Genomic DNA, 56,493 nt, shown 5'->3' with positions numbered 1-56,493 from the left:
AACCGGTACGGGCTGCCCCGCCCGGCCGGGCCCACCCCCGACGCGGAAGTGTCCACCCTGGCGGATCTGCCGGTGGTCCTCGCGGACCTGTCGGCCGGATCACCCGCACTGAACTGAGCGGATGAACGAGAGATTCACCGCCATAACGGACGTTCACCTGGCGTAAAGCTGGCGAGTGTTGTGTGATGGCTGCCACGTCCCTCAACGAGAGGATTCGATGTGGTGAGCAAGCGCTTCACCGCCGGCGCCGTCGCGACCGCGGCAGCACTGGCACTGACGGCAGCGGGCCTGGGTGTACCGGCCAGCGCCGCGCCGAGCACCTCCCGCACCTTCACTGTCGTCGCCGAGGACGGCGTTGCCGCCGACACGGCCGTCGCCGCCATCCGGGCAGCCGGTGGCACTGTGGTGTCCCGGTCCGACGAGGTAGGCATGTTCCAGGTCACCAGCGACCGGGCCGACTTCGCGGCTAGGGCGACCGCAGCCCCCACCCTGATCGGCGCGGCCGAGCAGAAGGTGATCGGCCGCAAGCCCAAGCTGGACCGGGTCGAGCAGGAGCACCTGACGGCTGCCGGTGCTGCCGGTGCTGCCGGCGCGGCCGCGAAGAAGGGTGCCAAGCTGGACCCGCTCGATGAGAAGCTCTGGGGTCTGGAGATGATCCGGGCCGACAAGGCCCGCAAGATCGAGCCTGGTGACCGTCGGGTGACCGTCGGCGTCCTGGACACCGGCGTCGACGCCAGCAACCCGGACATCGCACCGAACTTCAACTGGTCGTTGTCGCGCAACTTCGCGCCCGACCGGATCGACGTGGACGGCGCCTGCGAGGTGGCGAGCTGCCTCGACCCGGTCGGCACCGACGACGGCGGGCACGGCACCCACGTGGCCGGCACCATCGGCGCCGCAGCCAACGGCTTCGGCCTCTCCGGTGTCGCCCCGAACGTCTCGCTTGTCGAGCTCAAGGGTGGCCAGGACTCCGGCTACTTCTTCCTCGACCCGGTGGTCAACGCCCTCGTCTACGCCGGCCGGTCCGGGATCGACGTGGTCAACATGTCGTTCTACGTCGACCCGTGGCTCTACAACTGCACCGCCAACCCGGCCGACTCGCCCGAGGCCCAGGCCGAGCAGCGGGCCATCATCAAGGCCATGAAGCGGGCGCTGGTCTTCGCCCACAACAAGGGCGTCACCCTTGTCGGCGCGCTCGGCAACAACAACGAGGACCTCGGCGCACCCCGTGCCGACACCACCAGCCCGGACTACGGCGCCGACCCGTACCCCCGGCCGATCGACAACAACAGCTGCTGGGACCTGCCCACCGAGGGTCCGCACGTCATCGGCGTCTCGTCGCTCGGCCCGTCCGGCAAGAAGTCGGACTTCTCCAACTACGGCACCGAGCAGATCTCGGTCGCCGCGCCGGGCGGTTGGTTCCGGGACGGCTTCGGCACCGACTCGTACCGTACCGACGCCAACATGATCCTCTCGTCGTACCCGAAGCACGTGCTCCAGGAGGAGGGCTCGGTCGACGCCGACGGCAACATCGTCGCCGGCTTCGAAGAGTCCGTCTTCAAGCAGTGCAAGGCCAACGGTGAGTGCGGCTACTACACCTACCTCCAGGGCACCTCGATGGCGTCCCCGCACGCCGCCGGCGTCGCCGCGCTTATCGTCAGCCGGTACGGCAAGCCGCAGGGCCGGGGTGGCTTCGGCATGGCCCCGGACCTGGTCGAGCAGCACCTCTACCGCACCGCGGCCGAGCACGCCTGCCCGGAACCGCGCCTCCAGCAGTACCGCAATGAGGGCCGTGACGAGACCTACGACGCGTACTGCGCCGGTGGGGTCAACTTCAACGGCTTCTACGGGTACGGGGTCGTCGACGCCTACGCGGCGGTGAAGACCCCGCTCAAGCCGAACGCCCGCCCGTAAGACACCACCTCGAGGCCCGGTCGACAACTGTCGATCGGGCCTCGCTCGTGTCGGGCCGCGCCCGTGGTGGGCGCGGCTCGTGGTGGGCGCGGCTTGATCGACTCGGGTTCCTTGAAGTCGGGGTGTCGGTGCCCGACGGACCGGGCGGTTTTCAGGAAGGCGAGATGACCAAGCCTCCTGGGACGCCTCTGGGAGATCACCGGCGCCAGCCGCGGGCGACAAGCGCGGCGCGTACCTCGCCGAGCACCGCCGGGAACTCGGCGTGCAGACGACGGCTGGTCACATGCAGCACCAGCCAACCCGCACCGACGAGCAGATTCAGCCGCCGTCGGTCGCGGTGCAGTTGATCGGCGTCCGCGTGCCACTGCCCGTCGTACTCGACCGCCACCCGGAACTCCGGCCACGCCAGATCCGGGTGTAGGACGACGCCGTTCGGCAGGCGTACCGGATGTTGAACGCTGGGACGCGGCAGCCCGCCGAGGACCAGTCGCACTCGCAACTGCGATTCAGGTGGAGACTGGGCCCCGGCGTCAGCCAGATCGAAGAGCCACTGGGCGCGTCGGCCACCGGGCATGTTCGCGTTGCGGGCGGCGATGACGGCCAGCTCGTCCCGGTCGGTCAATCCTCGTCCGAGCAGTGAGTCGATGATCGCGACCGCACGGATCGGATCGAGCCAGACGGCCGTCTCCCAGGCTGCTCGACCGGGGTCAGAGCGGGGAATCGAACCACCCGGACCGGCGACGGGCCTCGGGGCGGGGGCCGTCATCAGTCCATGGCTCGGTCCGGGCGCCGCAGCATCCTCTCGGGGCGGCGGCCCTGCCGATTGTGGAGCGGCGCCGACATTCGGTGGCTGCCCCGGTACCGCCGGCCGCGCCGTGCCTGTCGTGCCCGTCGGGCCTGTCGTGTTCGGTGGACGTGTCGTGTCCGGGCCTGCCTCGTTCGGTGGACGTGTCGTGCCCGCTGGGCCGGCAGTGTCCGGAAGACGTGTCGTGTCGCCCGGATGCGGCAAGCCCGGCGGGCGTGCCGTGCCTGGTGGGCGGACCGTGCTCGGTGGGTGAGTGGTGCCTGGCGGGTGGGTCCTTTTCGTCGGACGGCTCGGGCCCGAGGGAATCTTCGCCGCCAGCCTCGGCTCAGGGTGCGTGAGGGGAGTGAAAGCGTTGACGTGGACGCGGAGGCCGCGCTGTGCGCCGACCCGCAGTCGCCGGGGAACGAGGACGTGCACGTCGTCGGTGAAGGAGGCGGCGTGTTCGATGCCGTGCAGGTACGCGGCCGACGGGCCGCCGATCACCACGCCGGGCGGGAGTCGCAGGAGGGTGGCGCGACAGGCCAGTGCGTGGTCACGGTCCAATCGCGCATCGGCGTAGACGTCGTGGCGCAACCGCACCCAGGCGGAGTTGCGCAACTGGTGTTCGCTGAGAAGGCCGGCCCGGACAGCGTCGGAGCCACGGAAGACCTGCCAGGTGAGGGCATCGGGTCGGTACGGACGAGGTGGCATGTCGAACAGCGTGCGGACCCCGAACCGCCCGCCGAAACCCCTGTGGACAACCCGGCCCAACCCTCCGTTGACCCCTGTGGACAACCGTGAGCCCACTGGCCGATCGTGGTATGGCACCCAGCGGTGATCGACTCGCGTTCCTGGAAATCGGGCTGTCGTTGGTGCTGGGATGCCGCGCTTTCCATGAACCCGAGTCGATCAAGCGGCCGGGCGATCAAGCGGCCGGGCGGTCAAGCGGCCGGGCGATCAAGCGGCCGGGCGGCCGGTCAGCGGAGGGCGGCGGTGACCGCTGTGGCGGCCGCGAGTACCTGGGGGCCGACCAGGTCGACGTCCAGCGGGGCGAGCGCGACCACGCCGACGCTGGCCTCCAGGCCTGGTACGCCGAGCACCGGCGCGGCCACCCCGTACGCCCCGGACTGCAGTTCCCCGCTGCTGCTCACCGGCTCGGCGACGCCGCCCCGGCCGGCCAGGATGGCCCGTCCCGCCGCTCCTCGGTCCAGGGGATGCCGGGCTCCGGTCCGGTACGCGACGTGGAACGACGTCCAGCTCGGTTCGACCACGGCCAGGGCGACACCCTCGCCGCCCTCCACCACCGTCAGGTGTGCGGTGGCGCCGGCCTGCTCGGCGAGCCGGCGTAGTGCGGGCATCGCCCCCTCGGCGAGCAGCGGCTGGGCGCGTCGGGCCAGGTGCAGTACCCCGACGCCGAGGCGGAGCCGGCCGTCGCCGTCACGGCGCAGCATGCCGTGCCCGGTCAGCGGGCCGACCAGCCGGTAGACGGCCGCCCGCCCGATGCCGAGCCGCGTCGCCACCTCGGTGACTGTCAACCCGGCCGGCGCGTCGGCGACCAGGTGCAGCAGCCGCAGCCCTCGGTCCAGCGTCTGCGCCATCTCCCCGGCCCGCCCGGCGACGGCATCGGCTCGGTCGGCGACGGCATCGGCTCGGCCGGCGACGGCATCGGCTCGGCCGGCGACGGCATCGGCCCGGCCGGCGACGACATCGGCCCGGCCGCCGACGACATCGGCTCGCCCGGCGAGGTCATCGGCTCGCCCGGGTCGGCGCCGTGGAGGTAGGCCTTCACCGCCGGGGACAGCGGGTGGCTCGGCGGGATGTGCGGTCGCGTCCACGCCTGGCAGCGTACGACCCGGCACCGGCCGACCCGGAACAGCGCGGACGGCTACCCTTGTACGGTGACGCTACGCCTGTATGACACCGCCACCCGATCGGTGCGGGACTTCGTCCCGCGGGAAGCCGGCAAGGTGGGGGTCTACCTGTGTGGTCTCACCCTCCAGGCGCCGCCGCACATCGGCCATCTTCGCTCGGGCGTCAACTATGACGTGCTGCGTCGCTGGCTGGTGACCGCCGGCTACGAGGTCACGTTCATCCGCAACGTTACCGACATCGACGACAAGATCCTGGTCAAGGCGGGGGAGCAGGGTCGGCCGTTCTGGTCGATCGCGTACGCCAACGAGCTGATCCTCGCTGAGTCGTACCGGGCGTTGAACGTGCTGGCGCCCACCTACGAGCCGCGCGCCACCGGGCACATTCCGGAGATGCACGAGCTGATCACGAAGTTGATCGCGGACGGGCACGCCTACCCGGCCACCGACGGTTCCGGTGACGTCTACTTCGACGTGGCGTCCTGGCCGGCGTACGGGTCGCTGTCGGGTCAGTCGCCGGACGCGATGCAGTCGGCGGGCGACGCCCCCGATCGGGGTAAGCGGGACCCGCGCGACTTCGCCCTCTGGAAGGGCGCGAAACCGGACGAGCCGGCGGACGCGTACTGGCCGTCGCCGTGGGGGCTGGGCCGTCCCGGCTGGCACATCGAGTGCTCGGCGATGTGCTGGCGCTACCTCGGCCCCGAGTTCGACATCCACGGCGGTGGTCTGGACCTGACGTTCCCGCACCACGAGAACGAGATCGCCCAGTCCAACGCGGCCGGGCTGCCGTTCGCGCGCTACTGGGTGCACCACGGGCTGCTCAACATCGGCGGGGCCAAGATGGGCAAGTCCGCCGGCAACGCGCTCGACCTGGCATACGTGGACTCGCTCGGGGTGCGGCCGGTGGAGCTGCGTTACTACTACGCCGCCGCGCACTACCGTTCGGTGATCGACTACTCGGAGGACTCGCTGCGCGACGCGGCCACCGCGTACCGGCGGATCGAGGGTTTCGTGCAGCGGGCCGTCGAGCGGGTGGGCGCCGGGCGGTTCGGTGAGCTGCCGGCCGGCTTCGTCGCGGCGATGGATGACGACCTCAACACGTCCGCCGCGCTGGCCGTGTTGCAGCAGCACCTCCGCGACGGCAACACCGCGCTGAGCACCGGCGACGATGTGACCGTCCGCACCACCCTGGCCGCGGTACGGGCGATGCTGGATATCCTCGGTGTCGACCCCCTCGATGAGGGCTGGACCGGTGGCGGCCGCTCGGACGATCTGCGTGCCGTGGTGGACTCCCTGATCGCGCTGGCCCTGGAGCAGCGCGCGCAGGCCCGGGGCCGCAAGGACTGGTCCGCCGCCGACGCGGTACGCGACCAGCTCAAGCTGGCCGGCGTGGTGGTCGAGGACACCCCCCAGGGCCCCCGTTGGACTATTGGAGAGCAGGACTGATGGCCGGCAACTCGCAGCGCCGTGGCCGGCGACTGACGCCGAAGGCGGGTGCCCCCAAGGGCTCCGGCGGCAAGAACAAGGACTCCCTCACCGGGCGCGGGCGCACCCTGCCCGCCGACGAGCGACCCTGGCACAAGGGTTACTCGGGCACCGAGAAGCTGCCGCAGCGCACCGCCTGGAAGCAGGACAAGGAGCGCCGGGCGGCGGCCGAGGAGGGGCGTGCTCCCAAGATCGGCCAGCCGGGCAGCAAGGACACCACCTGGGGCAGGGGCGGTGGCCGTGGCGTACCGGCGAGTCGTGGTGGCTCGGCGGCACGGGGTGGCCGGCCGGCCGCCGGCCGAACCGGCCCTCGGGTCGCGCCGGGGCGCAAGTCCAACCCCTCCAAGGACACCCCGGAGCTGCTTGTCGGGCGCAACCCGGTGCTGGAGGCGCTGCGCGCCCAGGTGCCGGCGACGGCGCTCTACGTCGCCCAGGGCATCGACATGGACGACCGGATCAACGAGATCATCCGGACGGCCGCCGACCGGGGCATCGCCAACCTGGAGATCAGCCGCGCCGAACTGGACCGGATGACCGGCGGGGTGCTGCACCAGGGCGTCGGGTTGCAGGTGCCGCCCTTCGCGTACCAGCCCTTCGAGGACATGGTCGCCGCGGCCCTGGAGCAGCAGGCGCCGCTCCTGGTGGCGCTGGACGGGGTCACCGACCCGCGCAACCTGGGCGCGGTGATCCGTTCGGCCGCCGCGTTCGGCGCGCAGGGTGTCTTCGTACCCGAGCGGCGGGCTGCCGGGATCACGGCGACCGCCTGGCGGACCAGCGCCGGCGCGGCCGCGCGGGTGCCGGTGGCCCAGGTCACCAACCTGACCCGGTCGCTGAAGGCGTGCCGCGACGCCGGCTTCATGGTGGTCGGCCTGGACGCCGACGGCGACACCGACCTGTACGACCTGGAGGCCGCTGTCGGCCCGCTTGTGGTGGTCGTCGGCTCCGAGGGGCGCGGGTTGTCCCGGCTGGTCGGGGAGACGTGTGACCTGACCGTCAGCATCCCGATGATCTCCGAGGTGGAGTCGCTCAACGCCAGCGTGGCCGCCGCGGTCACGCTCGCCGAGGTCGCCCGCCGCCGCTCGGTCGAGCTGTAACGACGTAGACGAGGCCCCCTCCCGCCTGGTGCGGGAGGGGGCCTCGTCGTCAGATCTGGTGCAGCCAGGCGACGAAGAACAGCGCCCCGGCCACCGCGATCAGCAGCGTGGTCGGAAGCAGCCAGGCCGGTGTGCGCTCCCCGTCGAGACGGCGGGTCAGTCGCTGGTGCACGGCGGCGATGCCGATCAGCGCGGCCAGGCCGGCGGCGGCCATCGGCAGGCCGACGAGGAAGTGCGCCAGCCACGCGCCGGCCCGGGTCGGACCGCCCCAGGAGTGGTCGTACGGGCCGCGGTCGACGATCCCGTACAGCATGCCGCGCAGCACCAGCAGCAGCTGAACGCCGAGCGGTAGCAGTGCCACGAAGCCGAGCAGCAGACTGAGCAGTCCGTGGCCGAGCACCGCGACCGGGCCGGGTCGCCGGTCGGGTGTGGGCGTCGGGGGTGCTCCGAGCAGTCCCGTGCGCAGTCTCCGCCACCGCGCGGCGGCCGCATCGGCGCCACCCACCGGGGCGGTCACCAGAGCGACCAGGGCGACCGGCACCAGCGTCGCACAGTAGGCGAGGCTGCGGCCGGTCAGGCGTGCCGTCCGGTCAAGCCGGGAACGGGTGATCGGGTGAGCGGTGGCGGACACGGCGTCTCCTCGGGTTGGGCGTGCCGCGACGCTACGGCCGCGACGCACCCGCCCGAGTCACCCTCCAGAGCCACATCCACGCTGGCACCGAGGGGTGAGAAGCCATCCCGGGTACGACGAAAGGGGCGGCCCGCCGAAGCGGACCGCCCCTTTCCGGTACGGCGTTACGTCAGATCCGGCTGCCGGTGGCGGCGTGGAAGACGTGGCTGCGGCCGGTGCGCGGCTTGACGAACACGGTGTCACCCATGTTCGGCATGGTGCGCCGGTCGGTGCGGACGACGAAGCGCTCCGAGTTGCCACCAAGCGCCGCGTGCCCGTAGACGTTGGCGTCCGAGCCGAGGTCCTCGACCAGCTCGACGACGACAGGCATGCCGCCCTCGGTCGGGCTGACCAGGTCGCAGTCCTCCGGGCGGAAGCCCACGGTCACCTTGCCGTCGCCGCCCTCGGCGCGGGCCGCCGCGACCTGCTCGCGGGAGAGCGGGATGTGCAGCTCGGCGAACTCGGCGCCCTGCTCGTTCAGCGGAACGGTCTTGATGTTCATGGCGGGGGAGCCCATGAAGCCGGCGACGAACACGTTGGCCGGGGTGTCGTAGAGCGCCCGCGGGGTGTCCACCTGCTGGAGGACACCGTCGAGCAGCACCGCGACCCGGTGGCCCATGGTCATGGCCTCGACCTGGTCGTGCGTGACGTAGACAGTGGTGACGCCCAGCTTGGCCTGCAGCGAGGCGATCTGGGTACGGGTCTGCACACGCAGCTTGGCGTCGAGGTTCGACAGCGGCTCGTCCATGAGGAAGACCTGCGGCTCGCGGACGATCGCCCGGCCCATCGCGACACGCTGACGCTGACCGCCGGAGAGCGCCTTCGGCTTGCGGCTGAGGTACTCCTCCAGCTGGAGCAGCCCGGCCGCCTCCTTGACCCGCCGGTCGATCTCCGACTTGGAGGTCTTGCGCAGCTTGAGGGCGAACGCCATGTTCTCGTACACCGTCATGTGCGGGTAGAGGGCGTAGTTCTGGAAGACCATCGCGATGTCGCGGGCCTTCGGGGGCAGGTGGGTCACGTCGCGCTGGTCGATGTAGATCGAGCCGGCGTCGACGTCCTCCAGGCCGGCGAGCATGCGCAGGCTGGTGGACTTGCCACAACCGGAGGGGCCGACGAGAACGAGGAACTCGCCGTCGCCGATCTCGAGGTTCAGCTCGTTGACGGCGGGACGCTCGGTGCCCGGGTAGATCCGGGATGCCTTGGAATAGGTGACCGTAGCCATGGTGGTGCGCTTCCTCTCACCGGCAGGAACGTGCCGGACGATCCGAGTGAAGGAGCGACCGGCACGTACCCGTGCCGGTCAGCGGACGGCGGTCGGCGCCGGGGGCGGCCGTGGTGTCGTCCGTGTCACTGCACCGTAAACGGCTTTCCCCGCGCTGCCAAGGCGAGGGACCCTCGGAAGTGATCCAGTGCCCACACATTCCGGTCACTCGGGCACGGGCAGGCATCAATCGACGTCGCGCCAAGGCGGCGTGCGTCGGGTTGTTGACGTTTCCCGTGCTCGGGACCACTCGCGAGCGGGATATCCGGACGTCAGTCGCTATGCTGGCCTCGACGCACGCGCCCCTGTAGCTCAGCTGGCCAGAGCACTCGCCTTGTAAGCGAGATGTCGCCGGTTCGATCCCGGCCGGGGGCTCAGAATATTCGCCGGTCCGGCCGTCCCCCGACGGCTCGTCGGCAGCGCCGCCGGAACGGGCATCGATGGTCGGTCACTCCTATAGTTCGGGTTACCACCGACCGTCGAGGAGTCGCATGAGCCCGCTCGTCGCGATCACCGGTAGCGCCCAGGCGGACCGCGTCTACTCGCCCGCCGTCCGCGACCCGGAGGGCGCGGCTGCGGCGGCGGCCGAGCTGGGTGCGGCACTCGCCACCCGGGGGTGCCGCATCGTCGTGTACTCCGGCGATCCCGAGTACCTGGAACGGGACGTCGTGCGCGGCTACGTACGCTCCGGCCGGGCGCAGCCCGGGTCGATCCTGGTCCGTGGCCGTTACCAGCGGGACGCGGGCTTCGAGGAGGCCCAGCGGCACCCTGATCTGTTCACAGTCGTGCCCGAGTCGACAGACGACTGGGAGGTCACCTTCTACCGGTCGCTGCTGACTGTCGACGCGTTGTTGCTGGTGGGTGGCGGACGCTCGACGTTCGTCGCCGGGCTCATCGGACTGTCCCGGCGCATCCCGGTCGCGGCGGTCGCGGCGTTCGGTGGTGGCGCGGAGAAGACCTGGCAGCGCCTCAGCGGTGAGCGCGGCGTCGCCACCGAGGAGGAGGTGGCTCTGCTGGCCCGCCCGTGGCAGCCGGGCGCCGCCGAGCCGATCGTCGCCGCGCTGGACGCCCAGGTGCAGCGCCGCGCCGAGCAGGAACGCGCCGCCGGCGAGGCCGAGCGGGCCGCCGGCCGGCGTACGGTTGCCGGTCTGGTCACCGCGCTGGTCCTCCTGCTGCTCGCCCTCGCCACGATCCCGCTGGCGTACGCCGCTCCGGCCGGTGGGTGGCAGAACGTCGCGGTTCTCGTGGCCGCTCCGCTGTTCGCCTCGGTGTGGGGCGCGATCGTGCGCAACGCGTACGACGGCAGTGGCAACTGGCTGCGGGCGGCGGCGTTGGGTTCGGCCGCCGGTGTCATCGCCTTCCTGTTGTTCGTCGCGGCGCAGCTCTCCACCAACCCGGGTCTGCTCGACGGTGACGCGGCGCGGAAGTTGGTCTTCTTCGTCCTGGCCATCGGGTTCATCGGCGGGTTCACGTCCGAGGTCGTCTACGCCAAGCTGCGCGACCAGGACGTGACGCAGACGCCGGTCCTTCCGCCGGGCGGCCCGCGCTGAGTTGGGCACACGACTAGAGAGGATTCGCGATGGGTCGTTTCGTGTACTGGATGAACGTGTCCCTCGACCTGCGCATCGAGCAGGTTCCCGGGGACAACGGCGGCGGCGAGTGGCTGCGCATCGGTGAGGAACTGCACCGGGAGTTCAACGCGCGGGCCCGGGCGCTCGCGGGCATGGTCCAGGGCCGGGTGATCTACGAGACGATGGAGGAGTTCTGGCCCCGCGCACGCGAGGACGCGTCGCTGCCGGACTTCATGCGTGAGTACGGCGAGATCTGGACCTCCGCGCCCAAGGTGCTCGTCTCCCGCACCCGATCCCGCGCCGACCACGACACCCGCGTGATCGGCGGGGACGACGCGATCGAGCAACTGGCTCGCCTCAAGGCCGAAACCGACGGCACCCTCGGCGTGGGCGGCGCGACGATCGCCACGCAGTTGCTGCGGGCGGGGCTTCTCGACGAGCTCCTCCTGTTCACCCACCCGGCGATCCTCGGCTCCGGCCGGCCGCTGTTCGACGACATGGACAGGCAGATCGACCTCGACCTGATCGAGCAGCGGTCGTTCCCGGACGGCGTCACCATGCACCACTACGCCATCCGGCAGACGAGCCCGTGGTGACGCAGACGTCGGCCCCGCGGTGAGCCGTGCCGTGGAGGAGTCCAACCGGGCGATGCTGCGTGCCCGTGACGCGATGGACCGGGCGTACGCCGAGCCGCTGGACATCCCTGCGCTGGCCCGGATCGCGCACGTCTCCGAGGCGCACTTCATCCGGACGTTCCGGGCCACCTTCGGCGAGACGCCACACCGCTACCTGCAACGCCGTCGGGTCGAGCGGGCCATGGCGCTGCTGGTGGAGACCGACCGGGACGTGACGGACATCTGTTACGCGGTCGGCTTCGGCAGCCTGGGGACGTTCAGCCGGACGTTCCGACAGATCGTGGGGGAGTCGCCCTCGGATTTCCGGCGTAGCCGCGCCGCGCCGGCGAACGTGCCGTCCTGCTTCACCAAAGCCTGGACGCGTCCCAGCAGTTTTGGATAAGCAGCAGGTCAGGGCCACCCTCTACGGTCTAGGGCATGACGATGAACGCGATCAGCCGCTCCCAGATCTACGTCCTCGACCAGGACGAGGCGCTTGACTTTTACGTGAACAAGCTCGGCATGGAGGTCAACACCGATCAGGATCTCGGCTTCATGCGCTGGTTGACTGTCAACCTGCCCGGTGACCCGGAGCGCGAGATCCTGCTGGAGAAGCCGGGCCCGCCGGCGATGGACCCGGCGACGGCCGAGCAGGTGCGGGAGCTGCTCACCAAGGGCGCCCTCGGTGGGTACCTCTTCATGACCACCGACGACGCCCGCAAGACGCACGACGATCTCGTGGCGAAGGGCGTCGAGATCACCGACGAGCCGACCGAGCGCCCGTACGGGATCGACTTCGGCATCCGGGACCCGTTCGGCAACAAGATCCGCGTGGGCCAGATGTTCCCCCGGGCGTAGCGTCAAGATCAAAACACCGGAGGGCGCGGGCCGGTCCCGCGCCCTCCGGTGTGTTTGGGTGTACGGCATGCGGACGCGGTTGCTGTACCTGGCCCGGCACGGCGAGCAGGACCTGACCGGACTCGCCGACACGGCCTCGACCGAGCCGGATTCCGGCCTGTCCGAGCGCGGCCGGCGGCAGGCCACGCTGCTCGGTGAGCGCCTGCGGGGCCGGGAGTTCGCCGCCGTGCACCACGGGCCGTTGCGCAGGGCCGCGCAGACCGCCGAGGTGGTCGCGGCGGCACTGCCGGGCGTCCCGGTGTACGCCACGGAGTTGGCCGGTGACCACCTCCCCCACGACACGGACCCGAGCGGCCTGCCGCCGGCGTACGCCCGGTTTCTGGCCGGATTCTCGACGGCCGAGCGGGCCGACGGGCCGCGCGCGACGGCGGAGGCCGTGCGGCGCTTCACCGGTCCGGTGGCGGCCGACGAGGGAGCTGCCGAGGGCGAGCCGGTTCGTGAGCTGGTGGTGACGCACAGCTTTCTGATCGCCTGGCTGGTCCGGCATGCCCTCGATGCCCCGGAGCGGCGGTGGCTGGGCTTGAACCACCACAACGCGGGGTTGACAGTCATCCGGTACGGCCCGGCCGGCCCGCCGAACCTGATCGCCGTCAACGACGTGGCGCACCTGCCGGCGGAGCTGCGCGGCACCGGCCTGCCCCCGGACTACCTGGTCTGACGTGCCGGCCGGTCAACCGGTGACCCGCAGCAGCAGTTCGACGAGCGCCCGGGTGGCCGGCGGCGGCGCGGGGTCGGCGGGGCAGTCGACGTACCCGGTCTCGACGGCGCCGACGGTCAGGCGGTAGCTGAACGCGTCCGCGCAGCTCGTCGCGGTGGCCGTGCGGCGGGCCTCGGTGGCCAGCCGCCTGTCGGCAGCCAGGCCGCGGAGCCGGCCGAGGTCGGCGGCGTCGAGTTTTCCGGTACGTCGGCCGCCGGCCCGGTCCACCGCTGTCCACTGGCCGTCCGGTTCGACCGTGACGGTGTCGCCGCGTCCGGCGAAGCCGCCGGAGCGGAACAGCGTCACCCGCCCGGCCGCCGCGTCCGGGGCCCCGGGCACGACCGGGGTGGTGGCGGTCGGTGTGATGGCGATCGGAGTGGTCGGGACTGCGGTCACCGGCGGCGGGGTGCCGGTGGCCGATGGCTGGTTCGCGGGGGTGCCGGCCCGGTCCGTCCCGGTGCAGCCGGCCAGGAGTGCGGCCAGGAGCGCGATCGTGACGCCTGTCGTCGAGGCGGGTCTCATATCCGTCGGACGTGCCGTTGCCGGCGTTGGTTCCCTTGTCAAGGCCCTCATCCGTTCGGCCAGTCTCAATGTCTGGGAGCGGTCCAAGCCTTCTCTTTTCCTCAACACATGGCTATATCTACATGCGTGACTACCCCCGTCACACTCTTTCTCCTTTCAGGAGGGCACGTGAAACGACCCCTCGCGGCCGTCAGCGCAGCGCTGCTCACCAGCGGCCTGCTGACCTGCGTCGCCACCACGGCGCACGCCGCACCACCCACCGCTCCCGCGCCGGACGCCTCCGCCGCGGCCCGAGCGGCGACCGTCCTGCGAACGAACCCCGGCGCCGTCCAGGGTTCGAGTGCCGAGTCCTACCGGGTACGCAGCACCCGGGTGGACGCCTCCGGCGCGGCGCACACCCGCTACACCCGCACCTACCAGGGCCTGCGGGTGTACGGCGGTGACTTCGTCATCCACACCGCGCCGAACGGCACGTACGCCGGCAGTTCGGTCGGGCTCGCCGCGCCGCTGACCCTGCCCACCACGGCCAAGGTCACCGCGGGCGCGGCGAAGAAGGCCGCCAGCGCCCGGTTCACCGGCAAGGCCGAGACCGTGGGCGCCCCGGAACTGTTCGTCGACGCCACCTCCGGCACGGGCCGGCTGGCCTGGGAGACAGTGGTCAGCGGCTGGCAACCCGACGGGCAGACGCCGTCGCGGCTGCACGTGATCACCGACGCCACCTCCGGCGCGACGGTCGGGTCGTTCGACGAGATCGAGTCGGTGGTCGGCAGCGGCCAGGGCATCTACACCGGCACGGTAAGCATCGACACGACGCTCTCCGGCAGCACCTACCAGATGATCGACCCGGCGCACGGCAGCGGCCGTACCTGCGACATGAACAACGGCACGTCGAGCTGCACCACCTTCACCGACGCGGACAACGCGTGGGGCACCGGCGCCAACTCGAACCGGCAGTCCGCAGGCGTGGACGCTCACTTCGGCGCGGCGAAGACGTTCGACTACTTCAAGAACGTGCACGGCCGCAACGGCATCTTCGGCAACGGCAGCGGCGTGCCGAGCCGGGTGCACTACGGCAACAACTACGTCAACGCCTTCTGGGACGGCGCCCAGATGACCTACGGTGACGGCTCCGGCAACTCCCGCCCCCTCGTCTCGCTGGACGTGGCCGGGCACGAGATGAGCCACGGCGTCACCGAGGCGCTGGCCGGCCTGGTCTACTCCGGCGAATCCGGAGGCCTCAACGAGGGCACCAGCGACATCTTCGGCAACATGATGGAGTTCTACGCCGCCGCGCCGAGCGACCCGGGCGACTACCAGGTCGGCGAGAAGATCAACATCAACGGCAACGGTACGCCGCTGCGCTACATGTACAACCCGTCGCTGGACGGCTCGTCCGACAGCTGCTGGTCCACCAGCACCAAGAACAAGGACGTGCACTACTCCTCCGGCGTCGCCAACCACTTCTACTTCAACCTCGCCGAGGGCACCGGCGCCACCTCGTACGGCACCTCGCCGGTCTGTGGCTCCGCCCCGGCGGTGACAGGCATCGGCCGCGCCAAGGCCGAGAAGATCTGGTACCGGGCGCTGGACGTCTACTTCACCTCCAACACGTCGTACGTCAACAGCAGCAACCCTGCCAACACGGCCCGCGCGTACAGCCTGCGGGCGGCCACCGACCTGTACGGCAGCTGCTCCACCGAGTACAAGGCCGTGCAGGCCGCCTGGACGGCCGTGAACGTGGCCGGCAACGACGCGCCCTGCTCCACCGGCAACGACTTCTCCGTGTCGCTGTCGCCTACCGCCGGCTCGGTGAACCCGGGCAGCGCGGCCTCCACCACCGTGTCGACAGCCACCACCAGCGGTACGGCGCAGACCGTGACGTTCTCCGCGTCCGGCCTGCCCAGCGGGGCGAGCGCCGCGTTCAGCCCCGCCTCGGTGACCTCGGGCGGCTCGTCCACCCTCACCATCAGCACCTCGGCGAGCACACCGCCCGGCACCTACTCGGTCACCGTGAACGGCGCGGGGTCGGTCACCCGCAGCGCCACCTACACGCTGACCGTGAACGGCACCGGGGGCGGCTGCACCGCGCCGGGCCAGAAGCTGGCCAACCCGGGCTTCGAGTCCGGCGCGACCGGCTGGACGGCCAGCTCCGGCGTGATCACCAACTCCAGCGGCCAGGCGGCCCGCACCGGGTCGTACAAGGCGTGGCTGAACGGATACGGCAGCAGCCACACCGACACGCTCGCCCAGTCGGTGGCCCTTCCGGCGGGCTGCTCGTCGTACACGGTCAGTTTCTGGCTGCACATCGACTCGGCCGAGACCACCACGAGCGTTCAGTACGACAAGCTGAACGTGCAGGTGCTGAACTCGGGCGGGACGGTGCTGGCCACGCTGGCCACCTACTCGAACCTCAACAAGGCCACCGGCTACAGCCAGAAGTCCTTCTCCCTGGCCGGGTACGCCGGCCAGACCGTCAGCCTGAAGTTCACAGGCGTCGAGGACTCCTCGTTGCAGACGTCCTTCGTGGTCGACGACACCGCGGTCACCGTCTCCTGACCTGACCGGGAGCGGGCCCGGCGGCCCCCATCCGGGTGGCCGCCGGGCCCGTACCGTTATGTTTCTGCCAATCTTGGACACTTTCCGTCATCCGCGGACGGAAAGTGTCCAAGATTCACTTTGGGCGGACACGTGCGGCGAGAATGGGGTGGGTCTGTGGCGGGTGCGGAGTTGACGGTTACGGTTTCCGGGCCGGTGGCGACCGTGGTGATCCACAACCCGGCCCGTCGCAACGCGATGACGGCGGCCATGTGGCGCCAGCTTCCCGAACTGCTCGACCGGCTGGAGCCCGACCCCCACGTACGGGCGCTGGTGCTCACCGGCGCGGACGACGCCTTCTGTGCCGGTGCCGACCTCGGCGACCTGGCCGAGCTGCTGGACGCCGGCGACACCAGCATCGCGGTGGCCGCCGAGGAGCGGCTGGCCGGCTTCGCCAAACCGACGGTAGCGGCGATCCGGGGCGCCTGCGTCGGGGGTGGCGCGCAGCTCGCGGTCGCCTGTGACCTGCGGATCGCCTCGGAGGACGCCCGCTTCGGCGTACCCCCGGCCCGGCTCGGGCTGGTCTACCCGGCGCCGACCACCCGCCGGCTCGCCCGGCTGGTCGGCCCGTCGGCGGCGAAGCACCTGCTGTTCACCGCCGAGCTGATCGACGCCGACCGCGCCCTGCGGATCGGCCTCGTCGACGAGGTGCTGCCGGGCGACCGGCTCGCCGCGCGGGTGGACGACCTCACCGGCACGATCGCGCAGCGGTCCGCGCTGAGCGTCACCGCCGCCAAGGAGATCGTCGACGACCGGGCCGGACCGGCGCGGATCGCCTGGTGGCACCGCAGGGTGAGGGACAGCGGCGAGGCCCGCGAGGGCGTGGCGGCCATGGCGGAGCGCCGGGCACCCCGCTTCGCCTGGCGAGCGCCCTCCGACGGCTGACGGCCGCGCCGCCGCGCGCGACAGGTGGCGGTGAGCGTCGGTCAGGCGCTGATGAGATTCGCGCCGTTCTGGGCGGTGTTCAGCGGAGTGGTCGCGGTGGCTGGCGCGGTGGCCATCGTTCTGGTCATCCGGGACGCCCGTCGGGCCGAGGCGTTCCTGCGCGCTCACCCGGACCTGACCGGGCGCTAATCGCCGCCATCGATCAATTCATTGCGAAACCTCGATCCCGGGTGGCACCGGATCGGAGCGGTACGGCAGGCTGTCCGTCGTGCAGCGTGATCGGTTGCTTGCGGGCCGCTATCGGCTCCTGGAGCGCCTCGGCAGCGGGGGCATGTCCGCGGTCCACCGGGCGTACGACGAGGTGCTCGAACGGGACGTTGCGGTGAAGGTGCTCGTCGCCTCGGACGGCAACGCCCGGCAGCGGATCCGAGCCGAGGCAAAGGTGGCGGCCCGGTTGTCGCATCCGCACGTCACAAGCGTCTACGACTTCGGCGAGTCGGTCGTCGACGGCGTCCAGGTCCCGTTCGTGGTGCTGGAACTGCTCAACGGCGTCACCCTCGAACAACGGCTGGCCGCCGGGCCGCTGCCACCCCGCGCCGGGCTGCGGGTCTGCGCCGAGGTGGCGGCGGCACTCGAAGCCGCGCACGCCCAGGGGTTGGTGCACCGCGACGTCAAGCCGGGCAACGTGATGCTCACCCCCACCGGCGCGAAGGTGCTCGACTTCGGCATCGCGGCGGCCGTCGGCGACCCGGAGATCGATTTCGATGGACGGCTGCTCGGTACGCCCGCCTACCTCGCTCCGGAGCGGCTGGCGGCCGGAGAGGTGCTGCCGGCCTGCGACGTGTACGCCCTCGGCCTGCTCCTGTACCGGACGCTCACCGGCCGGCTGCCCTGGGCCACCGAGGCGCAGGCCGGGATGCTCCGCGCCCACGTCCACATCGAACCGGATCCACTCCCCGAGATCGACGGGGTGCCGCCCGAGATCCACAGGCTCTATCGCTGGTGCCTGGCCCGCGATCCCGCCGACCGGCCCCCGGCCGCCGAGGCGGCCCGCATCCTGCTCGCCGCGGGCCAACAGCGCACGCCGACGCCACACCGTTCCTCCCCGACCGAGGTGACCGAGGTGGCCGACGACGCGTCGGCCGAGCCGGGCACCGGCGTGAGACCCCGCCCGACCGGCACCTCCCGACGACGGAACCGCCGCCGGCACCGGGCGGTGCTGACGGTTGGCGGCGCGGTGATCGCCGCGGTGGCGCTGGCCGGGTCGCTGGGCGACTACAGCAGGCGGCAGCACGACGGTTCCAACCCGCGAACCGGCATCGGCACGGGTGGCACCACGACGGTGGGGCTGCCGCAGACCGTCGAACAGCCCGAACCATCAGTGGCCGGTCCCCCGGCCGGCCCGTCGACCCGGAACAACCCCGCCGTCCCCCGGAGCAGCCCACCGACGGGTCCCGGTGACAGGTCCACCCCGGCGCCCAGGCCGAGGCCGACGCCCACGCCCACCGGTCCCGTGGTGGTCACCGTGCAGGCCCAGGGTGGGACGGTCACCGTTCGCTGCCTCGGGGGATCGGCCGAACTGCTCACGGTGACGCCCGCAGCGGGCTATCGGGTGGCGCCGTACGACCCGGGCCCGGCGAAGCAGATCCAGGTCGAGCTGACCTCGGCCGAGCACAGCAGCGAGATCCGTACGCACTGCGCGAGCGGCCGCCCGAAGCCGAAGGTCAAGGAACGCGACCTCTGACCGGGGCCGGCGGGTGCCGCGCCGAGGCGTACCCCGACGCGGCCCCCCGTTCCCGCCGGCCGGTCGGTCACCGCCCGGCCAGCGACGCCCAGCCCGGGTTGACCGGTTCCCGGCGCAGCGGCATGCCCGCCTCCGCCGGGGTGCGGTCGCCCTTGCGCTGGTTGCAGCCGTAGCAGGCGGCGGTCGTGTTTCGCCATGTGTTCCGGCCGCCCCGCGAGCGCGGCAGGATGTGGTCGATTGTCGATGCGGCCCCACCGCAGTAGGCGCAGCAGTGCTCGTCGCGGCGCAGCACCCCGGCCCGGGACCAGGCCGGCCCGGAGTTGAACCGCCACCGGGTGACCACGTAGCGGACCAGCCGCACCACCCGGGGCAGCGGGAAGACGCCGATCAGCTGGTCGGGCTCCGCCTCGTGGATCTCGGCCACCCGGCGGCAGAGCATCCGGACGGCGTGCTGGACGGTGACCCGGTGCAACGGGCCGAGGTCGGCGTTGATGACGAGGACGGCGTCCACCGGGACTCCTTTCCAGATGGTGCCGGACAGCGAAGAGCCGCCCGGTCCAGGCTTTCGGACGGGCGGCTCGGCGCGTACGGGTACGCGTCAGTCGGGCCGGCCCGCCCGCAGGTCTTCCGCTCGCCAACCGTTGCCGGGCAACACCGACGACGGCACGGTGCTGGCATGCGACATCGTCATGATCTGCTCCCGTGGCGGTGGTTGACCTTGCGCGATCACGGTAGGTCGACGGGGGAGGCGCCGGCAACGTATTTCGATCGGCCGGCCTCCTCGGGACGCCGCTGACGGCGGGTGCGGGGAGCCGCCTTCACCGAGACCTGGGCGATGGTCAGCGGCCGGTTCAGCCGTAGGGCCATCCGCGCGGTGAGTTCGCTGTCCAGCAGGGGCCGGTTGACCTCACTGGCGACCGCCAGGGCGGGCCCGGAGACCGACCGCCAGATCGCGGCCAGTCCGGCGCCGAGACCCACCAGGGCGACTGTGGCCCGGGTGGTCGGTGAGCCGGCGGCCGCGGCAGCGCTCACCCCGACGACCGCGAAGAGCACCAACAGCAGGGGTACGAGCACCGGCCAGAAGATGCCCCGCGCCGCCTGCGCCACCAGCCGGCGGTCCCGGATGATCAGATTTCTGGCGATCACCGCGTAGTCCTCCTCGTCGAGCAGGTCGCGCGGGTGCAGGCCGCCGGTGAGCACGTCGCGCCACAGGTCACCCTGGCCGCGCAGGGCCCGGCTCAGCTCGGCGGGCGCCGGCACGGCCGGATCGCCGTGGCCGGCCCGGTCGACAGCGTTCGACCAGGCGGCCAGCGACCGGCGCACCACCGCTGCCGAGTACGGCGGCAGGACGGTGGCCAGTTCGTCCAACCACCTGCTGATCTGGACCTGCCGGCCACCGAACTGTCGCAGCAGCTGCGCGACGTCGCCGGCTCGGACGGTGTCGGCCACCGATCGGCCCAGCCGGTAGGCCAGCCCGACCCGGTGGTTGGCGGCCATCGCCCACCGCAGCACCTCCACGTTGAGGTCGTCGAGGGCGAGCAGCAGTGGCACCGGGTCGGCGGGGTCGGGCTGCCCCGGGTCGGGCAGCAGGGCTCGGGCGGCCGACGTGTCGGGCACCGGCCCGGTGTGCCGGGTGAGGTCGGCGATCTGGGCCAGGGCGACGTCCACCCCGTCGAGGTACATCCGCATCCGCCGGTGGGTGGACATCTCGGTGAGGTTGGAGAGTTTGGCCGGCGGTACGGCCGGGCGGGCGTCGACGAAGGCGCGTGGCTCCGCCTGCTGCCCGTGGTGGTAGGCGTCCGCCATCCACCAACCCAGCCGGAGCGCGGTGACGATGCAGGCGCGCTCGTCGCGGATCAGCGGGTACGCGTCGTCGCGGCCGATCTCGTCGATCGACGAGCGGTTCTCCGCCCCGGCGCGGTGCAGTGGTGACATCTCCGCTGCCCTCCCGCCCGGCCGATCGACGGTTGATCATTCGAGCGTACGGCAGCGTACGGTGGCTTATGTTGTGTTTTGTTGTTTTTGCCCGGCGCGACCGGCCAGCAGGCCGCGCGGTCGGATCGAGCGCACCGGCTCGGCTGCGGCACCCTCCGCGCGCAGGATGTGGTTCGCCGCGATGATCCCGGTGGCCGCGGAGCGTTCCATCAGGGCGCTCGGGAAGTCCGTGGCGATCCCGTCGCCGGCCAGATAGACACCGGGCGCCTCGGTGCGGACCCCCGGACGCCAGGCGTGGCTGCCCGGCGTGAACGCCGGCGCCTGCGCCTCCACCCGGGCCCGCAGCTCACGGACCCGCAGGTCGCCGGCCTCCGGCCACAGCTCGACCAGCTCGCGGCGCATCCGCTCGGCCAACTCCTCGGCCGGCACACCGGGCTCGCAGGCGTACGCGTGCAGCTCGATGACCGACCCCCCGGTCCGCTGCGCCCAGCGCCGCGGCTCGTTCTCCAGCCGGTGGTAGAGCGTCACCGAGTCCAGAGTGGGCTGGCGGGACACCCCGTTGAACACCGCCCGCTCGGCGGCCACGTCCCCGTCACACCAGTACCGCGCCACCGCGTACGGGGGGCCGGGGGTGCCGAAGGCCGACATCCGCGCGGCCAGCTCGGGTGCCCGCCCGGCCAGGTCCGGCGAGGCCGCGACCAGCGCGGCGAGCGCGGGTGGGTCGACGGCGAGCACTACGTGACCCGCCGGATGGCTGCCCCCGGCGGTGGTCGTCACCCGCCACCCGTCGCCGTCGCGGCGCACCCCGGTGGCGGCGCTGCTGGTGAGAACGCGGCCGCCGTGCTTCTCCACGTGCCGGGTCAGTGGCTCCCAGATCGCCGTCGCGTAGTCCTCGTCGGGGCAGTCGAAGGCCAGCCCCTCCGGGTTGCCGAGCAGGTAGAAGTGGAACTGGGCGACCATCTCGGCCGCCGACATCTCCGCCTCGTGGTTGAAGAACGAGTGCGAGAAGACCTCGAACAGCATCGCCCGCGCCCGGTCCGGCAGCCGCAGCGACGCCAACAGCTCGTCGGCGGTGGTGTCGTCCAACTTCGCGTAGGTGCGGACCGGGTCGTAGGTGAGCAGCGGCAACGCCGCGTCCCGGTCCATCGAGCGCAGATCGCTCAGACGCAGGCTCGGGCTGCGCAGCAGCAGCGCCAGCAGGTTCGCCGGCGGCGCGGGCGGCAGCTTGCCGAACTCCTCGGTCGGCCACTGGGCGCTGAGGATCGGATAGCCCGGGATCGGTTTGAGGAAGCGCAGGTCACTGTCGATCCGGCGAAGGATGGACCGCCAGTTGTAGTACTGCCGGAAGAACGCGTGGAAGCCGTGCTCGTTCTGCTGGCTGCCGTCGGCGAGGGCCTCCGGCCAGGCGCCCAGCCGACCGCCGAGCGTCGGTGCCGCCTCCAGCACCGTGACCGCCACCCCCCGCTCGGCCAGCACCACCGCCGCCGACATGCCGGCGATCCCGCCCCCCACCACCAGCGCCGTCGTGGGTCGCGGCACGTGGTCGGCGCCACCGCCGCCCGGGTCCACCTGATGCTGCCGTACGCCGATCAGCCGACCTACCACTTGCGACAGCGCCATTGGCCCAGTCTGCCCCACCTCGGTTCAGTCGGCTGGCAGGCAACGGCGGGGGCGGTCGGAGGCAGGCCAGACGTACTCCAGGTCCTCCGGCACGTCGTCGCCGAACAGCGGGCGGTAGTGCGTCGGGTCCTTGCGCAGCAGTGACGAGCGGTGACTCAGGTGCAGGTCGTCGTGGCCCAGCCAGGGTGGCAGGTCACCGGCGCGGGCCAGCTCGTCCTGGGTCCGTACGACACCGGCCCCGCAGGCGTCGGCGAGGTCGACGGTGAGCGTGGTGGCGCAGGTGTCGGCGCGTCCCGGCTCGGTCCAGACCGCGCACATGTCCAGCCCGTAGCGGACGAGCGCCTCCTCGTACCCGGCCCACATCTTCACCGCCGGATGGTTGCGCCAGCCGTACCCGGGTCGGGTCAGGCCACGCAGCACCTGGATGGCCTCCACCCGCTGCTTGCCCAGCCGCTTCTGGTCCAGCGCACGGGCGCTGGCCAGAAAATCCGGGTACGGGAGGAACGTCTGCATGGCGCTGCTCTACCCGGCGCCGGGGCGGACATGCCTGGTCACGGGATGATCCGGGCGGGGTCGCCCAGTGTGGTCGTGCTGGTTACGATCCGGGCATGGCGGAGCCGTGGCGGGACCGGGCGCGACGGGCGGTCGAGTGGAACTGGCGGCTGCGGTCCGTCGGTGATCCTCGCCCGCACTACGTGATCTGCGGGAAGGACGCGCTCGCCTACTACGTGGCCCGGGCGATGCTCGAATCCGAGCTGCCGGCGGGTGGGGCCCGGGTGACAGTCGTCGTGCCCGAGCGTTACCGCAGCAACGGGCCGGACGTGGCCGGGCTGCGCGGGCTCCGGGTGGTCCGCTCGGACCGGCTGGACGTGGAGACCTTCGAGGCCGCCGGGCTGGCCGGGGCGACCGGGCTGGCCCTGCTGCACCAGGACGACGTCGGCAACCTGCACGCCGCGCTCTGCGCCCAGGCCGTCGACCAGCGGGTCCGCCAGGTGCTGCGAATGTTCAACGGCACCCTCGCCGACGGCGTACGCAAACTGCTCAAGGCGCCCGTCGAGGTGCTCTCCGACGCCGAGATGGCCGCGCCGGCCTTCGTGGCCGCCGCGCTCGGTGAGGTCGACCCCAGCTCCTTTCAACATCGGGACAAGACGCTGCGGGTGGCGCGGCGGGCGGACGTCCGACCGCAGGACGTGGTCTGCGCGCTGGCCCACCTCAGCGAGGCGCAGGGGGTGGAGCTGCTGCCCGCCGAGCAGGCCGGCGCCGACCTGGTGCTCGCCGAGGCGACCGGCCAACCGCCGGGCACGCAGGTCGCCGCCCGGCGGCTGGTCCGCGCGCGCCGGCGACGTCGCCCGGTCACGGTGCTGATGGGAGCGGTCCGCGGCTTCGCCACCCGCAAGATCGGCATCGCGGTGATGGTGGTGCTCGCGCTGATCGCGGTGCTCGGTGCGCTGATCTCCCGCGCCGAGGACGTCTCTCCGCTGGAGGCGCTCTACCTGACACTCGTCACCACCCTCAGCGGTGCCGACCCGGACACCGACAAGGCGGCGGACGCGCAGATCATGCAGGTGGTGCTCAACCTGGCCGGGTTGGCGCTGATCCCACTGATCACCGCCGTGGTGGTGGACGGCATCGTCAACGCCCGGCTGGCGTTGCACACCGGCCGCCTGCAACCCGCCCGCGCCGGGCACGTCGTGGTGATCGGCCTGGGCAACGTCGGCACCCGCGTCATGGCACAGCTCCGCGAGTACGACGTCGAGGTCGTGGCCATCGACAAGAATCCGGAGCCGCGCGGCGCCGCCCTGGCCCGTCAACTGGAGGTGCCGCTGATCGTCGGCGACGCCGCGCTGCCGGAGACGCTGGCCTCCGCCTCGGTGGCCGACTGTCAGGCGCTGGTGGTGGCGTCCACCGACGACGTGGCGAACCTGGAGGCGGCGCTGGCCGCACGGGATCTCCGCAACGACCTGCGGGTGGTGCTGCGGCTGTTCGACGGCGACTTCGCCGAGCGGGTGGAGGAGACCTTCGCCCTCGGGGTGTCCCGGTCGGTCTCCTACCTGGCCGCGCCGGCCTTCATCGGCGCGCTCACCGAACGCGCGGTGATCACCACGATCCCGGTCGACAGGCACGCGCTGCCGGTGGCCGAGGTGCCGGTCGCCGCCGGCTCCGAGCTGGACGGTCGACCCCTGGAGCTGGTCAATCGGGACGGGCAGGTCCGGCTGATCGCCCGGACCCCGGCCGGCGGGGCGAAGACGATCTGGTGGAGGGACCTCGACCCCCGACAGGTGATCTTCGCCGGTGACCGGCTCACAGTTGTCGCCCGCCGGCGTGGGCTGGACTGGCTGACCACCCAGTGCGCCCCGCCCGCCACGGGGAGGGTGCCTGTGCCATCGGGTCACGTCGGTTCGATGCCCCGCGGCGTGCCCACCCCGCCCGGTGCCGTCCCGGCTGGTCCCGCCGTCGGCGGGGAGTCGTCCGCGCCAGCGGTGGTTCCCGGAACGCGGCGGACGCCGACCGATCAGGAGGTCGCCGCCTCGGCCCCCGGCGCGGCCCACCCGGTGCCGACCCCGCCGTCGCCGGGCGACGATCCGGTGCCTCCGGCCCCAGGCGCCGGGGCCGAGCCGACAGCGACAGACGACGACTCGACCGGTGCCCCTCAGGTACCCGGTTGAGCGAGCAGAGGCGGGCTTGCCCCGAACTTCGACGATCAACGGCTTCGTGTGGTCGTTGCCACTGAGTGACAATCGGTGCCATGCGTTTCCGCGTCCTGGGGCCGACCCAGGTGCTGCTGGCCGACGGGCGTGAGATCGCCGTGGGCGGTCCACGGCTGCGCGCGCTGCTGGCGCTCCTGCTGCTCGACGCGGGCCGGGTGGTGTCCGCCGAGCGGCTGATCGACGGTCTGTACGGCGAACACCCTCCGCGGGGTGCCGCCAACGCGCTTCAGTCCCTGGTGTCGCGCCTGCGTCAGGCCCTGCCCGCCGAGCACATCCCGGTCGAGTTCCACCCGGCCGGCTACCGCCTCGCGGTGGACCCTGCGGACGTCGACGCGTACCGGTTCGAGCGGCTCGCCGAGGCTGGGCGTCGCGCGCTCGCCAACGGCGACTGGCACCGCGCGGCGGCCGTGTTGCACGAGGCGCTGGAGCTGTGGCGTGGTCCCGCCCTGGCCGACGTCATCGACGTGGCAGGCGTACCCGCGCGGGCGGCCCGGCTGGATGAGCTGCGGCTGGCCGCCACCGAGGATCGGATCGAGGCGGAGCTGGCGCTGGGCGGACACGCGAAACTGGTCCCCGAGCTGCGGCAACTGGTCGTGGCGCATCCGCTCCGGGAGCGCCCGCGAGGCCACCTCATGCGCGCCCTGGCCACGCAGGGCAGGACGGCCGAGGCGCTGGCCGAGTTCGAGGACGCTCGGCGCACCCTGGCCGAGCAGCTCGGGGTCGACCCGTCGGCGGCGCTGGCCGCGGTTCACCTCGCGGTGCTGCGTGGCGACGAGAGTGCCGCCGTGCCGCGTGGCGAGGGCAGCAGGGCCGCGCGGCGCGGCGGGGGCAGCTCCGCCGTGCGCCCGACGACCGCGCAGGCGCTGCCGAGCCAGCTCACCACGTTCGTCGGGCGGGAGGAGGAGCTCACACGTGTTGGAGCGTTGCTCGCCGAGCGCAGGCTGGTCACCCTCACCGGCCCCGGGGGAGCGGGCAAAACCCGGTTGGCCATCGAGGCGGCGGGTCGTTCGGACGGCGAGGTCCGTCTGGTCGAGCTGGCCGGGCTTGCCGACGGGTCGGACGTACCGCAGGCGGTGCTGAGCGCGCTCGGCCTGCGGGACGCGGGCCTGCGGGCCCCGGCCGAGCCGGGCCGACAGACCATCGACCGACTGGTCGAGGCACTTGCCGAGCGGCGGTTGCTGCTCGTGCTCGACAACTGTGAGCACGTCGTCGCCGACGCGGCCCGGCTGGCCGCACGGCTGCTCGGCGCCTGTCCGGCGCTGCGGGTGCTCGCCACCAGTCGCGAGCCGCTCGGGCTGGCCGGCGAGGCGCTGTGCCCGTTGTCCGGGCTCACCCTGCCACCACCGGACAGGTCGACGGAGGATGCCGACGACTACGCGGCGGTCCGCCTCTTCTCCCAGCGGGCCGCCGACGTCGCACCCGGCTTCACCGTCACGCCGGCCAACGTCGACGTGGTGCTGCGGATCTGCCGCACCCTCGACGGTCTGCCGCTGGCGATCGAGTTGGCCGCCGCGCGGCTGCGGGCGCTGTCGGTCGCCGAGGTGGCCGCCCATCTCGACGACAGGTTCCGGCTGCTGTCGATGAGCAGCCGGGCCGCGTCGCCCCGGCACCGGACGCTCCGAGCGGTGGTGGAGTGGAGTTGGGACCTACTCGACGATGCCGAGCGTGCCCTGGCCCGACGGCTGACCGTCTTCGCCGGCGGTGCCACGCTTGAGGCGGCCGGGCGGGTCTGCGAGATGCCCTCTGCCGAGTTCGTCGATGCGCTGACCGGTCTGGTCGACAAGTCCTTCGTGGAGTTGACCGGAGGCCGTTACCGGATGCTGGAGACCGTGCGGGCCTTCTGCGCCGAACGCCTCGCCGAAGCCGGCGAGGCCGAGCGGCTGCGCCGCGCGCACACCGCGTACTTCCTGGAACTCGCCTGGGCCGCCAGCGACCACCTGCGCCGAGCCGAACAACTGCACTGGTTGCGACGGCTCGACGCAGAGCGGGACAACCTGCACGCGGCGTTGCGTCGTGCCACCGCGGCGGGTGACGCGTCCGAGGCCGCCGGGTTGGTCGCCGCACTGTCGTTCTACTGGTGGTTACGCGGCATGCGTGGGGAGGGGGCCCGGCTGGCCGCCGACGTCCTCGACGTGCTCGGTGCCGAGGCGCCGCCCGGGTTGGGCGAGGAGTTCGCCCTCTGCGTCTACAACGCCTCGCTCGCCGGTTCCGGGCACCTGCCGTCGCTCGGCACGCAGGGGTCGGTGATCCGCAGCCTCGACCGGCCCCCTCGACAACCGTTCCTGCTCTATCTGTCGGGGATCTCGACCGGACCCCCACCCGGCGGGGCCGAGGACGTCGAAGAGCTGATGCGGGAGCTGCGGCGGCTGGTCGGGCCGGACACCTGGATCAACGCGCTCGGTGCGATGGGACACGGCTCGGCGCAGATGTGGGGTGGCCAGTCGGACCGGGCCGGGGCCGCGTTCTCCGCGGCGCTCGACGGCTTCCGGAGCGCCGGAGACCGGTGGGGTTCCATGATCACACTTGGCGCGCTCGGCGAACTGGCCGCCTGGCGGGGCGACCCGGAGGCCGCGGGCGAGCACATGAACCAGGCCATGGGTTTGGCCGAGGAGCTCGGCTCGGCCGTCGACCAGGCCGACATGCTGCGTACCCGGGGTGAGATAAGGCTGCGTGCCGGTGACCTCGCGGCGGCCCGCGACGACTTCGCCGGTGCGCTGCTTCTGGCGCAGGGCAGTGGCGCGCCGGAGTTCGTGTCCGCCGCCCGACTCGGCCTCGCCCAGGTGGCACGGCTGCGTGGTGATCTCACCGAGACGAGGCGGCTCTGCGAAGCGGCGTTGGCCGGCGGGCTCACCGGCTGGTACGTCGGCGAGGCGACGCGCTCGGAGATCATCACTCTTCTTCAGCAGATCACCGAGGAGGAGAAGGCCGGGGCCGCGAGCGGGCCCGGTGCGCCGCCGTCAGCGGACGGTGCGTGACCCGTCAGCGCCCGCCCGCACCCTGGCGGCATGACGACATACGAGGTGGTGGCCGAAGGGCTGGGTAAGCGGTACGGCCCGACCCGCGCGCTTGACGCGTTCGACCTGACCGTGCCGACCGGCACGGTGTACGGGCTGCTGGGACCGAACGGCGCCGGCAAGACGACTGCCGTACGGATCCTCACCACGCTGCTGCGCTTCGACGCCGGCAGGGCCACTGTGGCCGGGTTCGACGTGCGGCGTCAGCCGGACGAGGTGCGGGCCCGGATCGCGTTGACCGGGCAGTACGCGGCGGTCGACGAGACCCTGAGTGGCCGGCAGAACCTGGAGTTGTTCGGCCGGCTGTTCCGGCTCGGTCGACGGGCGGCCCGTCAACGCGCCGACGAACTGCTGGAACGGTTCGGGCTCGCCGAGGCGGCGGGGCGGTCCGCCGTCGAGTATTCGGGTGGGATGCGCCGACGGCTGGACCTCGCCGCCAGCCTGATCCGTACGCCGCGCGTGCTCTTTCTCGACGAGCCGACCACCGGCCTGGACCCGCGTAGCCGCAACCAGGTGTGGGACCTGGTCCGCGGTCTCGTGGCAGACGGGACCACGGTGCTGCTCACCACGCAGTACCTGGAGGAGGCCGACCAGTTGGCCCACCGGATCTCGGTGATCGACGCCGGCCGGGTGGTGGCCGAGGGGTCGCCGGACGAGCTGAAGTCGCTGACCGGCGGAGACCGGATCGAGGTGGTGGTGCGCGAAGCCGACGACCTGACCCGGGCCGCCGGCATCGTCGCGCGCATCTGTGGTGCGGATCCGGAGCACGATCGTGCGGTTCGGCGGCTCAGCGTGCCGGTGGTCGACCGGGTGGCCGGGCTTGTCGACGTGGTGCGGGCGTTGGACGACGCCGGGATCGCGGTCGAGGACATCGGCCTGCGGCGGGCCACGCTTGACGAGGCGTTTCTGTACCTGACCGGGCACCGGCCGGACGAGGCCCGCCAGCCCGTCGGCGTCGGCGGAAAGGCGGACGTGGCATGACGGCGGCGGTGGTCGACGGCTGGACGATGACCAGGCGGAACATGATCCACGTGGTCCGCGCCCCCGAGGAGCTGATCCTGTACTTCTCGCTGCCGATCATGTTCGTGCTGGTCTTCGGGTACGTTTTCGGCAGCGGCATGCAGGTGTCCGGTGGCGGCAACTACCGGGAGTTCCTGCTGCCCGGGGTCTTCGTGATGACGATGCTCTACGGCCTCGGCGCCACCGCGAGCGGCGTGGCGCTGGATCTCAGCCGGGGTGTCGTGGACCGGTTCCGGTCGATGCCGATGGCCCGGTCCGCCCTGATGACCGGCCGCAGCGCCGCCGACCTGCTCCGCGCCCTGTTGGAGATGTCCACCCTGCTGGTCTGTGGCCTGCTCGTCGGGTGGCAGTGGCGACAGGGTGTCGGCAAGGCGTTGCTCGCCGTCGGGCTCCTCCTGCTGCTCCGGGTCGCGATCACCTGGGTCGGGATCTACCTGGCGCTGCTGGTCCGCAACCCGGACACGGTCGGCGTGATCGTCTTCCCGGCGGCGTTTCCGTTCACCGCGATCTCCAACGTCTTCGTGTCGCCCGAGCTGATGCCATCTGTCATCGGGACGATCTCGCAGTGGAACCCGTTGTCGGCCACCGTCGCGGCGATCCGCGAACTGTTCGGCAACCCCGGCCTGGGTGGCGACTCGTGGCCGGCGGAGCACGCCATGCTGTTGGCGGTGGTGTGGCCGGTGCTGCTGATCGCGACGTTCGCGCCGCTGGCGGTGCGCCGGTACCGGCGGCTGAGTCGCTGACCCCTGCCCGCCGGTGGCCTGCCCAGGTCACCGGCGGGCGGCACGTAGCGCGTACCAGCCGACGCCGGCGGCGAGCACGCCGAACCCGGCGAGGACGCTGCCGGTCGGCAGGTTGACCGCGAGCAGCAGGCAGCCGATGAGCCCCAGGCCGGCGAGCACCTGCACCGGTAGCTTCCGTTCCTGTTCCCGGCCCAGGGTGAGCGCCGCCGCGTTGGTGATCGCGTAGTAGACGAGCACCGTGCAGCTGGAGAAGCCGATCGCGTCGCGGACGTCACCGAGCAGCACCACCACGATCACCACGGCGGCGACGGCCAGCTCGGCGCGGTGCGGCACCCGGTGCACCTGGTGCACGGCGGCCAGCGCGCCGGGGAGGTCACGGCGGCGGGCCATCGCGAGGGTGGTCCGGCCGACCCCGGCGACCAAAGACAGCAGCACCCCGACGACGGCGATGGTGGCCCCGGCGCGCACCACCCAGGCCAGACCGGGCAGCCCGGCGGCGGTCACCACGTCGACCAGGGGCGCTGCCGAACCGGCCAACCGGTCGGCGCCGAGCACGCCGAGCGTGACCACGGCCAGCACCAGGTAGATCGCGAGCACCACCCCGAGCGCCAGCGGCACCGCGCGGGGAATGGTCCGCTGCGGGTCGCGGACCTCCTCGCCGAGCGTGGCGATCCGCGCGTACCCGGCGAAGGCGAAGAACAGCAGCCCGGCGGCGGTGAGCACACCCCGGGCGGAGCCACCGGGGTCGCCGAGCCGATCCAGGTGCACCGGCCCGCCCACCACGCCGACGACAGCGACCAGGGTCAGCACCGCGAGCACCAGGCCGACCAGGGTCTTCGTGGCGGTGGCCGTCTTGCCGATGCCGCGCAGGTTCACCGCCGTCACCGCGAGCACCGCGCCGACCGCGACCAACCGCGCCTGCCCCGGCCACAGGTACGCCCCGATGGTCAACGCCATCGCCGCGCAGCTCGCCGTCTTGCCCACCACGAAACCCCAGCCGGCCACGAAGCCGGCGAGCGGTCCGAGGCGCTCCCGGCCGTAGACGTAGGTGCCGCCGGACTCCGGGTAGCGGGCCGCCAGCCGCGCCGAGCTGGTCGCGTTGCAGAAGGCGATGAAACCGGCGAGCACCAGCGCCGGCAGCAGCCCGGCACCGCCGGCCGCCGCGGCGGCCGGGCCGAAGACCACGAAGACGCCCGCGCCGAGCATCGAGCCCAACCCGATGACAACCGCATCGGGTACGCCGAGCCGCCGCGCCAGCTGATCCACGAACCGACCCTAGGGGTACGAGGTGAACGGCCGATCCCACTCCCGTAGGCGGCCGGGGAGCGGCAGATCGTCCCAGGGCACCCGGTGCAGCAGCCGGTCCAGGAAGAGGCCCAGCAGCAGCCCGGCCACCGAGTCGGTGAGCCAGTGCCAGCCGAGGTACGTGGTGGTGGTGAGCACGACAAGCGGCGGCACGACGCGGATCACTGTGACCAGCCGGGCCGACAGGTGGCGGCCGAAGCTGCGGGCCAGCGGGGCGAGCAGCAGCGCGATCACGCCGTACCAGACGATGGCGTTGGCGACGTGCCCCGACGGGTAGGACTGGGCGAACCGCACCGGCAGGTCGTCGTGGAACAGGGGCAGGGTCTGCTCGGGCGACAGGTTCGGCTCCTTGACGCTTGCGCTCGGTGCCGCCCGCGCGGTCCAGACCTTGAGCGGACCAATCGTCAGGTAGGTCAGCACGAACCCGACCACCGGCGGCAGGATCGGCCGCACCGACCGCAGCCGGACGGCCAGCAGCACGCCCAGACCGGCGGCGATCAGGGTCAGCGGGGAGCCCTGGCCGAGGTGGTTGAACACCCAGGCGACCCAGTAGGCGACGGTGGGCCGATGTGCGTCGGCCCAGTCGGCGACCGCCCGGTCCAGCCCGAAGAGCTGGTCGGCGGCGAGTGCCACTGTCAACCCGACCAGGCCGACCAGCAGGAGGGCGTCGAACCACCAACCGGCCGGGCGGACGGGCCGTAGCCGCAGGTCACGTCGTACCGCCGAGGGTTTGAGCACGCGACCACGCTACCGGGCCGACGCGAGGTCGGGGTGTGCGGCGCTGTGGGCCAAGCCACGATGTGCGGCGGATACGGGGGGCGACCAGTCATGCTTGTGCCCGTGCGGATCACGTCTGCCCTCGTGGACCCGGCGCTGCTCGACCTGCCCTGGTCGACACCGCTGGAGGAGTGGCCTGCCCAGCACCTGGTGGCCCTGCCACAGGGCATCTCCCGGCACATCGTCCGCTTTGTCCGCTTGGGCGACTACGTGTACGCGTTCAAGGAGACCCGCGAGCGGATCGCCGAGCGGGAGTACGACCTGCTCCGAGCCCTGGAGCGGATCGACTTCCCGTCGGTCGAGGCGGTGGCGGTCGTCGCCGACCGGCAGACCGAGGACGGCGAGCCCCTCGAATCGGTGCTGATCACCAGGCACCTGCAGTTCTCGCTGCCGTACCGGGCGCTCTTCTCGCACACCCTCCGTCCGGAGACGATGAGCCGGCTGCTCGACGCGCTCGCCGCCCTGATCGTCCGGATGCACCTGACCGGCTTCTTCTGGGGCGACTGCTCGCTGTCGAACACGCTGTTCCGCCGGGACGCCGGCGCGTTCGCCGCCTACCTGGTGGACGCCGAGACGGGCGCGCTGCACAACTCGCTCTCCAACGGGCAGCGCGGGGAGGACCTGGAGATCGCCCGGGTGAACATCTTCGGTGAGGCGCTGGACCTGCAGGCCGCCGGCCTGCTGCACGAGTCCATCGACCCGGAGGTGGTCTGCGAGGAGGTCGTGCAGCGCTACGAGCGGCTCTGGCACGAGATCACCTACGAGCAGAGGGTCGAGCGGGAGGCCCGGCACGACATCGAGGGCCGCATCCGCCGGCTCAACGAGCTGGGCTTCGACGTGGCCGAGGTGGCCATGTCGACGATCGACGACGGGCGCTACCTGGTGCGGCCGAAGGTGGTCGACGCCGGCTACCACACCCGGCGGCTGCTGCGGCTCACCGGTCTGGACGCCGAGGAGAACCAGGCCCGCAAGCTGCTCAACGACCTGGACGCGTACCGGGCGGAGAGCGACCTGACCGACGAGCAGCAGGCGGCACACCGCTGGCTCACCGAGGTCTTCGAGCCGGTGGTCCGGGCCGTGCCCGCGCACCTGCGCCGCAAGCTGGAACCGCAGGAGCTGTTCGCGCAGATCATCGAGCACAAGTGGCTGCTCTCCGAGCAGGCCGGCCGGGACGTGGGAATGGCGCCCGCCGTGCAGTCGTACCTGGCCGACGTGCTGGTGCACCGCCCCGACGAGCAGGCCGTGCTCGGCGTCGACGTCCCCGCCCTGGGCTGACCCGGCCGCACCCCAGCTCGCTCCGGGTCGGAGCCTGAGGGATGAAGGCGCGTCCTGTAGAGCTGCCCCACATCCGGGGCAGCGACCGCCCAGATCCGTCTCCCACATTTGGGAGGGGTGCCACCCGAATTCCGTGCCCCACATCCGGGGCAGCTCTACAGCGTCCGAACCAGTGCACGGGGGTCGGGCGCCCAGGATCGCGCAGCAGGCGCTTCACTCCACCCAGGAGCCTCCGCGCAGCACCCGTACCACGTTGAGGTCGTCGTCGAGCACGACCAGGTCGGCGCGGAGGCCGACCTGGAGGGCGCCGACCCGGTCGCCCAGACCGATGGCACGGGCCGGGGTGGTGGCCACCATCCGGGCCGCGTCGGCCATCGGAATCCCTGCGTGCACGGCGTGCCGCAGCGCCGCGTCCATGGTCAGCGTGCTGCCGGCGATCGCGCCGTCGCGGGCGAGTCGGGCCACGCCGTCGGTCACCGTGACGGCCTGACCGCCCAACTCGTACTCACCGTCGGCCATTCCGGCGGCGGCCATCGCGTCGGTGATCAGTGCGGCCCGGTCGGGGCCGGCGGTGGCGGTGGTGAAGGTCAGGACGCCGTCGTGCAGGTGCACCCCGTCGGCGACCAGTTCGCAGATCACGGTGGGCGCGTCCAACAGGGCCACCACCGGGCCGGGCTCGCGGTGGTGCACGGGCCGCATGCCGTTGAACAGGTGCGTACCCACGCTCGCGCCGGCCGCGATCGCGGCGCGGGTCTGCTCGTAGGTGGCGTCGGTGTGGCCCACTGCCGCCACCACGCGGTGGGTGGTGAGCAGCTTGATCGCCTCCAGCGCGCCGTCGCGTTCCGGGGCGAGGGTGACCATGCGGATCGCGCCCCGACCCAACTCGATCAGCTCGGTCAGTTCGTCAGTGGACGGGTCGCGCAGGTACTCCGGGTTCTGCGCCCCGCAACGGGCGGCGGAGAGGTAGGGGCCCTCGAAGTGGACGCCCGCCAGCACGCCCTCGTCGACGAGCGGCGCGAACGCCTCGGTGGCCGCGCGCATCACCGGAAAGGGTGCACTGACCAGGCTGGCCAGCAGCGTGGTGGTGCCGTGCGCCAGGTGGAAGCCGGCCGCCGCGCGGGCCTGGTCGGCGTCGCCTGTGGTGAAGGTGTGCCCGCCGCCGCCGTGGGTGTGCATGTCGACGAAGCCCGGCAGGATCCAGTGCCCGTCGCGGACCGACGGATATTCGGCCACGGCCGTGATCCGGTCGCCGTCCCACTCGACACAGCCCTGCCGGACGACACCGGTCGGGGTCACCACTCGGCCGTTCACCCGTACGGTCATCGCTCCTCCTGATGGTCGGGGACGCGGGTGGCGTCCCTGTCCCGGACGCCCGCGGCGTCCAGCGCGAGCAGGGCGGCGCCGAGGCAGCCGGCCTCGTCGCCGAGGGCCGCCGCGACCAGCCGCGGCTCCCGGTGGAAGGTCATCCGCTCGTGCAGCGCCGCCCGCAGCGGGCCGAGCAGCCCGTCCCCTGCCTGGGCCAGGCCACCGCCGAGCACGATCGTCGACACGTCGAACAGCGCCTGCCCGGTGGCGAGGCCGTCGGCGAGGGCATCGACGGCCTCCTGCCAGACGCGGGCGGCGAGGGGTTCACCGGCGGCGGCCCGCTCGGCCACCATGGCTGCCGTCACGGCAGCGCCCGGTGACTGCTCGGCGCCCGCGGTCGAGGACGCCGCACCCGCCCGCGGATGGTCGACGAGCTCCGCGTAGCGGCGGCCGATCGCGGCGGCCGAGGCGACCGCCTCCAGGCAACCGGGCCGCCCGCAGCCACAGCGCGGGCCGTCGGGACGGACCAGGATGTGGCCGATCTCCCCGGCGGCGCCGTGCGCTCCGACTCCGGCCACACCGTCGACGACGTGCGCGGCGGCGATGCCGGTCCCGATCGCCACGAAGAGCACGTGCTCGGCGTCGCGTCCGGCGCCGAGCCGGGCCTCGGCGAGGCCACCGACGCGCACGTCGTGGCCGAGCGCGGTGGGCAGTCCGAGCCGCGCCACCGCCAGGTCCCGCAGGGGTACGTCCCGGAAGCCCACGTTCGCCGACCAGACCGCGACCCCACGCGCCTCGTCCACCACGCCGGGGACGGCGATGCCGATCGCGACCGGAGTGAGGCCGTCGGCGCGGGCCGTGGCGGCCAGCCCCTCCGCGACGTCCAGGATGGTGTCGACCACGGCGGCCGGGCCGCGCGCGGCGTCGGTGGGGTGTCGCTCGCTGTGTACGACGACGCCGTCCGGCCGCACCAGGGCGCACTTCATGCCGGTGCCGCCGACGTCCAGCGCCACGACCACCCTGTCGCTCACGCCAGCACCACGGACCGGCTGACGTGTCGGGGCGCGTCCGGGTCGAGGCCCCGGCTGGTCGCCAGCGCGACCGCGAAGCGCTGCGCCAGGATCAGGTCGGCCATCGGGTCGACCGGGGTACGACCGGCCGACCAGCTGCCGAGCACCGTGCGCCAGCCGTGCGTACGGCTGTGCACGAAGGCCGCGCCGGTGGCGGCCACGTCCTCGGGCAGCCCGTCGGGCAGCTCGCCGAACGCCCAGACCAGCCGGCCCGGCGCGGCGATCGAGATGGGGCCGTGCCGGTAGTCCATCGCCGGGTACGCCTCGGCCCAGAAGGTGGCCGCCTCGCGGCACTTCAGCGCTGCCTCCTGCGCGAGGCCCACTGTCCAACCCCGACCGAGGAAGGTGACCTGCCCGATGGTGGCCGGGTCGATCGGCAGCGGGGAGCGCACCGCCACCTCGGCGTCGGCGGCGAGCGCGGCCACCGGGTCGCCGAGGTGTGCCCGGAGCAGGGCCAGCGCGGTCGTCGCGAAGCGGGTCTGCACCACCGACCGCTCGTCGGCGAAGGGCATGGCGACGGTGGCGGCGGCCAGCTCGACCGCCGGGGAAGCGGGGTCGCCGACGATGACTGTGGTGGGCGTACGGCCGCGCAGCGCGGCGAGCAGCTCCAGCACCTCGGTGGTGGTGCCGGAGCGGGTGATCGCGATGAGTCGGTCGTAGCGGCGGCCGGCGGGGAACTCGGACGCCTGGAACGCGTCGGTCTCGCCCTGGCCGGCCTGTTCGCGGCGGGCGGCGTACGCCATCGCCATGAACCACGACGTGCCGCAACCGACGACGGCGACCCGCTCGCCGGGGCGCGGGAGGTCGTCGCGGACGACGCCGGACAGCTCGGCGGCCTCCCGCCAGCAGTCGGGCTGGCTCGCGATCTCCGCGTCCACGTACGCCATGGGAAACTCCTCGCCGGGCCGACCTGTCTGCGCAATACGGCGCGTTACACCCGTATTTCGCGCGTTATTCTGCGCGAAGCGGGGTGGCCGTGGCAACCGACCGGCCGATCGCGCAGAACAGCCTTTTGCGCCAGGCTAGTTTCGCGCACTAGTGTGCACGCAATCAATCACCGATCGTGCAGTCATTGGGAGGGCACCCGAGGTGGACCGGTACGCCAGGTGGAACGCCCTGCTGGAGATGCTCACCGACAACGGCCGGGTCAGCGTCGAGGCGGCCGCCGAGCGGCTGGACGTCTCCCAGGCCACCATCCGGCGCGACTTCGACCAGCTCGCCCAGCAGCAGATGATCACCAGGACCCGGGGTGGTGCGGTCGCCAACGGCGTTTCGTACGACCTGCCGCTGCGCTACAAGACGGCCAAGCACTCGGCGGAGAAACAGCGGATCGGCGCCGCCGCAGCGGCGCTCGTCGCGCCCGGCACCGTGGTCGGCCTCAACGGTGGCACCACCAGCACGGAGGTGGCCCGGGCCCTGGCCGTCCGTCCGGACCTGAACACCAGTGCTGAGGGCGCCCAGCTCACCATCGTGACCAACGCGCTGAACATCGCCAACGAGCTGCTGGTGCGGTCCCGGATGAAGGTGGTGGTGGCCGGCGGGGTGGTGCGCCCGAAGTCGTTCGAGCTGGTCGGCCCGCTGGGTGGTGCGCTGCTGCGTGAGGTCACCCTGGACGTCGCGCTGCTCGGCGTGGACGCGATCGACCCGCAGCTCGGCGCCGCCGCCCACCACGAGGGCGAGGCGGCCATGAACAACCTGATGGTGGCCCGCGCCAAGCGGGTCGTGATCATCGCGGACTCGTCCAAGTTGGGCGGTCACGCCTTCGCCCGGATCTGCCCGGTGGAGCGCGTCGAGACGCTGGTGACCGACTCCGGCGCCGACCCGGAGGTGGTGGACGCCTTCCGGGCGGCCGGCGTGCAGGTCGTCTGCGCCTGAGCGGTCACGCTCCGTCGATGAAACGCATCGATCGGCGCGTCGATGCATACCGCGTATTGCGCAGCGCTGCATACCGCGTATGGTGTCGGCTGTCACGCCCACCCATCGGGGGAGGTGCAGCTTGCCAGCTGTCCTGGAGATCGAAGGTCTACGTAAGACGTACAAGAGTCGTCGACGCGGCACCCGCAACGCGCTCGACGGCTTCGACATGCGGGTCGACGCGGGGCAGGTGCACGGCTTCCTGGGTCCCAACGGCTCCGGCAAGACCACCACGCTGCGTACGCTGCTCGGCCTCATCCGGCCCGACGGCGGTCGGATGACGCTGCTCGGGCACGAGGTGCCCGCCGCGCTGCCCACAGTTGCCGGCCAGGTCGGCGCGATCGTGGAGAGCCCGCAGTTCTTCCCGCACTTCTCGGCACGGGACACGCTGTCCCTGCTGGCCGGGGCGGGCGAGGTGCCCGCCGCGCGCGTCGACGAGGTGCTCGAGCTGGTCGGGCTGCGCGACCGGGCCGGTGAGCGCGTCAAGACGTACTCGCTGGGCATGAAGCAGCGGCTCGCCGTCGCGTCCGCCCTGTTGAAGAACCCGAAGCTGCTCATCCTCGACGAGCCGGCCAACGGCCTCGACCCGGGCGGCATCCGGGAGATGCGGACGCTGATGCGGACGCTCGCCGAATCCGGGATGACAGTGCTGCTGTCCAGCCACATCCTCGGCGAGATCCAGCTGATCTGCGATTCGGTCACGATCATCTCGCTCGGCCGCCGGGTCGCCTTCGGCCCGGTCGACGAGGTGCTCGCCCAGCACTCGTCCGGCGCCGTCCGGGTCCGCCTGGAGGCGGTGAGTGACCTGCCGACGGCCACCGAGGCCCTCACCCGGGCCGGGGTCCGAGTCACCGGGCACCCGGACCACCTGATGCTTATCGGCGTCGACAAGCCGGCCACGGTGACCCGACTGCTCGCCGAGCAGAACCTGTACGTCAGCGAGCTGGCCCCGATCGCGGTCGACCTGGAGAGCGTCTTCCTCGAACTGACCGCCACCGCGCCGGTCCCCGGCCAGGCCCGCCAGGTCGACGAGTCCATGAAGGTCGGTGGGACGGGTCAGCCCGGCGCCACCGGAGGAGGGTGGGGCGCGTGAGCCTCTTTCGGACTGAGTTGCGCCGACTGACCAAGCGGCGCTTCAGCCGCTACATGACGCTGCTCGGCCTGCTGGTGCTGGCCGCGGTGGTGGTCGGTGTGTTCTTCACCAACCAGAAGATCGACGCCGGCCAGCTCGCCAAGGCCGAGCGCCAGGCCGACCAGCAGTACCAGGATCAGGTGCGCTGGGCCGAGCAGGAGCGGGTCAACTGCGAGCAGGCCAAGACGGCCGGTACGCCTAACGACGGCCGCTACCCCGACGACTGCTCGGTGATCTCGCCCCCGTCCCGGGACCAGATCGACGCGAAGTGGTTCCTGCCCTCGACGTTCAACTTCCGGGAGACGTTCGACGCGACGCTCATCCCGTTCGCGGCGATCCTCGCCCTGGTCGGGTTCATCGTCGGCGCGTCCTTCGTCGGTGCCGAGTGGAGCACCGGCGGCATGATGAACCTGCTGCTCTGGCGGCCGAAGCGGCTCACCGTGCTGTTCACCAAGCTGGCCGCGCTGCTCACCGGCATCCTGGCGGTGACGCTGCCCGCCGCGGTGCTGTGGTTCGCCGGGTTCTGGGCGGTGGCCAGCTTCCGGGGCAGCACCGAGAAGATGACCTCGGGGGCCTGGCAGTCGTTCGCCCTGACCGGGCTGCGAGGCGTGGCACTGGTGCTCGTGCTCACCACCATCGGGTTCGCGCTGGCCTCCCTGGGCCGACACACCGCGATGGCCCTCGGCGGCGTGGTCGCGGTGATGGTGGTCTTCCAGTTCGGCCTGGGCATCCTGCTGGAGATGGCAAGCGTGCAGTGGGCCCAGGCGTGGCTGCTCCCCACCTACCTGCTGGCCTGGATGACCAAGAAGGTGACCCTGCAGGACTACGACTCCTGCAACTTCAACTACAGCGGGGAGTGCAACCCGCCGACCCTGGACATCACCTGGCAGCAGTCCTCGGTGCTGCTCGTGGTCGGGACGGTCGTGATCCTCGGTGCCGCGGTCTGGAGCATGCGGCGGCGAGACATCACCTGACGTACGACGACAGCGGCGCGGCCGGCCCGGCCGTCGGGTGTTCCCGACGTGCGGTGCCGGCCGTGCCGGCTACTGCGACAGTGGTCGTCCCTGGTTAGGCTGACCGTCATGCCCGCCGACGCCGCCCCGACCGCTCCCGAGCCGTCCACCGACGCTCGTCCGGGCGACCTGACCGGCGCTGGCACACCGAGCGTCCCGACCCCCCGACCGGCGCCGCCCGTCGAGAGCACCGACGACGCCCGGCCGGCCGAGGACACCGCACCGGCCGACGACGAGGCGCAGCCCGCCGAGCCCGCGGTCGGCCTGACCACCCGCGAACGGGCCATCCTCGCCTTCGAGCAGCAGTGGTGGCGACACGCCGGCGCCAAGGAGCAGGCCGTCCGGGACACCTTCGGCATCTCCTCGACCCGGTACTACCAACTGCTCAACGGACTGCTGGACAATCCGGCGGCGCTGGCCGCCGATCCCGTGCTCATCGGCCGGCTCCGCCGGCTGCGCTCCTCGCGGGCCCGCAACCGCCGACGCTGACCGCCGCCAGCGCTACCTCTTCTCGTACCCCTGCAGGCCGTTGCCGATGGCGAAGAACGTCGGCGCCCACTCGCCGATGAAGATGCCCCAACGGTCGGCGCGCGCCACGCCGGCCTTCTCCAGGTGCCTGGAGAGGAACCAGCTGGCGAACGAGAGACCGATGCTGGCGAAGCCCGCCATGTACATGTGATCCGCCTTGAGCCCTGATTCGTGCAACCGCTTCAACACGCGATCCCCCTGTCGCCGACGGCGGCCCCGACGCGCCCTCCCACCTGCGGAGGAACACCACGGAGGCCAGACATCTGTCACGCTACCGCCGGTGCCGCCGCACGAACGCCGGTTGCCGCGATACCGGGCCGGGGCAGGAATGCGGCAAGGTCCCGGGGGTACGCGACGTCCCGTCCCGGCCGCCGTCGTGCGGCGCGGGGCCGACGGAGGGAGCGGGCGATGAGGGGCAGCAACCCGACGGGGGTCGCGGCGTTGATGCGGGTGTGCTCCGCGTCCACGCCGGCGCCGGGCCGGTCGGTAAACGAGGACCTGGTGTTCCAGTTCGGCCCGCTTGTCGGTGTCCTGGACGGCGCGACAGTGCCGGACGGCTTCGACACCGGCTGCGTCCACGGGCCGGAGTGGTACGTCCGGCACCTGGCCGCTCGGCTCGGTGTGGCCGAGGCGGTCCGTCCGGCGGCCCGCCTGACCAGCAATCTGGCCGCGGCCATCCTCGCCGTCCGTGCCGATCACGGTGGGCAGTGCGACCTCGACCACCCGGGCACCCCGTCCAGCACCGTCTGCCTGCTGCGCGACTGCGGCGACCAGGTGGACTACCTCGTGCTCTGCGACAGCCCTCTGGTGTTGGATGTCGGCGGGCAGGTAAGCGTGGTGACCGACGACCGGCTGGACACGGCGATGGCCGAGCTGCGGCAGACGGTCGCCACCGTGCCGGCAGGTACGGCCGACCCGGTCGCGCGCTTCCGGCACGCGGTGGGCGTCCAACGGGAGCGGATGAACCGCACCCACGGCTACTGGGTGGCGGCGGCCGACCCGGACGCGGCCTTCCACGCGGTGACCGGCACGGTGCCCCGCCGAGGTGCGGCGGCCCTGCGCCGGGCGGCGCTGCTCAGCGACGGTGCGTCCAGCGCGGTCGAGCAGTTCGGGCTGACCGACTGGACGGGACTGCTGGACCTGCTGAGCGCCGACGGGCCGGCCGCCCTGCTCGGCCGGGTCCGGGACGCCGAACGCGATCACCCCGACCGGCTGCGCCGGCACAAGCCCACCGACGACGCCTCGGTCGTGTTCTGCGAGTTCGAACCGGCCGGATGACAACGGAGCGTGATGAGGAACACCCGGCCCGCCCGACCGGCCGGTACCGCTGGCCGGACCGCCAGTGGATGCCCAATGGGGTGGACTTCGGCCGATGGGGGCGGCAGACTGCGGCACGTGGCGGGTGCGGTCCGGCTGGAGCCGGTGGACGAGCGGAATCTGGAGCCGTTGCTCTCCGTAGCGGCTGCCGAGGCTGAGCCGGGCGAGGTGATGCCCCCGGTCGAGGCTCCCGCCGGCTGGTCGCTCGCCCGCCGGGAGGCGTTCCGCGAGTTCCACCGGGCGAGCTTCGCCGGCCTGGACGGCCCGACCGGCTCCCAGATGTACGCGATCCTCGTCGGCGGTGAGGTGGTCGGCATGATCCGGATGACGCGCTGTGACGAGCCCGGCACGGTGGAGACGGGCATGTGGCTCGGCCTCTCGGCACGTGGCCAGGGAGTGGGCGCGGCCGCCCTGCGAGAGTTGCTCAACGTCGCCGCCCGGGCGGGCATGCGGGTCGTGGTCGCCGAGACGACGGCGGACAATGTCGGTGCGGTCGCAGTCCTCGAAAAATGCGGTGCGAAACTGCGCGAGGACGGCGGAAAGGTGCACGCCGAAATCTGCCTGGATTCGACACCTCCCGCCCTCTGAATACCGCGCCAGCCTTTCGTCGTTGCTGGCGTTCCCCGAACTGACCCCCGCGCCGAAGGCCGGCGGTGACCCGGTAGGGCCACCGCCGACCCTGCGATCAGGCCGGGAGCCGGACGATGTCGTAGTCGACGTCCGGGCCGGGCTCGACGTCGAACCGGCCGTTCACCACGTACAGCGCCGAGCCGAGCAGGTCGCCGGTGGCCGGCGACCGCAGGGCCGGGCCGGTGATCTCCCGCCGCACCACCCCGGCGGTGTAGCGGGCGTTCAGCCCGACGACCGCGACGACGTTTGTCAGGTTGCGGATCACGTAGAGGGTGTGGCCCCGCAGCACCAGCCCGTCGGCCCGGTCCACCGAGTAGCCGCCGAGGTCGAAGACACTGCTCGTGCCGGTGCGCGGGTCGACGCGTACCAGCTGGCCGGTCAGCATCTGCGCGACCAGCAGGTCGCCGTCGGGCAGCGCCACGATCCCGTTGTTGAACGCGTCGGGCGTCGCAGCCGGGCCGCTGAGTGGCAGGGTCCGCACCGCGCCGGTGGCGGGCAGCCGCCCACCCGGAAGCAGCGGTACGACGTACAGCACCGGACGGGCCGAGTCGGTGAAGTAGACGGCGCGTCCGGTGATCACGAGGTCGTTGACGATGCTGCCCGGCTCGTCGGTGAACTGGTAGTGGGCCAGTTGGGCGCCGGTCTCGCCGTCGTGGACGCTTGCCGCCCCGGCCGAGAAGTCGGCGCTCCACAGCCGGCCCCGCTCGTCGAGCTTGAGGCCTGCCTTCTCCCGGCCCGGCGTGCCCTCGATGAGCACCGAGCCGCGCCCGGTACGCAGATCGCCCCGCCAGACCGCGCCGTTCCCGACGGACCCGACGTAGACGGTCGTGCCCCGGCCGATCGTCAGCCCCTCGGGGGAGAACCCGTCGGGGAGGGCGATCCGGGACGGGAACGGCGTCGTCGGGTGCGCGGTCGCCGCCGAACCAACAGTGCTGAGGGTGGCCGCCGCCACCAGGGGGACGACGAGAAGAGTGAGCAGCCTGCGCAAGAGGAACACCGCCTGTCGTCGAGTGGATCTCTCCACTGAGGAATGTGTCGCTCTGCTAACGCTCCGGGTACGGCAAAAGGTTGGGTCGATGTTCAGTCCCGGCCGGCGGCGTACGCGGCGAGCCACGCGACCTGGGCCGGGTCCAGCGACGGGCGGACCCGTTCCCGCGCGACCGCCACGTGCGCGGCGGTGACGGTGGCGGCGGCCAGGGACTCCCGCATCGCCGCGAGCGCCGCCTCCCGGACCACCGCCGCGCAGTCCGCCGCCGAGAAGCCGGTCAGCTCCGCGCCGAGGGCCGCCAGGTCGACGTCCGGCGCCAGCGGCACGTGCCGGGACGCGGCCCGCAGGATCTCCGCGCGAGCCGGCCCGTCCGGCGGCGGTACGTAGACCAGTCGTCCCAACCGGCCGGGTCGCAGCAGCGCCGGGTCGACCAGGTCCGGCCGGTTCGTGGCGCCTACCACCACCACGTTGCGCAGCGTCTCCACCCCGTCCAGTTCGGTGAGCAGCGCGGCGACCACCCGATCCGTGGTGCCCCCGTCGGTGGCCTGCCCGCGTACCGGCGCCAACGCGTCCATCTCGTCCAGGAAGATCAGCGTCGGCGCGGCCTCCCGGGCCCGGCGGAACAGCTCCCGTACGGCGCGCTCGCTCTCGCCCACCCACTTGGAGAGCAGCTCCGCGCCCTTCACCGAGAGCACGTTCGCCCGCCCCGACCCGGCGAGCGCGGTGACCAGGTACGTCTTGCCGCAGCCGGGTGGCCCGTAGAGCAGCACGCCGCGCGGTGGCTGCACGCCGAGGCGGGCGAACGTGTCCGGGTAGGTGAGCGGCCACAGCACCGACTCGGTGAGCGTCTGCTTGACCTCGGTCAGGCCGCCGACGTCGTCCAGGGTCACCGACGCCAGCTCCAGGGTGGACGCGGCCATCGTCGTCGGCCGGACCACCTCCAGGGCGGCCGCGAAGTCGGCCATCGCCACCGTCGGCGTCCGCGCGGACTTCTGGCGCAGCGCCGCGCGTACCCCGGCCTCCCGGACCAGCGCGGCCAGGTCCGCCGCCACGAACCCGGGGGTACGCGCGGCCACCTCGTCCAGCCGGACGTCGTCGGCGAGCGGTACCTGCCGGGTCAGCACTGTGAGCTGTTCGCGGCGCAGGGCCGGGTCGGGCAGCGGGACGCTGATCCGCAGCGACAGCAGGTCCGGTGCGCGCAGCGCCGGGTCGACAGCCTCGGGCCGGCCGGTGGTGCAGACCACTGCGACGCCGACCCGGACGGTCTCCGCGAGCACCTGTCGGAACACGGTGGCCAGCGGGCCGGGCTCGTCCGCCGGGGCCAGCGCCTCCACATCGGTGACCAGCAGCACCGCCGGTCCGCCTGCCCGGACCGCCGTCGCCGCGGCACGCAGCCGGTCGGTGGCGGCCTGGTTGGTGAGCGCGGCCACCTCGGGCGCCCACAGCGGGTGGACGCGGGCGCCCACCCGGGCCGCGACCGCTCGCACCAGCGCCGACTTCCCGGAACCGGCAGGCCCGGACAGCAGCACGCCCAGCGAGATGGTGGTGCCCAGCCGGCCCAGCACCTCCCGGTGGTGGAAGCCGAGATCGAACAGCTCGGTCAGCTCCTCGGCCTGGGCCCGCAGGCCGGGCAGCTCGTCCACGTCGGGAGCGTCGGGTGCGTCGGGCGTCCGGTCGGCCGTCGGCGCCGCATCCACCGCCGCGGCCGACCGGGCGGGGACGGGCTCACCGTGGGTGGCCGGGCCGTGCTCCCAGGCGACCACCGTGTCCATGGTGACGAGCGAACCGGCGGACGGGTCGACGGTGACCACTGTGAGCAGGGTGCTGGTCCAGGCGAAGCCGACGGTGGTGGCGAGGCTGCGCCGAGCCGCCTCGACGAGGCTGCGCGTCGAGGCGTCCGGCAGCACGTCCTGCGGCAGCAGCGACACGTCGTCGCCCGCCGTGACCACCTTGCCGAGCAGGGCGAGCCGGAGCATCTCCGGGCTGACCGCCGCCACCACCTCCACCGGCCCGGTCAGCGTGACCCGACCCGCCGGGGTCAGCGGCAGCGGCGACACCCGCACCGAGGCGCCGTCCCGCAGGCCCAGGTTGCCCAGCGTCAGGTCGTCGGCGTACAGCAGGGCGCTGCTCGCGTCGCCCCCGGCCGCCGCGGCGATCCCGGCGGTCTCCCGGCGACCTGCCAGACGTACCGGGTCGCCGGGGCGCAGCCCCAGGGCGGTCAGCGCCTCCGGGTGCAGCCGCACGACGCCCCGTCGGGCGTCCAGCGCCGCGGGCCGCAGGCTCGCCGTCAGGGTCAGGTCGGGTTGGGCCACCGCCCGACCGTAGCCGCCGTCCGCCGGTCGAGGCGATCAGCGCCGCGGATCCAACTCGTCCAGCAGCGACGGGTCCCGCCGGATCAGCTCCGCCAGGCGGGCCGCCGGGTCCGGGGTCAACCCGTCCGGGCCGGGTGCCCACTCCGGCACCGTCCGACCGGACAGCGGCCAGGACGGCGGGGGTTGCACCGGGGCCGCCGGCGGTTCCGGGCCGACCGTGACGTCCGCGCCGTTCCAGGACACCCGCATCGGGTACGTCCGACCGTCGTACTCGACGCGGACGGTCACCGCCAGGCCCGGGTGGACGCCGACGACCTGGCGGACCGCCTCGGCGACCTCCTCGACCGGACCCCATCCGACGTCGCCGACGCTCTCCCGTTCCGCGTGCCGACCGTCGTGCCGGGCGGGCCCGGCGTTGCGCCCACCAGTGGCGGGGTCCTGCCCAGCGGTCGGGCCGGGCGGTGGCGCGGTGTCGTCACGATCGGTGACCCGCCGGCGCAGCGCCTCCTCGCGCCGGGCCAGCCGGGCCAGCGTCTCGTCCAGGTCGCCCCTCACCAGATCACCCCTTCCCGCCACGGCCGGAGCCGGTCGGCTCAGGCCTTCCTGTCCCGGGTGGCCCGCTCCAACGCGCGATCCAGGACGACCAGCAGGGCGTCCCGCACCGAGAGCCGGTCCCGAGCGTCGAACTGCACCAGGGGCACGTGATCACCGATGGCGAGCGCCCACCGGATCTCGCCGAGTTCCAGGGCCAGTCGCCCGTCGAACGCGTTCACCCCGACCACGAACGGCAACCCGGCCCGCTCGAAGAAGTCGATCGCCGGGAAACAGTCGTCCAGCCGGGCGCTGTCGACCACCACCAGCGCGCCGAGCGCACCCCGGGCCAGGTCGTCCCACATGAACCCGAACCGTGCCTGCCCAGGAGTGCCGAACAGGTAGAGCTTCAGGCTGCGGTCGATGGTCACGCAACCGAAGTCCATCGCCACAGTCGTGGTGGTCTTGGTCGACCGTACGCCCGGGTCGTCCACGCCGATCCCGGCGCTTGTCATCTCGGCTTCGGTGGTCAACGGCGCGATCTCGGAGATCGCCCCGACCGTGGTGGTCTTGCCCACCCCGAACCCGCCGGCGACGAGAATCTTGACCGGCACGGGCGGCGCCGCCGGTGACCTGTTGGTCGGCCCGGCGCCGGCCGGCGGCCGGTACGGCGGTGGCGGCCCGGCCGGCGGCGGCGTGGCACGCCCGACCGCTCCCGGAGTGCCCGGGGCCGTGCTGTATCGGGCGGTGGCGCTGTTGCCGGCGAGTCCTCCGATCGGGACGACAGGCCATTCAGGAGATCGCACGAAGTCCATCAATCACTCGCAGGATGAGGTCGGGGTCGAAGGCGTCGTTGGCGTCGGTGACATGTACGTCCAGGTGCCCGGCGGCCCGCAGGTCGCCGACCAGGACCCGGGTCACGCCGAACTGCAGCCGGGTCCGGGCGGAGAGTTCGGCCACCGAGATCGGCTCGACGGAGAGCGCGATGATCGCCTGGAGCTCCGGCGCCAGCAGGCCGACCGGCGGTTCGGTCCACCGGCCGCCGTCCGGGCGCAGGGTCACCTGCGTCTCCAGCCCGATCGCCGGATCCGCGCCGGCAACCCGTCCGGAGGTGAGCACGAACGGTCGCGGACCTGTCGGGCCGTCACCGCCCTGCTCCGGCTCCGGCGCCGCCGGCGCGCCGCCCCCACCCGGGTGCGGCGTGCGCAGGTAGGGGCGGATCCGGGTCCCGGGCTCCGGGTCCGGATCCTCGCCGGCGACGTCGGGCGTCACTGCTGGACGGCGTTCTTCAGCTCGACGATCAGTCGCGGGGTCAGCGCGCCACCGGCCCGACCGGCGAAGAGCGTCATCTCGTACGCGACTGTGCCCAGGTTCGCCGACCGGTCGGCGACGACGCCGAGCACGGAACCACTGCTGATGGCGCTGATCAGCAGGTAGCCGTCGGCCATGTCCACGATCACCCGGTTCAGGCCGCCGAGCGCGTACCAGCTGGCCGCGCCGCCGGCGAGGCTGGTCATGCCGGAGACCACGGCGGCCAGCCGCTCCGCGTTGGACCGGTCCTTGATCGCCGACATGGCCATCAGCAGCCCGTCCGAGGAGACCGCGATCGCCTCCACCACCCCCGCCGTGCTGGAGGTGAAGGAGTCCAGCAGCCAGTTGAACGTGCGCGCCTCGGGACTGAGGTCCCCGACGCCGGGCTGGCTCTGGTGGTCGACGTTGTCGTGCAGGAAGGGGCTGGTCACCGTGATGATCCTTCTTCGTTCCGACGGTCTGGGCTGACTTCGAGGAGAGCACGGGCGACGCCCGCCTCGAACTCGGTGATGAGGTCGCGTACCTCGGCCGGGTCCCCCAGGTGGGTGCTGGGCGGCTGGCAGGGCGGGGAGACAGTGAGGTTGGCGCCGGGCACCCGGCGGCTCAACCGGGGACGACCCCTGGTGACTCCGGCGGTGTCCGCCACCGTGGGGCCGAGGCCGCCCGGGGTGGCGGGCAGGTCGACTGTCGCGCCCGGGTCCGCCACCGTGGGGTCGGAGTTGGTGGCCGGCTCGGTGGCCGGCCGCATCGACCACTGCCCGCCGGGGCGGCCGGCCGGCGGGACGCTCAGCTCCGCCCGGCGTACACCGGACTGGAACGCCTCGACAAGTGCGCGGGCGGCGTCCGGGTCGGCGCCTGTGGCGTCGACAGGCCTGGCCGGCGCGGCGGAGGCGGGAAGGCTGGCCCCGGGCACCCGCTGCCGCACGCGGGGGCCGGAAGCCGCACCCGCCGCCGTCGTGGAGGTCGTCGTCGGCGTCGCAGCTACGGTTGCGGTTGCGGGGCTGTCCACGACGGCGGCCGGACCCTGTGCCGCAGCGACGGGAGCGCCTGTGTCCACCGGTTCCCGGGCGCCGAACGCGTCCCAGGAATGGCCCGACTCCAGGCTGCGGGTGGCCCGGCTGAGCAGGTCCGTGTCGAATCCGGCGGGCGCCGCGACGGCGGTACGGGAGCGGGCTTCGCGGGTGGAGTCGAGAGCCGGCCGTCGCCCCCGGTCCGGTACGGCGGCCCGGGCAACAGTCACCCCGGCTCGGTCGGCGCGGCGCACCACCAGCGACGTCTGCGGGATCTCCACCTGCGCTGTCACCCCGCCACCCACCGTTGCGGCAAGGCTCACCTCCCAGCCGTGACGACGGGCCAGCCGGCCCACCACGAAGAGGCCGAGCACCTCGGTCGGCGCCAGGTCGAGACGTTCGCGCCTGGTGAGCCGGGCGTTCTCCTCGGCCATCCGCTGTTCGCTCATGCCGATGCCGTTGTCGATGACCGTGATCCGGGCGCCCCGTCCGGAGGTCTCGCCGGCCACCAGCACCCGGGTGTGCGGCGGGGAGAAGACCGTCGCGTTCTCCATCAGCTCGGCCAGCGCCAGGACGAGGTCACCGATGACCGCGGGAGCGGCGGCGATGCCCGCCGGCACCTGCACCTCGACGCGGGTGTAGTCCTCGATCTCGCCGAGCGCCAGCCGGACCACGTCCGCCAGTGGCACCGGCGCGGTGTGCGCGTCGGCGCCGGCCGAGCCGGAGAGCACCACAAGGCTGCCGGCGTTGCGCCGCAGGCGGCTGGAGATGTGGTCGAGCCGGTACAGGTGCTCCAGGCGACCCGCGTCGGCCTCCTGCTGCTCCAGCCGGTCGATGAGCGCGAGCTGCCGGCCCACCAGATTCTGCGTACGCCGCCCGACGTGGCCGAACATCTGCGCCACGTTGCGCCGGCCGGCGACCTGCCGCTCGACGAGCTGAGCCGCCGTGTTCTGCACCCGGTCGAACGCCTTGGCCAGGTCACCGATCTCGTCGTTGGACCGGATGACCACCGGCTCCAACCGGACCGACTGGACGTGCTCCATCTCGTCGTCGGTGACCCGGACCAGCTCCGCCTCGGCGACCCGGGCGACCCGGTCCGCGGAGCGGGTGAGCTGCGTCAGCGGTCGGGCCACCGTCCGCGCGACAGCCGCGCTGAGCAGCACCACGAGCGCCAGGATCAGCGCCGCGGCGGCACCCACCAGGTACGCGGCGGTCAGCGCGCGCCGCTGGTCGGCCTTCACCTCGGCGAGAACGTCGGCGACGAGCTTCTTCTCGACGAACTGCCCGAGCCGGATCATCGTGCGGACGGCCGGGAACAGCGCGTCCATCGGCACGTCGCGGACCGCGCCTGCTGGGTCCCGAGCGCTGGTGATCAGGAAGTCGGGGCTGGTACGCGCGGCCACCGCCGCGTCGTTGAGCTGGGCCACCTTGAGCTGCTCGGGCGTGATCAGGGTACGGAAGCGCAGGTTGTCGACCTGGAGGGCGGCGATGCAGGCCACGTACCCGGCTGTGGTGTCCGGGCTGCCGATCGCCTTGACGAGGATGCTCAGGGTGGCGCACGCGCCCAGGCCCTCGTCGGCGCGCAGCAGCCCGTCCAACGCGAGCACCTGGCGGCCGGGCAACGTCTCGGTGTCCACGCTGTAGACCAGTCGCAGCGACTCGATCAACCCCCTGTTGACGGGGCCGAACGCGTCCATCACCTGACCGGGGTTCGCGACTCCGGCCAGCACGGCCGTCCGCAGGTCGACGAGACTGGACACCCCGTTGAGCGCGTGGTCGACCCGCTCGGTCAGCGCGTCGCTGCCGTCGGCCCGCAGGTCGGCCACCCGGTCGTCCACGTCGGCGGCCTTGCGGATCAGTTCGGAGCGTTCGACCCGGCCGAGGAGGAAACCGACCGACAGGATGCGTTCCTGTTGCAGGTCCTGGACGAGGCTACCGACCCGGCTGGCGAGCCGTACCTGCTCGGTGATGTCGGCGGCGCGTTGCGCGGCGGCCACCCGCTCCAGCACCACGGGCACCGCGAGGCCGACCATGCTGAGCAGCGGGATCACCACGAGCAGCGCGAGCTTGCCGCGGATCCGAAGCCTACCGAGAAGCATCGAACGGCCCCCACTGCGCGAGGATCGGCTCCTGGACCGCGCCGACCGGCTGCAGCGGTCGAGGGTCGGCCGGTGGACCGGTCGGGGCCGGCGGTTGCCAGGGGTCGCCGGGCGGCGGGGCGGCGGGGCTGCCGGCGTCCGGCGTGGCGGCCCGCCGACGTGCGCGTCGACCGGCGGCGATCAGCAGCCCGGCGAGCCAGGCCAGCAGCAGCGCGGCTGCCACGCCCGCCCCGCCGGCCAGCCAGCGGTCCCGGGCCAGTCCGTCGGTCCGCTCGGTGAGCAGCGCGTCCAGTTCGCCGAGGATGACCGGCTGGAGCTGCCGCGCGGCGTTTCGCGAGTTGAGTGCGGCGGCGGTCAGTTGAACCTGGTCGATGGCGCCGCTGGCGCTCGGGGTCGAGTACAGGGCCAGCGTCTCCACGGACCGCTGATAGGAGTCCAGTGGGGTCAGCACGTTGGCGCCCAGGTCGGTGCTCTCCGAGCTGTCCACGGCGGAGCGCAGGTTGTCGACCACGTCTCCCGCAGGCGCCAGGGCGGCCACCCGCAGACCGGTCAGCTCCATGAGGCCGCGGGTCCGTTCGGCGGCCGGTCGTCGGGTGGCGAGCGCGCCCAGGTCCGCGAGTCGGCCGGCGGCCACCACCGCCTCGGGCAGCTTCTGGCCGGCGCTGTCCTGGAGGAAGAACGAGTCGGCGCCCGGGTCCCGGCCCAGCCCCGAGCTCTCCCGGACCTTGCCGTGCAGGGCGAGCAGCAGGTCGGTGACCTCGCCGTACGCGGTGTAGGCGGCTTCCGGGTCGGCGGGGCTGCGGCCGCGCAGCGCCTCCACCTTGGCCCGGAGCCCGGCCCATCTCTCCTGGCTGCGCAGTTGCCCGCCGATGCGGGCGTCCACCGAGGCGGCCTGCTCGACCGCACGGGTCAGCGGCTCGCCGGGGACGGGGCGTCCGGCGACAGCCGCGGACTGGGCCTCCACCAGCGCCTCGGTGACCGGAGCCAGGGCGCGCAGGTACTGCACGCCGAGCCGCTCGGAGTCGGCCAGGCTCCGATCGTCGCCGGTCTGCCGCCAGGTGGATGCGAAGAGCAGCCCCACCGGCGCCAGCAGCGCGACGATGAGCAGCAGCGGCAGCGACCGGCCCAGCACGGACGTCCGTCGACGGGCCCGCGGCGCGGGGACTGTCATGGTGTGTCTCCTCCGGCGTCGGGCGGGGGATCGGCGCGGTGTCGGGCTCGCCGACAGGTCCCGTCCACCGGACCGGAAAACTAACCGAACCCCGCGTGGGCCGGTTGGTTGCCGGTGAGTCAGGTTTGCGTCAGTTCGAGCGATGTCACCGTTCGTCACGGTTGCGCGCACGCTCTGTCCCGTCCGTGGGTGTGACATGAAGGGATCGAGGGTGATATCCGCGTTAGATCGGAATTCACGGGATCCGAACTCAACTCACTGGCCCGCCACGGACGATGCGCGATTGCACCGGCCCGGAGCACCGATCGGGGCAACCGGACGGACGTACGGCGGATCTCAGCCAACGCTCAGGCTGTGAGCCGTACCGTGTGCCGCATGAGAGCGCCGTCGCCGGCCGCGTGGTTCCGGCGTGCCCTGCCCACCCGCCGCCGCGTGATCGCCGCGGCGGTGGTCGTCGTGCTGCTGGCGGCCGCCGTGACCTGGGCGGTGTGGCCGCAGGGATCGGACGTACGCACCCAGAGCGCGATGCTCACCGTCCGCTCCGGACCGTCCGGTGACCAGCCCGTCGACCTGGACACCACCCTCTACCTGCCGGATGACGCGTCGTCCGGTCGGAAGGTCCCGGCGGTGCTGTTGGCGCACGGGTTCGGCGGGACCAAGGAGTCGGTGCGTTCCGACGCCGAGGAGTTCGCGGGGCGCGGGTACGCCGTGCTCACCTGGACCGCGCGGGGTTTCGGCCGCAGCGGCGGCGAGATCCACCTGGACAACCCGGACTACGAGGTGCGCGACGCCCAGCGGCTGCTGGACTGGCTGGCCGCCCGGCCCGAGGTACGCACCGACGCCCCCGGCGACCCGAAGGTAGGCGTGGTCGGCGGCTCGTACGGCGGCGGGTTGGCGCTGCTGCTTGCCGCCCAGGACCGCCGGGTGGACGCGATCGTGCCCATGATCACCTGGAACGACCTGTCCCGGGCGTTCCTGCCGGAGAGCACCGGTGGAGCGCCCACCGAGGGCGTGTTCAAGAAGGGCTGGGCGGGTCTCTTCTTCGGTGGGGGCGGCAACGTGGGTTCCGGCCCGGCCGGACTCTCCGGTGCGACAGCCGCCCAGCCGCAGGGGGCGCCGGCGTCGGCCGGCCCGCCCAGCCCGGGGCCGGGCCAGGGTCCGGGCACCGGTTCCGGGGGCGCCCCGGCCGGTGCCGCCGATCCGTCCTGCGGACGGTTCGCCGCCGACGTGTGCGCCGCGTACCTGCGGATCGCCACCGCCGGCCGCGCCGACCAGGCGGCCGTGGACCTGCTGCGCCGCTCCAGCCCGGCGGGTGTCCTGGATCGGATCAAGGCCCCCACCCTGCTGGTGCAGGGCGAGGCGGACACCCTCTTTCCCCTCGATGAGGCGGACGCGAACGCGAAGGGCATCGCCGCCACCGGCACCCCGGTACGCGTCGCCTGGTTCACCGGCGGGCACGACGGCGGCAGCGGACCCCGCTCCGACGAAGACCGGGTGAAGTTCCTGACCGTCCAGTGGCTCGACCACTACGTCAAGGGCGAGGGGAACGCGCCGGGCGACGACTTCACCTGGTCGCGGATCGCCGGCTTCGACGCGCTCGACCGGGGTCTGGTAGCCACCGGTTTCCGCCGGGCCGACTATCCGGGCCTGACCGGCAACGCCCGCCGCGACGTCACGGTCGCCGGCCCGGCGCAGCCGATCGCCAATCCGCCGAACGGCAACCCGGCCGCCATCTCCTCGATCCCGTTCGCCGGTGGCCTCGCCTCGCTGCTGGACGGGGTGGCCGGCGACGTGCCCGGCCAGCACGCGCGCTTCGAGTCGGCGCCGCTCACCGAGGCGGTCGACGTGGCGGGAGCGCCAACGGTGACCGTCCGGGCCGCCTCGCCGACCGGGGAGGCGGTGCTCTTCGTCAAGCTCTACGACGTAGACCCCGACGGCACGGCGACGCTCCCGAACGGACTGGTCGCCCCCGTTCGGCTCACCGGCCTGCCGAAACAGGTCCAGGACGCCCGCCCGGTCACCGTGACGCTGCCCGGGATCGTCCGCCGGGTCGAGGCCGGGCACCGGCTGCGACTGGTGGTCGCCAGCTCCGACCAGGCGTACACCACCCCGGCCGCGCCCACCGTCTACACGGTGGCCGCGGACGGCGCGGTCAGCCTGCCCACAGTCGCCGGCGAGCCGATCCCCACCGCGGCGACGATCTGGCGTTGGGTGCTGGCCGGCCTGCTGGCCGCCATCGTGATCGGGCTCGTCGTGGTCGTCGCCGTGGTCCGCCGCCGGCACCGACGCCAGGACCGCTCCGTGCATCAGGAGTACGCGGACACGCCGCTGGCCGTGCGCGCGCTGCGCAAGGAGTACGCCGACGGCTTCGTCGCGGTGTCGAACGTGGACTTCGAGGTGCACCCGGGTCAGGTGGTGGGTCTGCTCGGGCCGAACGGCGCCGGCAAGACCACCACCCTGCGGGTGCTGATGGGGCTGACCCAGCCGACCGCCGGGGAGATCTACGTGTTCGGCCGTCGGCTGGTGCCCGGCTCGCCGGTGCTGTCCCGGATCGGGGCGCTGGTGGAGGGGCCCGGATTCCTGCCGCACCTGTCGGGTCTGGACAACCTGAAGGCGTACTGGCGGGCCACCGGCCGGCCCTGGGAGGACGCGCACTTCGACGCGGCCCTGGAGATCGCCGGGCTGGGCGACTCGGTGCACCGAAAGATCAAGAACTACAGCCACGGCATGCGTCAGCGGCTCGCCATCGCCCAGGCCATGCTGGGCCTTCCCGAGCTGCTGGTGCTGGACGAGCCGACCGACGGGCTCGACCCGCCGCAGATCGCCGAGATGCGCCGCGTCCTCCAGCGCTACGCCACCGATGGTCGGGCGGTGCTGGTCTCCAGCCATTTGCTGGCCGAGGTCGAGCAGACCTGCACGCACGCCGTGGTCGTGAACAAGGGCCGGATCGTGGCGTCCGGGCCGGTGCAGGAGATCGTGGGCGAGTCGCCGAGCGTGCTGTTCGACGTCTCCGACCCGGTGGCGGCGCGGGCGGTACTGGACCGGCTGCACGGCGTACGCGTGCTGCCGGAGAGCGACGGGCAGCTCGTGGTGGACACCAACGGCACCGCCCGCAGCGAAGTGGTGGCCGAGCTGGTGCGTGCCGGTATCGGCGTGGACCGGGTGGTGCCCCGGCGACGCCTGGAGGACGCGTTCCTCGCCCTGGTGGGCGACAACTCACGGGGAAGCGGTGACAGGTGATGGTTGTTACCGACGCGGGTGAGGCCCGGGGCTACCGGCCCTCGGCCACCATGCCCTTCGCGGCGGAGTTCCGCCGGCAGGCGTCCCGGCGGCGGACCCAGCTCGCACTCGGGTTCATGGTGCTGCTGCCGCTGATCATCCTGGTCGCCTTCCAGTTCAACTCCGGCGGTGACGACGACAACGGCAACAACGAGTTCGCCAGCCTGGTCGACCTGGCCACCTCCGGAGGGCTCAACTTCACCCTCTTCTCCATCTTCGTGTCGGCGTCGTTCCTGCTGGTGGTCGTCGTCGCGCTGTTCTGCGGCGACACGGTGGCCAGCGAGGCGAGCTGGGGCAGCCTGCGCTACCTGCTTGCCGTTCCGGTGCCCCGGGCCCGCCTGCTGACGGTGAAGCTGGTGGTCGCGCTCGCGTACTCGGGTCTGGCCCTGCTGCTGTTGGCCGGCACCGCCCTGCTGGCCGGCACTCTGCGCTACGGCTGGTCGCCGCTGCGCAGCACCGTCGCCGCCGAGCTGGAGCCGGGCGAGGGGCTGCTCCGGCTGCTGGCCGTGCTCGGCTACCTGGCGGTCGTACTCCTGGTGGTGGCCGGTCTTGCGTTCCTGCTGTCGGTGACGACGGACGCCGCACTGGGCGCGGTCGGCGGAGCGGTCCTGCTCTGGATCCTGTCCAGCATCCTGGACCAGATCACCGCCCTGGGCGCGCTGCGCGACTTCCTGCCAACCCACTTCAGCACCGCCTGGCTGGGACTGCTGTCCACGCCGGTGCAGACCGACGACGTCGTCCGCGGCTGCATCTCGGCGATCAGCTACGCCACGCTGTTCTGGGGACTGGCGTTCTGGCGGTTCACCCGCAAGGACATCACGTCGTAGCCGCCCTCCAGGCGCTGACGCCGATCCGGCCGGTGTTGCCCACGTCGACAGGCCCATCCGGGTCGATCTCCTGGGCCGGCTGCCCGGCGGCGGGCGCGACAGTCAGGTACGCCCCGGCGGTGGCCACCACCTCGGAATCGGTGACCAGGTTGCGCCAGAGGACGGTGGCGACGGCCCGCTCGCCCCACTGCAGCGTCACCGGCTTCGGCGGCTGGTCGAAGCCCGACGTGATCTCCTTTGCACCGTTGACCACACTCAGGATGATCGGCTTGCGCTGCTCGTCCAGGACCCACAGCACCGGGTAGCCGTTGAGCTGGTAGGGGCGCCCACCGCAGTTGATCAGCTCCACGCCGAGGGCGCGCAGGCCCATCGCCGCGTCCCCTCCGGTGGACCGGATCCGCACGCCGGAGGCCGGGCAGTTGGCCAGCGGGTCGATGCTCGCCGACGGGGCCGCGGTCACGCGCGGGGGCGGCGGCGGGCCCGGGGGATCCCCGCCCTGATAGCCCTCCTCGCCGATGGTGCAGGCGGCGAGCAGGAGAACTGCCGCGACCGCAGCGACCGCCGCGCTGGCCCGTCGCCGTGCTGCCGTCTGTCTGATCATCCGCCGATCCTCGCCCACGAGAGCGTCCCCCGCCGCCCGCCCCCGCCCGCGCCGCCCGCCCCCGCCGCCCGTCCGGCCCGTGCGGGTCGCCCGCGCCGCCCGCCCCCGCCGCCCGTCCGGCCCGTGCGGGTCGCCCGCGCGTGCGGCCGGCGTGCCGTCCGTCCGGCCCTCGTGCGTTGCCCGCGTGCCACCCGCGCAACGCCGTGCCGCGCCGCCCGGCCCGCGCGCGTACTGCTGGCCGGAGCCTATAGAGCTGCCTCATATCTGGGGCGGCGTCACCGCCCCTCCCACTGCGGCCACAACCCCCGGACCGAGGAGATCTTGGACAGTTTCCGTCATTGGGGCGGGCTCAACCGGTGGTTGCAACACCCTTCCGTTTTCTTCGTTGGGGTGGTTATGGCGTCGAGGTTGAGCCCGCTGGAGCGGGAACAGATCG

General features: G+C 72.6%; 51 protein-coding genes and 1 tRNA gene (1 of these 52 only partly in view). 28 read left to right on the top strand and 24 right to left on the bottom strand.

Translation table 11 applies throughout. The features are described 5' to 3' along the window. Both ACGFIE_RS23005 and ACGFIE_RS23000 read left to right on the top strand, forming a co-directional pair. Window positions 1-117 carry the final stretch of an HAD family hydrolase gene (locus tag ACGFIE_RS23005; protein WP_393298106.1) on the top strand. 582 nt of this gene lie to the left of the window's left edge, so the window shows 117 of its 699 coding nt (coding positions 583-699); the start codon falls outside the window, past its left edge; it ends in the stop codon at window positions 115-117. 105 nt (window positions 118-222) lie between these two features. After that, window positions 223-1,914 carry a S8 family serine peptidase gene (locus ACGFIE_RS23000; protein WP_393297647.1) on the top strand — a complete coding sequence of 564 codons (1,692 nt, stop codon included), beginning with the start codon at window positions 223-225 and terminating at the stop codon, window positions 1,912-1,914. A 196-nt stretch (window positions 1,915-2,110) separates the two neighbouring features. Here the strand turns inward: ACGFIE_RS23000 and ACGFIE_RS22995 are convergent, their stop codons facing one another. Further along, on the bottom strand, window positions 2,111-2,536 hold the full coding sequence (locus ACGFIE_RS22995; RefSeq protein ID WP_393297644.1) for an endonuclease domain-containing protein: 426 nt from the start codon (window positions 2,534-2,536) through the stop codon (window positions 2,111-2,113). Between the two features lie 1,139 nt (window positions 2,537-3,675). Beyond that, window positions 3,676-4,296 carry an IclR family transcriptional regulator gene (locus ACGFIE_RS22990; protein ID WP_393297641.1) on the bottom strand — a complete coding sequence of 207 codons (621 nt, stop codon included), beginning with the start codon at window positions 4,294-4,296 and terminating at the stop codon, window positions 3,676-3,678. Here ACGFIE_RS22990 and ACGFIE_RS22985 point away from each other — a divergent pair. The 3 genes from ACGFIE_RS22985 (at window position 4,258) to rlmB (ending at window position 7,145) form a co-directional block, all read left to right on the top strand. Beyond that, window positions 4,258-4,479, top strand: coding sequence for a hypothetical protein (locus ACGFIE_RS22985; protein WP_393297639.1), 222 nt, complete (start codon window positions 4,258-4,260; stop codon window positions 4,477-4,479). The two genes, ACGFIE_RS22990 and ACGFIE_RS22985, sit on opposite strands and share 39 nt — an antisense overlap. Before the next feature lie 117 nt (window positions 4,480-4,596). After that, a complete protein-coding gene (gene cysS / locus ACGFIE_RS22980; RefSeq protein WP_393297636.1) occupies window positions 4,597-6,012 on the top strand; it encodes a cysteine--tRNA ligase in 1,416 nt (471 codons plus the stop codon). Then, window positions 6,012-7,145, top strand: a complete 1,134-nt coding sequence (gene rlmB, locus ACGFIE_RS22975; protein ID WP_393297634.1) for a 23S rRNA (guanosine(2251)-2'-O)-methyltransferase RlmB — start codon at window positions 6,012-6,014, stop codon at window positions 7,143-7,145. The genes cysS and rlmB overlap by 1 nt, the downstream gene beginning before the upstream one ends. A gap of 49 nt (window positions 7,146-7,194) precedes the next feature. Here the strand turns inward: rlmB and ACGFIE_RS22970 are convergent, their stop codons facing one another. Beyond that, complete coding sequence (locus ACGFIE_RS22970; RefSeq protein ID WP_393297631.1) at window positions 7,195-7,776, bottom strand: hypothetical protein; 582 nt, start codon at window positions 7,774-7,776, stop codon at window positions 7,195-7,197. Window positions 7,777-7,945: 169 nt separating this feature from the next. Then, entirely contained in the window at window positions 7,946-9,037 is a 1,092-nt protein-coding gene (locus ACGFIE_RS22965; RefSeq protein ID WP_363684743.1) for a sn-glycerol-3-phosphate ABC transporter ATP-binding protein UgpC, read from the bottom strand. 340 nt (window positions 9,038-9,377) lie between these two features. Here ACGFIE_RS22965 and ACGFIE_RS22960 point away from each other — a divergent pair. The 6 genes from ACGFIE_RS22960 to ACGFIE_RS22935 all read left to right on the top strand — a co-directional run bounded on the left by ACGFIE_RS22960 (window position 9,378) and on the right by ACGFIE_RS22935 (window position 12,837). After that, window positions 9,378-9,451, top strand: a tRNA-Thr gene (locus ACGFIE_RS22960). A 116-nt stretch (window positions 9,452-9,567) separates the two neighbouring features. Then, window positions 9,568-10,626, top strand: a complete 1,059-nt coding sequence (locus ACGFIE_RS22955; protein WP_393297628.1) for a hypothetical protein — start codon at window positions 9,568-9,570, stop codon at window positions 10,624-10,626. 29 nt (window positions 10,627-10,655) lie between these two features. After that, window positions 10,656-11,243 (top strand): dihydrofolate reductase family protein, encoded by a 588-nt coding sequence (locus tag ACGFIE_RS22950; RefSeq protein WP_393297625.1) that lies wholly within the window; start codon window positions 10,656-10,658, stop codon window positions 11,241-11,243. Window positions 11,244-11,262: 19 nt separating this feature from the next. Then, a complete protein-coding gene (locus ACGFIE_RS22945) occupies window positions 11,263-11,664 on the top strand; it encodes an AraC family transcriptional regulator (RefSeq protein ID WP_363684735.1) in 402 nt (133 codons plus the stop codon). A gap of 35 nt (window positions 11,665-11,699) precedes the next feature. Continuing rightward, on the top strand, window positions 11,700-12,119 hold the full coding sequence (locus ACGFIE_RS22940; protein ID WP_363684733.1) for a VOC family protein: 420 nt from the start codon (window positions 11,700-11,702) through the stop codon (window positions 12,117-12,119). A gap of 67 nt (window positions 12,120-12,186) precedes the next feature. After that, a complete protein-coding gene (locus ACGFIE_RS22935; protein WP_393297620.1) occupies window positions 12,187-12,837 on the top strand; it encodes a histidine phosphatase family protein in 651 nt (216 codons plus the stop codon). A gap of 12 nt (window positions 12,838-12,849) precedes the next feature. On the opposite strand, the gene ACGFIE_RS22930 is transcribed toward ACGFIE_RS22935, so the two are convergent. After that, complete coding sequence (locus ACGFIE_RS22930) at window positions 12,850-13,398, bottom strand: hypothetical protein (protein WP_393297617.1); 549 nt, start codon at window positions 13,396-13,398, stop codon at window positions 12,850-12,852. 168 nt (window positions 13,399-13,566) lie between these two features. Between ACGFIE_RS22930 and ACGFIE_RS22925 the strand changes: the two genes are divergently transcribed. The 4 genes from ACGFIE_RS22925 (at window position 13,567) to ACGFIE_RS22910 (ending at window position 18,622) form a co-directional block, all read left to right on the top strand. After that, window positions 13,567-15,954, top strand: coding sequence for a M4 family metallopeptidase (locus ACGFIE_RS22925; RefSeq protein WP_393297614.1), 2,388 nt, complete (start codon window positions 13,567-13,569; stop codon window positions 15,952-15,954). A 156-nt stretch (window positions 15,955-16,110) separates the two neighbouring features. Beyond that, window positions 16,111-16,878, top strand: a complete 768-nt coding sequence (locus ACGFIE_RS22920; protein WP_393297611.1) for an enoyl-CoA hydratase/isomerase family protein — start codon at window positions 16,111-16,113, stop codon at window positions 16,876-16,878. Window positions 16,879-16,908: 30 nt separating this feature from the next. Then, window positions 16,909-17,067 (top strand): hypothetical protein, encoded by a 159-nt coding sequence (locus ACGFIE_RS22915; RefSeq protein WP_393297608.1) that lies wholly within the window; start codon window positions 16,909-16,911, stop codon window positions 17,065-17,067. A gap of 79 nt (window positions 17,068-17,146) precedes the next feature. Continuing rightward, the gene (locus ACGFIE_RS22910) at window positions 17,147-18,622 is read left to right on the top strand and encodes a serine/threonine-protein kinase (protein ID WP_393297605.1); all 1,476 of its coding nucleotides are present in this window, start codon (window positions 17,147-17,149) and stop codon (window positions 18,620-18,622) included. 67 nt (window positions 18,623-18,689) lie between these two features. Here ACGFIE_RS22910 and ACGFIE_RS22905 read toward each other — a convergent pair whose 3' ends face one another. The 4 genes from ACGFIE_RS22905 to ACGFIE_RS22890 form a co-directional block, all read right to left on the bottom strand. Beyond that, the gene (locus ACGFIE_RS22905; RefSeq protein WP_393297602.1) at window positions 18,690-19,133 is read right to left on the bottom strand and encodes an HNH endonuclease; all 444 of its coding nucleotides are present in this window, start codon (window positions 19,131-19,133) and stop codon (window positions 18,690-18,692) included. A gap of 215 nt (window positions 19,134-19,348) precedes the next feature. Continuing rightward, entirely contained in the window at window positions 19,349-20,557 is a 1,209-nt protein-coding gene (locus ACGFIE_RS22900) for a hypothetical protein (protein WP_393297599.1), read from the bottom strand. A gap of 66 nt (window positions 20,558-20,623) precedes the next feature. After that, entirely contained in the window at window positions 20,624-22,177 is a 1,554-nt protein-coding gene (locus ACGFIE_RS22895; protein ID WP_393297596.1) for an FAD-dependent oxidoreductase, read from the bottom strand. 24 nt (window positions 22,178-22,201) lie between these two features. After that, window positions 22,202-22,690, bottom strand: a complete 489-nt coding sequence (locus ACGFIE_RS22890; protein ID WP_393297593.1) for an MSMEG_6728 family protein — start codon at window positions 22,688-22,690, stop codon at window positions 22,202-22,204. Window positions 22,691-22,785: 95 nt separating this feature from the next. Here ACGFIE_RS22890 and ACGFIE_RS22885 point away from each other — a divergent pair, with 95 nt between their 5' ends. The 4 genes from ACGFIE_RS22885 (at window position 22,786) to ACGFIE_RS22870 (ending at window position 29,662) form a co-directional block, all read left to right on the top strand. Then, window positions 22,786-24,843, top strand: a complete 2,058-nt coding sequence (locus ACGFIE_RS22885) for an NAD-binding protein (RefSeq protein ID WP_393297590.1) — start codon at window positions 22,786-22,788, stop codon at window positions 24,841-24,843. Window positions 24,844-24,923: 80 nt separating this feature from the next. After that, window positions 24,924-27,860: a BTAD domain-containing putative transcriptional regulator gene (locus tag ACGFIE_RS22880; RefSeq protein WP_393297588.1), complete on the top strand. Its 2,937-nt coding sequence runs from the start codon at window positions 24,924-24,926 to the stop codon at window positions 27,858-27,860. Between the two features lie 30 nt (window positions 27,861-27,890). After that, window positions 27,891-28,880, top strand: coding sequence for an ATP-binding cassette domain-containing protein (locus ACGFIE_RS22875; protein ID WP_393297585.1), 990 nt, complete (start codon window positions 27,891-27,893; stop codon window positions 28,878-28,880). Then, window positions 28,877-29,662, top strand: a complete 786-nt coding sequence (locus ACGFIE_RS22870) for an ABC transporter permease (protein ID WP_393244331.1) — start codon at window positions 28,877-28,879, stop codon at window positions 29,660-29,662. Before ACGFIE_RS22875 ends, ACGFIE_RS22870 begins: the two co-directional genes overlap by 4 nt. 27 nt (window positions 29,663-29,689) lie before the next feature. Here ACGFIE_RS22870 and ACGFIE_RS22865 read toward each other — a convergent pair whose 3' ends face one another. Next, window positions 29,690-30,928, bottom strand: a complete 1,239-nt coding sequence (locus ACGFIE_RS22865; RefSeq protein WP_393297582.1) for an APC family permease — start codon at window positions 30,926-30,928, stop codon at window positions 29,690-29,692. A 9-nt stretch (window positions 30,929-30,937) separates the two neighbouring features. Next, window positions 30,938-31,675: a phosphatase PAP2 family protein gene (locus ACGFIE_RS22860; protein ID WP_393298103.1), complete on the bottom strand. Its 738-nt coding sequence runs from the start codon at window positions 31,673-31,675 to the stop codon at window positions 30,938-30,940. A gap of 120 nt (window positions 31,676-31,795) precedes the next feature. Between ACGFIE_RS22860 and ACGFIE_RS22855 the strand changes: the two genes are divergently transcribed. Next, window positions 31,796-33,019: a DUF4032 domain-containing protein gene (locus ACGFIE_RS22855; RefSeq protein ID WP_363684701.1), complete on the top strand. Its 1,224-nt coding sequence runs from the start codon at window positions 31,796-31,798 to the stop codon at window positions 33,017-33,019. A 213-nt stretch (window positions 33,020-33,232) separates the two neighbouring features. On the opposite strand, the gene nagA is transcribed toward ACGFIE_RS22855, so the two are convergent. Genes nagA through ACGFIE_RS22840 form a run of 3 tightly spaced genes read right to left on the bottom strand, consistent with a single transcriptional unit; the run spans window position 33,233 to window position 36,281 of the window. Next, a complete protein-coding gene (gene nagA, locus ACGFIE_RS22850) occupies window positions 33,233-34,342 on the bottom strand; it encodes an N-acetylglucosamine-6-phosphate deacetylase (protein WP_393297579.1) in 1,110 nt (369 codons plus the stop codon). Further along, window positions 34,339-35,310, bottom strand: coding sequence for an ROK family protein (locus tag ACGFIE_RS22845; RefSeq protein ID WP_393298100.1), 972 nt, complete (start codon window positions 35,308-35,310; stop codon window positions 34,339-34,341). The genes nagA and ACGFIE_RS22845 overlap by 4 nt, the downstream gene beginning before the upstream one ends. Window positions 35,311-35,351: 41 nt before the next feature. After that, window positions 35,352-36,281 (bottom strand): SIS domain-containing protein, encoded by a 930-nt coding sequence (locus ACGFIE_RS22840; protein WP_393297576.1) that lies wholly within the window; start codon window positions 36,279-36,281, stop codon window positions 35,352-35,354. Window positions 36,282-36,483: 202 nt separating this feature from the next. On the opposite strand from ACGFIE_RS22840, the gene ACGFIE_RS22835 reads away from it, so the two are divergent. The 4 genes from ACGFIE_RS22835 (at window position 36,484) to ACGFIE_RS22820 (ending at window position 39,942) form a co-directional block, all read left to right on the top strand. Then, window positions 36,484-37,269, top strand: coding sequence for a DeoR/GlpR family DNA-binding transcription regulator (locus ACGFIE_RS22835; protein ID WP_363684693.1), 786 nt, complete (start codon window positions 36,484-36,486; stop codon window positions 37,267-37,269). 121 nt (window positions 37,270-37,390) lie between these two features. Then, a complete protein-coding gene (locus ACGFIE_RS22830) occupies window positions 37,391-38,401 on the top strand; it encodes an ABC transporter ATP-binding protein (RefSeq protein WP_393297573.1) in 1,011 nt (336 codons plus the stop codon). Further along, on the top strand, window positions 38,398-39,414 hold the full coding sequence (locus ACGFIE_RS22825) for an ABC transporter permease subunit (RefSeq protein WP_393297570.1): 1,017 nt from the start codon (window positions 38,398-38,400) through the stop codon (window positions 39,412-39,414). The genes ACGFIE_RS22830 and ACGFIE_RS22825 overlap by 4 nt, the downstream gene beginning before the upstream one ends. A gap of 108 nt (window positions 39,415-39,522) precedes the next feature. Next, a complete protein-coding gene (locus tag ACGFIE_RS22820; RefSeq protein ID WP_393297567.1) occupies window positions 39,523-39,942 on the top strand; it encodes a DUF3263 domain-containing protein in 420 nt (139 codons plus the stop codon). A gap of 12 nt (window positions 39,943-39,954) precedes the next feature. Here ACGFIE_RS22820 and ACGFIE_RS22815 read toward each other — a convergent pair whose 3' ends face one another. Further along, on the bottom strand, window positions 39,955-40,170 hold the full coding sequence (locus ACGFIE_RS22815) for a hypothetical protein (protein ID WP_363684685.1): 216 nt from the start codon (window positions 40,168-40,170) through the stop codon (window positions 39,955-39,957). Window positions 40,171-40,389: 219 nt separating this feature from the next. On the opposite strand from ACGFIE_RS22815, the gene ACGFIE_RS22810 reads away from it, so the two are divergent. Next, window positions 40,390-41,259, top strand: coding sequence for a hypothetical protein (locus tag ACGFIE_RS22810; protein WP_393297564.1), 870 nt, complete (start codon window positions 40,390-40,392; stop codon window positions 41,257-41,259). 117 nt (window positions 41,260-41,376) lie between these two features. Then, window positions 41,377-41,886: a GNAT family N-acetyltransferase gene (locus ACGFIE_RS22805; protein ID WP_393297561.1), complete on the top strand. Its 510-nt coding sequence runs from the start codon at window positions 41,377-41,379 to the stop codon at window positions 41,884-41,886. A gap of 97 nt (window positions 41,887-41,983) precedes the next feature. Here ACGFIE_RS22805 and ACGFIE_RS22800 read toward each other — a convergent pair whose 3' ends face one another. From ACGFIE_RS22800 to ACGFIE_RS22765, 8 genes are all read right to left on the bottom strand, one after another. After that, entirely contained in the window at window positions 41,984-42,916 is a 933-nt protein-coding gene (locus tag ACGFIE_RS22800; RefSeq protein ID WP_393297558.1) for a superoxide dismutase, read from the bottom strand. A gap of 92 nt (window positions 42,917-43,008) precedes the next feature. Next, window positions 43,009-45,228, bottom strand: coding sequence for an AAA family ATPase (locus ACGFIE_RS22795; RefSeq protein ID WP_393297555.1), 2,220 nt, complete (start codon window positions 45,226-45,228; stop codon window positions 43,009-43,011). A 36-nt stretch (window positions 45,229-45,264) separates the two neighbouring features. Then, window positions 45,265-45,783: a hypothetical protein gene (locus ACGFIE_RS22790; RefSeq protein WP_393297552.1), complete on the bottom strand. Its 519-nt coding sequence runs from the start codon at window positions 45,781-45,783 to the stop codon at window positions 45,265-45,267. A gap of 38 nt (window positions 45,784-45,821) precedes the next feature. After that, window positions 45,822-46,574, bottom strand: coding sequence for an ATP/GTP-binding protein (locus tag ACGFIE_RS22785; RefSeq protein ID WP_363684673.1), 753 nt, complete (start codon window positions 46,572-46,574; stop codon window positions 45,822-45,824). Beyond that, window positions 46,552-47,031 carry a DUF742 domain-containing protein gene (locus tag ACGFIE_RS22780; RefSeq protein WP_393297549.1) on the bottom strand — a complete coding sequence of 160 codons (480 nt, stop codon included), beginning with the start codon at window positions 47,029-47,031 and terminating at the stop codon, window positions 46,552-46,554. The genes ACGFIE_RS22785 and ACGFIE_RS22780 overlap by 23 nt, the downstream gene beginning before the upstream one ends. Further along, window positions 47,028-47,501 carry a roadblock/LC7 domain-containing protein gene (locus ACGFIE_RS22775; protein ID WP_363684669.1) on the bottom strand — a complete coding sequence of 158 codons (474 nt, stop codon included), beginning with the start codon at window positions 47,499-47,501 and terminating at the stop codon, window positions 47,028-47,030. Before ACGFIE_RS22775 ends, ACGFIE_RS22780 begins: the two co-directional genes overlap by 4 nt. Continuing rightward, window positions 47,498-50,179 carry a nitrate- and nitrite sensing domain-containing protein gene (locus ACGFIE_RS22770; protein WP_393297545.1) on the bottom strand — a complete coding sequence of 894 codons (2,682 nt, stop codon included), beginning with the start codon at window positions 50,177-50,179 and terminating at the stop codon, window positions 47,498-47,500. The genes ACGFIE_RS22775 and ACGFIE_RS22770 overlap by 4 nt, the downstream gene beginning before the upstream one ends. Continuing rightward, on the bottom strand, window positions 50,166-51,350 hold the full coding sequence (locus tag ACGFIE_RS22765) for a hypothetical protein (RefSeq protein ID WP_393297542.1): 1,185 nt from the start codon (window positions 51,348-51,350) through the stop codon (window positions 50,166-50,168). Before ACGFIE_RS22765 ends, ACGFIE_RS22770 begins: the two co-directional genes overlap by 14 nt. A gap of 375 nt (window positions 51,351-51,725) precedes the next feature. Here ACGFIE_RS22765 and ACGFIE_RS22760 point away from each other — a divergent pair, with 375 nt between their 5' ends. Both ACGFIE_RS22760 and ACGFIE_RS22755 read left to right on the top strand, forming a co-directional pair. Beyond that, window positions 51,726-54,590, top strand: coding sequence for an alpha/beta fold hydrolase (locus ACGFIE_RS22760; protein ID WP_393297539.1), 2,865 nt, complete (start codon window positions 51,726-51,728; stop codon window positions 54,588-54,590). Further along, on the top strand, window positions 54,590-55,456 hold the full coding sequence (locus ACGFIE_RS22755) for an ABC transporter permease (RefSeq protein WP_393297536.1): 867 nt from the start codon (window positions 54,590-54,592) through the stop codon (window positions 55,454-55,456). Before ACGFIE_RS22760 ends, ACGFIE_RS22755 begins: the two co-directional genes overlap by 1 nt. Here ACGFIE_RS22755 and ACGFIE_RS22750 read toward each other — a convergent pair. Next, on the bottom strand, window positions 55,446-56,057 hold the full coding sequence (locus tag ACGFIE_RS22750) for a DUF4232 domain-containing protein (protein ID WP_393297533.1): 612 nt from the start codon (window positions 56,055-56,057) through the stop codon (window positions 55,446-55,448). The two genes, ACGFIE_RS22755 and ACGFIE_RS22750, sit on opposite strands and share 11 nt — an antisense overlap. Between the last annotated feature and the right edge of the window lie 436 nt (window positions 56,058-56,493).

The sequence above is a fragment of the Micromonospora sp. NPDC049275 genome (assembly GCF_043197115.1).
GTDB lineage: Bacteria > Actinomycetota > Actinomycetes > Mycobacteriales > Micromonosporaceae > Micromonospora.
This window is presented reverse-complemented; position numbering and strand designations above follow the sequence as displayed.

Excerpts from the sequence above, each read along its gene's own strand:
- ACGFIE_RS22990 (WP_393297641.1), bottom strand. The coding sequence starts at position 4,296 with ATGGCGCAGACGCTGGACCGAGGGCTGCGGCTGCTGCACCTGGTCGCC.
- rlmB (WP_393297634.1), top strand. The coding sequence starts at position 6,012 with ATGGCCGGCAACTCGCAGCGCCGTGGCCGGCGACTGACGCCGAAGGCG.
- ACGFIE_RS22965 (WP_363684743.1), bottom strand. The coding sequence starts at position 9,037 with ATGGCTACGGTCACCTATTCCAAGGCATCCCGGATCTACCCGGGCACC.
- ACGFIE_RS22955 (WP_393297628.1), top strand. The coding sequence starts at position 9,568 with ATGAGCCCGCTCGTCGCGATCACCGGTAGCGCCCAGGCGGACCGCGTC.
- ACGFIE_RS22950 (WP_393297625.1), top strand. The coding sequence starts at position 10,656 with ATGGGTCGTTTCGTGTACTGGATGAACGTGTCCCTCGACCTGCGCATC.
- ACGFIE_RS22940 (WP_363684733.1), top strand. The coding sequence starts at position 11,700 with ATGACGATGAACGCGATCAGCCGCTCCCAGATCTACGTCCTCGACCAG.
- ACGFIE_RS22935 (WP_393297620.1), top strand. The coding sequence starts at position 12,187 with ATGCGGACGCGGTTGCTGTACCTGGCCCGGCACGGCGAGCAGGACCTG.
- ACGFIE_RS22930 (WP_393297617.1), bottom strand. The coding sequence starts at position 13,398 with ATGAGACCCGCCTCGACGACAGGCGTCACGATCGCGCTCCTGGCCGCA.
- ACGFIE_RS22900 (WP_393297599.1), bottom strand. The coding sequence starts at position 20,557 with ATGTCACCACTGCACCGCGCCGGGGCGGAGAACCGCTCGTCGATCGAC.
- ACGFIE_RS22895 (WP_393297596.1), bottom strand. The coding sequence starts at position 22,177 with ATGGCGCTGTCGCAAGTGGTAGGTCGGCTGATCGGCGTACGGCAGCAT.
- ACGFIE_RS22890 (WP_393297593.1), bottom strand. The coding sequence starts at position 22,690 with ATGCAGACGTTCCTCCCGTACCCGGATTTTCTGGCCAGCGCCCGTGCG.
- ACGFIE_RS22885 (WP_393297590.1), top strand. The coding sequence starts at position 22,786 with ATGGCGGAGCCGTGGCGGGACCGGGCGCGACGGGCGGTCGAGTGGAAC.
- ACGFIE_RS22880 (WP_393297588.1), top strand. The coding sequence starts at position 24,924 with ATGCGTTTCCGCGTCCTGGGGCCGACCCAGGTGCTGCTGGCCGACGGG.
- ACGFIE_RS22875 (WP_393297585.1), top strand. The coding sequence starts at position 27,891 with ATGACGACATACGAGGTGGTGGCCGAAGGGCTGGGTAAGCGGTACGGC.
- ACGFIE_RS22870 (WP_393244331.1), top strand. The coding sequence starts at position 28,877 with ATGACGGCGGCGGTGGTCGACGGCTGGACGATGACCAGGCGGAACATG.
- ACGFIE_RS22855 (WP_363684701.1), top strand. The coding sequence starts at position 31,796 with ATGCTTGTGCCCGTGCGGATCACGTCTGCCCTCGTGGACCCGGCGCTG.
- nagA (WP_393297579.1), bottom strand. The coding sequence starts at position 34,342 with ATGACCGTACGGGTGAACGGCCGAGTGGTGACCCCGACCGGTGTCGTC.
- ACGFIE_RS22845 (WP_393298100.1), bottom strand. The coding sequence starts at position 35,310 with ATGAAGTGCGCCCTGGTGCGGCCGGACGGCGTCGTCGTACACAGCGAG.
- ACGFIE_RS22840 (WP_393297576.1), bottom strand. The coding sequence starts at position 36,281 with ATGGCGTACGTGGACGCGGAGATCGCGAGCCAGCCCGACTGCTGGCGG.
- ACGFIE_RS22820 (WP_393297567.1), top strand. The coding sequence starts at position 39,523 with ATGCCCGCCGACGCCGCCCCGACCGCTCCCGAGCCGTCCACCGACGCT.
- ACGFIE_RS22810 (WP_393297564.1), top strand. The coding sequence starts at position 40,390 with ATGAGGGGCAGCAACCCGACGGGGGTCGCGGCGTTGATGCGGGTGTGC.
- ACGFIE_RS22785 (WP_363684673.1), bottom strand. The coding sequence starts at position 46,574 with ATGGACTTCGTGCGATCTCCTGAATGGCCTGTCGTCCCGATCGGAGGA.
- ACGFIE_RS22770 (WP_393297545.1), bottom strand. The coding sequence starts at position 50,179 with ATGCTTCTCGGTAGGCTTCGGATCCGCGGCAAGCTCGCGCTGCTCGTG.
- ACGFIE_RS22765 (WP_393297542.1), bottom strand. The coding sequence starts at position 51,350 with ATGACAGTCCCCGCGCCGCGGGCCCGTCGACGGACGTCCGTGCTGGGC.
- ACGFIE_RS22760 (WP_393297539.1), top strand. The coding sequence starts at position 51,726 with ATGAGAGCGCCGTCGCCGGCCGCGTGGTTCCGGCGTGCCCTGCCCACC.
- ACGFIE_RS22755 (WP_393297536.1), top strand. The coding sequence starts at position 54,590 with ATGGTTGTTACCGACGCGGGTGAGGCCCGGGGCTACCGGCCCTCGGCC.
- ACGFIE_RS22750 (WP_393297533.1), bottom strand. The coding sequence starts at position 56,057 with ATGATCAGACAGACGGCAGCACGGCGACGGGCCAGCGCGGCGGTCGCT.